We start from the raw sequence: 57,671 nt of genomic DNA, 5'->3' as shown, positions 1-57,671 counted from the left end.
AACAAGGAAGCGCCGCTCTATAACGACGAAGTGATCCGTCCTCTGGACAAACCTCTCGTCGCCGACGGTGGGCTCTGCGTATTGCGCGGCAATCTCGCACCGAATGGCGCCGTGCTCAAGCCCTCCGCCGCCACGGCGTCGCTGCTCAAGCACCGCGGCCGCGCTGTCGTGTTCGAAAACTTCGACGACTACAAGGCACGCATCGGCGACCCCGAACTCGACGTGACCGCGGACTCCGTGCTCGTGATGAAGAATTGCGGGCCGAAGGGTTATCCGGGCATGGCCGAAGTGGGCAACATGGGCTTGCCGCCGAAGCTGCTCGCTCAAGGTGTGACGGACATGGTGCGCGTCTCGGATGCGCGCATGAGCGGCACCGCTTACGGCACCGTCGTGCTGCACGTGTCGCCGGAAGCGCGAGCGGGCGGCCCGCTCGCCGTGGTCCGCGAAGGCGACTGGATCGAACTGGACACCCTCGCCGGACGGCTCCACCTGGACGTCAGCGCGGAAGAACTGACCGCGCGTCTGGCCGACTGGGCAGAATCGCAGCAGAAGTCGCCGGCTGATACGAGCGGATACCGCCAGCTTTATGTCGATCACGTTCTGCAAGCCGATCAGGGTTGCGACTTCGACTTCCTGGTGGGATGCCGCGGCGCCGAGGTGCCTCGCCACTCGCATTGAACATACGACGGCAACGGTAGCGGCCATGCCCTGCTAACCCGCGGCGTCGAATCCACTCACCGGCAGGCTCGCAACGCGATGCCTGCCGGGTCGCAACGCCCACCTTCCGCCAATGCATCGACCGAGCTCGACGCATATCTTCAGTCACTCCTCCCACCGAATTTCGGTCATCAAAAGCCAAATAAATCCTGAGACTTTTATAAGGATTTTCTGAATCTCCAATTGAATTTCTTTACAAAATCCAACAATCGCGAAATTTATTTCTTACCAGATAAAATAACTCTAACATTTACCCTTCAGGCCGTGTGAGATCCGCCGTTTACAAAAGGAGGTGGCGATCGTAGGCAGACTTCGCCACCGCGGCAAATCCAATCCGCCGTATCTGGCGTATTGAATAGCCGGAATAAATCGATCTGCATCGGCATTAAGATTTGATGTCGTAAATCGAATGCATACCCGTACCAGGCGTTTCTATAAAAAATAGGAATGCAAAGTACTGGGTGCCGCATGGAAAGCCCCCGCAATGAAGTGGTCCGCCGTTCAGTCCGGAGGAGGAACGTCGCGGGCCCGAGCGCAAACGTTTGCCAACTATTCAGGAGTATGAAGGGTATGAAGAGGTCGAAACCGAGGCTGGTCGATACACAAAGAATCGTTGCGAATCCGGGCACATCGGAGACGCAGTCCGGACAGTCAGACAGTCTCGCCATGCAGGCACAAATTGCTGCAAGCATTTCGCGCCGCACGTTTCTTTACAGCCTGGGCGCCCTGGCGCTGTCGGCATGTGGTGGTGAGGGAGTGGGAACCTCGTCCGATCAGGCGGCGCAGACATCCGAAGCGTCCAGATCGGCGTCGACGGCATCGGACCTGGCGCAAAGCAGTTCCTCCACCGGCACGTTCGTGCATCCGGGCTTGCTGCACACCCAGAGCGATTTTGACCGGATGAGCCAGAAGGTCGCGGCGCAAGCTTCTCCGTGGATAGATAGCTGGAACATCCTGATCGCGAACAGTCACGCGAGCCTGTCCTATTCGCCCCGCCCGCAGGCGGTCGTCTACCGGGGCAGCGACGGCGTGCATTCGCAGAACTACACTTTGCTGTACAACGACATCGCAGCCGCGTACGCCTGCGCGTTGCGCTGGAAAGTGACGGGCACAACGGCGTATGCCGACAAGGCGGTGCAGATCATGAACGCCTGGTCGTCCGCATTGACCGCACTCGGCGGCGATACGAATGTCGACCTTGCCGCCGGCATTTACGGCTACGAATTTGCCAATGCTGGCGAAATCATGCGCACGTATTCGGGTTGGGCAGCCGCCGACTTCGCACGCTTCCAGAACATGATGTCCAGCATCTTTTATCCGATCAACCATGACTTCATCAACCGGCACAACAACACCCAGGAGACGCACTACTGGGCCAACTGGGATCTATGCAACCTGGCATCGATCATGGCCATCGGCGTGCTGTGCGATAACCAGTCGCTCTTCGACGAAGCCGTTACGTTCTTCCAGAGCGGCCCCGGCAACGGCTGCATCCTGCAGGCGGTCTACTACGTGCATCCGGGCTATCTCGGCCAATGGCAGGAATCGGGACGTGACCAGGGGCACGCCACACTCGGCATCGCGCTGGCAGGCGCGATCTGCGAAATGGCCTGGAATCAGGGTGTCGATCTCTACGGCTACGACAACAACCGCTTCCTCATGGGGGCTGAATACGTTGCGAAAAGCAATCTGATCGAATCAGGCACGACCTATTACACGGTGCCCTTCGTGCGCTACAACAACGTCGACAATGTCAATCAGACCGGGTTTTCAACCTCCGCTCAGGGTACCGCGCGGCCTTGCTGGGCGCTCGTCTACAACCATTACGTCAACCGCAAGGGCATGGCCGCACCTTATACGCAGAAGTTCGCCGTGCTGGTCCAGCCGGAAGGCGGCGGAGGCAACTATGGATCAACCAGCGGCGGTTACGACCAGTTGGGCTATGGAACGCTGACCTGCACGCTGGACGCCATCGCCAACGGCGTGCCGCCGAGCGGGCTCGCCGCGACCTCAAGCGCGGGACAGGTCATCCTGTCGTGGTGGGGTACGGCCTATGCAACGAGCTATAACGTGCAGCGCGGCACTGCATCCGGCGGCCCCTACACGACCATTGCCAGCGGCGTCACCGATCTGCTCAGCTATACGGACAGTGGCCTCGCAGCAGGAACCTATTACTACGTCGTGACTGCGCAGACGCCGTCCGGTGAAACAGCCGCGTCGAACGAGGCGGTCGCCATCACCGCCGTACAACTGCAGACCTACCTGACTTTCGACGAAGGCAGCGGCACGAATGCGGCCGATTCAAGCGGCAAAGGGCACACGGGTGCACTGACCGGCGGTGCAACCTGGGCGGCCGGCAAGCAAGGCCACGCTGTATCGCTCGACGGCAACACAGGCTATGTCAGCCTGCCCGCCAACATCGTTGCGGACGTCTCCGACTTCACGATCGCGGCCTGGGTCTACTGGAACGCGTCGAAGAACTGGGAACGCATATTCGACTTCGGCAGCGGCACGGGCCGCTACATGATGCTGACACCCCGCGCCAACACGGGCATCGCGCGCTTTGCGATCACACTCAACGGCAGCGCGGGCGAGCAGGACATCAACGGCAATGTCGCGCTGCCCACCGGACAGTGGGCGCATGTCGCGGTAACGCTGTCGGGCAGTGTCGGTACGCTGTACCTGAATGGCAACGCGATCGGCTCCAATACGGCAATGTCGTTCGCGCCGTACCTCGTGGAAAGTACCGACCAGAACTGGATCGGCCGTTCGCAGTTTGCAGCAGACCCCTACTTCAACGGCTTGATCGATGAGTTCCGCATCTATCGCAACGCGCTCACTGCCGAACAGATCACTGCATTGATCTCGGCATAGTGACGGCCTGCCGGATGCCAATGCCTTCTACAGGCATCGGCATCCACGCACGCGCAGCCTTGCTACTCTCGCGCGAAATCCACCACCGTGCATTGCAGCCCTGCCATCTGTCCTGCGGCGTCTATCGCCGCCTCAAGAGCGGCGAATGAATACGACTGCAGCTCGACCGCGTCGAGCGGTATCTGGCCCGACGCTACCAGTGCAACCAGCGCAAGATAATCGGCACGCGTGTACATGAAATTGCCTATCAACTCCCAGTTGTTTAGCATCATCTCCTGATACGCGATCGGCAAGTCCACCTGCATGCTGCCCATCAGCACGAGCCGGCCGCCACGGCGCAAGCTGCGCAGCGCGGCGAGCGTCGCCTGAGGATCGGTTGCCTGGCCAACCATGTCGAACGCGAGATCCGCACCGCCGCCCGACGCGGTGCGAATCGCGGCAGCGTCCTGGGTGGCATCACCCGTCAATACGACCGGTATGACCCGCCCTCGCCCCAGTTCGACGAGCGCCTGCAGCGGTTGAGGCCGCCGGCCCAGCGCGATCACACGGGTCGCGCCCATCGCAAGCGCAGCGAGTACCGCGGCCGATCCGAAATAACCGGTGGCGCCGTTTATCACGACGGTTTCACCCGCCGTCAGCCGGCCGCGCCGCAGTCCGCCGAACGGCACCGCGAACTTGCCGAGCACCGCAAGCCGCGTGGCTGAGACGTCTTCGAGGCCATCGAGCGCGATCAGTGTCGCAGCAGGGAACTCGGCCAGCTCGCGCAACGTGCCGTGCGGGAAATCAGCCAGCAACACACCGCTGTCCGCGCTGATCGCTGTCAGGCCGAGCAGCGCCTGAGCAGGTTCGCGCACGGTTTCATCCGCGACCCAGTAGGGATTCACCGCAACGCGTTGACCGGCGTGGAATGCCACTACGCCCTCACCGACCGCCTCTACCCGGCCCACACCGTTCGTCCCGGGTGAAAACGGCCCCGGCGGGTATGCATAGGGCAGCTTTCCTTCGACGTAGCTGCGCGTGTAACTCAAAAGCGGCACCGCTTCCATCCGCACCAGCACCGCGCCGCGACGCGGCTGCGGTTGTGCGACCTCGCGCAGGGCGAGCGGTTGACCGGGTTCATCGAGCATCCAGGCTTTCATGTCTGACTCCAGAGAAAAGGTTGACTGCATGCCTTGACTCTAGAACGTAGCCACGTATTCCTGAAATCAATTACTCAAATGCGACCCATCAGCATGATTGATACAGATGGTATGAGGTCCGGCGTCGCACGCTGCCAATCACAGCGTCGCCGTGACTCCGCCGTCCACGTAAAGAATGTGACCGTTCACGAAGTTCGACCCGTCGCTTGCGAGGAATACCGCCGCGCCGACGAGGTCTTCGACTTCACCCCAGCGCCGCGAAGGCGTGCGTCCGATCAACCACGCGCTGAACTTCTCGTCGTTGACTAGCGCTTCAGTCAGTTCGGTTTTGAAGTACCCCGGTCCCAGACCATTGACCTGAATGCCATGCTGGCCCCAGTCGATGGCCATGCCCTTGGTCAACATTTTCACCGCGCCTTTGCTCGCCGTGTAAGCGGCGATATTCGGCCGACCCAACTCGCTCTGCACCGAGCAGATGTTGATGATCTTGCCGCGCTTACGCTCGATCATATGACGCGCCACCGCTTGCCCCACCAGGAAGACGCTTTCGACGTTCGTCTTCATGAGTTCTTCCCACTGTGCATGGGAAAACTGCTCGAGGGGTGCGCGCCGTTGCATGCCCGCGTTATTGACCAGAATATCGATCGGGCCGATCTCCCGTTCGATACGCCCGATCGCTGCCTCCACTTCGCCCGGCGACGTCACATCGAAGCTGGCGGCGTGCGCGGTTGCACCGTCGGCATTCAGCCGGCCGACCGCGTCGTTCAGGCGCGCCTCGCTGCGAGCGTTCAGAACGACCTCAGCCCCCGCTGCGGCAAGTCCTGTTGCCAATGCATAGCCGATCCCGGTACTCGAACCCGTAATCAAGGCACGGCGGCCCGACAGATCGAACATCCCCAAGATATTCTTCAACTCAGATCCTTTGCGTCCTTGCTAAAGACACCGTTTTACCGCACCGGCGCACAAGGCGCCAGGGTGCGGCACATTTCAATGCGTCTCTTCACGACACCGGCGTGAACTTGAGCTGACTGATCGGCGTGACCTTGTCGGTCCGCACGAGGCCGTACGGTGTCTTCGGACCCAGCCATTTATTGAACACACCGCTCATCTCGCCGCTCTGCTCCATCGCCGCCAGCGCCTTGTTGACCGCATCGAGCATCGCCGGTTCGTTCTGACGCAGGCCCACCGCGATCGGCTCGATCAACATCGGCTCGGAAGCGATCGCGACCGCGCCATCCGTGCCGTCAACCTGTTTCGTGATCTTGATGGCAGTCATCTGGTTCGTGACGAAGCCCTTCACCTTGTCCTGCTCAAGCGCGAGGAACGCCGAACTAGTATCGTGGAAGGTCACCGCCTGGCCATCCTTGATGGACAAAGGAATCGACTGCGCGGAAGTCGAACCGTCCGCGGCACTGATCTTCTGTCCAGCGAAGTCAGTTAATTTCTTCGTCGCATCGGCTTTCTTGACGACCAGCACTTCCTTGGTTGAATAGTAAGCATCGCTGAATGCAATCTGCGTTGCGCGCGTCTTCGTATAGGCCAGGTTAGCCACGACCACATCGACGCGTCCAAGCTTCAGTTGCGGAATACGCGCCTCCACAGCCAGCGGTTCGAGCTTCGCCTTGACGCCCAGTTGTTTGGCGATTCCATTGCAGAGGTCGACATCCATGCCTTCGAGCTGGCGTGTCTGCGCATCCGGATACGAAAACGGTTCGACGTTCGAATAGACACCGCAGGTCAACTCGCCGTGGCTCTTGATATCAGCCAGTTGATCCGCATAAGCAGGAGTCAAACATGCAGCCGTACCACCAAGGACTAACAGCCCCGCAACAAACTTCTTCCCTTGCATCGTCATGCTCCTGAGTTATATGAGTAAGGCTATCGATCAGCCAGGTGGTACAAGATGTCTACATCGAATCGTCAATGCGTACGCAGATCGGACAGGAATCGCTGCGCACGCGCATGCTGCGGGCGTGAAAAGAACTCTTCGGGCGGCGCCGTCTCCAGAATCTTGCCGGCATCCATGAACCAGACCCGGTCGGCCACTTCGCGCGCGAAACCCATCTCGTGGGTGACGCACATCATCGTCATGCCTTCCTGGGCCAGACTCTTCATTACGTTCAGGACTTCACCCACCATCTCCGGGTCGAGCGCGCTGGTCGGTTCGTCGAACAGCATCGCAGGAGGATCCATTGCCAGCGCACGGGCAATCGCCACGCGCTGCTGCTGGCCACCCGAGAGTTGCGGCGGATAGGCGCTCGCCTTGTTGGACAGTCCCACGCGTGCCAGAAGATCGGCCGCCTTACGCTCGGCGTTCGCGCGCTTCAGACCGTTTACACGCATCGGCGAGAGCGTGATGTTCTCCAGCACCGACAGATGCGGAAACAGGTTGAACTGCTGAAACACGAAGCCGATGCGGCTTCGATAAGCATTCAGACTGAGCTTCCGGTCGTGAATATTCTGGCCATCGAACGAAATCTGTCCGCGATCGATTTCCTCGAGCCGGTTGACCGTGCGAATCAGCGTCGATTTGCCGGAGCCGGACGGTCCGCACACGACGACCACTTCGCCCTTGCGAACCTCGGCGTTCACATCCACGAGTGCGTGATATTCGCCGTACCATTTGTTGACGCTGGAAAACTTGATCATGCGAATTCCTTGGATAGTGGGACGCCTAGTTCTCGCTAGGCAGCGGATCAGGCAGAGAGGCCGAGGCCACCTTGCTGTTCCTCGCAGCCGAACCCGCCCGCTTCTTCGTCACGCGGCGCTCCAGATGGCGCGCGAAGCGCGTCAGCGCATAGCACAGCACGAAGTAGCTCAGCGCGAGAATCAGATACACGGAGAACGGTTTCGTCAGCAGCCGGTTGTTGATCTGGTCGGCCGCGAACGAGATTTCCTGAACGTTGATGATGTAGCCGAGCGAAGTTTCCTTCACCGTCGAAACGAACTGCGTGACCATGCTTGGCAGTACGTTATAAAGCGCCTGCGGCAGGATGATCGCGCGCATCGTCCCCAGGTAGCTCATGCCGAGCGCGCGCGACGCTTCGACCTGGCCTTTCGGAAGCGCCTCGATACCGGCACGGATGATTTCGCCCAGATACGCCGAGTCGTAGACCACCAGGGCGCACAGCATCGTCACGAAGCCCGTGACCGGATAGCCGGTCAGCACGGGCACGAGAAAGTACACCCAGAAAATCACCATCAACAACGGGATGCCGCGCACCATATAGACCAGGCCCGTAGCCGGCGCACGCAGAAGCGGGAACGGACTGATCCGCGCAAGCGCCACGAGGATGCCCAGCGGAAAGGCAATGACGAGTGCCGACAGCGACAGCAGTATCGTCAGGACGATGCCGCCCAGCGGGCCATGCGGATACTGCCCGATCAGCAGCAGCGTCCAGTTGTCGCGCAGGATCTGCAACATGATCACTTCACTCCCGGAATGCGGTAGTGCGTCGCGAGCTTCGCTCCCGCCAGCATGATGACGAGCGAGATCGTGAGGTAGACCACCGTCGCGACAAAATACGACTCGAAGGAGAGGAACGTTTCGTTTTCAATCTGCCGGGTGACGTAGGTCAGCTCGGCCGCTCCGATTGCCATCGCAAGACTCGTGTTCTTGAACAGCAGGACGGCGTGGTTGACCATCGGCGGAATGGCATTGCGAAGGGCCTGGGGCAGAACGACGTAGCGCAGGCCGCTGACAAAATTCAGGCCCAACGCGCGCGAGGCTTCGTACTGGCCATAAGGAATGGCACGCAGGCCGCTGCGAATATCTTCGGAGAGGTAAGCCGCGCTGCACAGGCCGATCGCAATCACGGCAAACACGAACTGGCCGTTGTACTGGTTCAGCAGATCCTGCAAACCTTGCGGCAAGACATTCGAAATGCCGAAGTACCAGAACAGGATCTGGACCAGCATCGGCACATTGCGGTGGTAGGCCACGAACGCTGACACGAAGGCAGTCGCGGCACGATTGTTGGTCAGGCGGATCAACGTCAGCAGAATCCCCACCACCAGCGAAAGAAGCCACGCCAATACGGCCATCGCGAGTGTGAGTTCGACACCGTGCAGGAAGAGCGCGCCGTAGTCGCCTTGCAGCACCGTCGCCAGGTCAAAATGAAGTTTCATATTGCACGCCCCAATGATTCGGATCGGACCGATGTTCGCTGCATTGCATGATCAGCAGTCACATCGTCTTTGAAAGCGGAAATGCCGTCTGCTCCCACGTTGAATTCATACTAGCTCGCGAAAATAGACCCTTGCAGAGGCCTTTCTTCTGGCGCAATAAGTTTCGCGAATGATGCGGGTGACGACCGGCGGACAGCCTGATGGACCGGGCTTTGCATGACTTTTGTCTCCATGACAGGGGGCGTTTCCAGCCACCCTGCTTTTTTAAGCGCGCTTTTGCGTCGAGGCAAAAGCGCGTAACACTCAAACGCGCAGGCCAGTGCCGCCTGTGTCGCGTTACGGCACGCTCAGACGGTGGCCGCCGCGTGCGTCAGCACTTGCGGATTGATCGGGGTGGGCGGCTTGCCCGGCGTATTACCCAGTCCGAGTGCGGCGATCAGATTGTCTACACAAAGCGCCGCCATGGCCCGCCGGGTGGCGACCGAGGCACTGCCGATATGCGGCGTCAGAACCACATTGCTCAACTCGAGCAGTGCGGGATTCAGCGCCGGCTCGCCCTCGAAGACATCAAGGCCTGCCGCTGCGATGCTGCCCTCGGCCAACGCAACCGCCAGCGCGGCATCGTCGACCACGCCACCGCGTGCGATATTGGTCAGCGTCGCCGACGACTTCATCTGCTTGAGCTGCGCCGCGCCGATAGCGTGATGCGAACTCGCCGAATACGGCACGACGATGATCAGGTGATCGGATTCGCGCAGCAGCGTGTCCTTGTCGACGTAACGCGCCTGGCAACTTGCCTCGACTTCAGGCGCGAGCGGCGAGCGGTTGTGATAGATCACCTGCATGCCGAAACCCAGGGCGCCGCGTCGCGCGATGGCCTGGCCGATACGGCCCATGCCGAGAATCCCCAGGGTCGCGCCATGCACATCGCCGCCGACGAACATGTCGTAACGCCCCGTCTTGATCCATTCGCCGCGGCGCAGAAAGCGCTCCGACTCCGTGATGCGCCGCGCGGCTGCCATCATCAGCGCGAAGCCGAAGTCGGCGGTCGTGCCGGTGAGGACGTCCGGCGTGTTCGTGACCAGTACGCCACGTGCCGTACAAGCGTCGACGTCGACGTTGTTGTAACCCACGCCGATATTGCAGACGGCGCGCAACTGCGGACAGGCGTCGAGCAGGGTAGCGTCGATCCGGTCGCTGCCCGCCGTCACCGCGGCCGTTTTGCCTTGCAGGTGCGCGATGAGTTCGGGTTGGGTCCAGACGGTGTCATCAGGGTTATCGGTCACATCAAAATGCACCCGCAGACGATCAACGATGTCGGGAAACGACGCACGGGTAACGAGGACCGATGCTCGCATGGGACAGCTCCTTGGTTGGATTCAGATGATGTTCTTGCGCACGCCGGACACGTTCGATCAATCTGCGTGATCAACAGGCTCACGCTTGATCGTCGTCAGGCCGCCGGGCACCTGCAGCGTGGGCAAAATTTCCATGTTGCTGATGTTGACGGCCAGCGGCGCGGCGATCGCGAACGCAATCGCGTCGGCGATATCGGACGGGAGCGGCAATTCGAAGCCGTCGATAAACTTCTTGCGTGCTTCTTCGATATCGCCATGCACGTGGCCAAAGATATCGGTCGCAACGCGGCCTGGACAGATCTCGGTGATACGCACCCGCTTGCCAGTGGCATCCACCCGCAACTGACGCGACAGCGCATGAATACCGGCCTTGGTCGCGTGATAGATCGAGTTGCCGTTGAAGTTGTAGATGGCCGCAATCGAGCTGATGTTGACGATATGACCGCGGTCGCGCGCCACCATGCCCGGCATGGTGAGACGCACAATGTGCAGCACTGCTTGCAGGTTCACTTCCACCTGCACGTCGATGTCTTCGACATTCGCATCCAGAATCGAGCCTTTGCGCGACACGCCGGCATTGTTCACGACGATATCGAACGGCACTTCTTGCGTCAGCTTCGTCACGGCAGGCAGATCGGAGACGTCGATCGCATGCGGAATGCACCCGGTGCGCTCGGCCAGTTCATTCAGACGATCCGCGTTGCGTGCAAGCGCATGAACCTCGAGTCCTTCCCGGCAAAAGCGCTCGACGATTGCCGCACCCATTCCGGTAGAAGCACCAGTCACCAGCGCGGTTTTATAGTCTGAAAACGGCATGAATTACCTCTATTTGTGGTTCTGAATCTATCGCGGTTCGAATGACGGCAACCTTGAGATTCAATGTATACGGCGTGAAAACCGCACGCCAAGACGAAATGGATTTGTAGGGATAAGTCGACCTTATGACGCGCCAGATCGGCTTGCGCACCGTTCAGCGCACCAGCTTCGATACCGGCACGACCCGTCCACCCGCCGCTTCGATTCCCGCGCGCACCGTGCGTGCGAGTTCGACGGCGCCTGGCGTATCGCCGTGCAACAGAATCGACTGCACTGCGACCTTGAGCTTGCCGCCCGTGACCGTCGTAATCGTCCCGTCTTCAAGCAGTTCCTTGACGCGCGCAAGCACCGCGGCGCGATCCTTGATCACGGCGCCTTCCAGCTTGCGCGAGACGAGCGCGCCCTGATCGTCGTAAGCGCGATCGGCGAGGAAAGTGTTGGCCGTGCGGATGCCTACCTTGTCGGCGGCACGCTCGATTTCCGTGTTGGTCGAGACGCTGATGATGAGGTCACGATCGAACTCGGCCACCGCCCGCACCAGCGGCTCGGCCAGTTCGTACGACGCAGCGGCCATGTTGCCGAGCGCACCGTGAAAGCTCATGTGCGTGACGCGGTGCCCCGCTGCCTTCGCGATCCCGGCCAATGCCCCCATCTGATAGAGCACGTACTTGGCCAGTTCCAGCGGATCGGCCTGAATCTGCCGCCGGCCGAAGCCCAGCAGATCGGGAAAGCCGACATGCGCGCCAATCTCGATCTGCCGCGCGAGTGCCATGCGGACCGTCTTGTCCATGATGACCGGATCGCCTGCATGGTAGCCGCAGGCCACGTTGGCGGACGAGACGATATCGAGCATCGCTTCATCCTCGCCCATGGTGTACGGGCCGAAGCCTTCGCCGAGATCGGCGTTCAGGTCGATTTCCACTCTTCACTCTCCATTGTCTGATCCCGATTTACCCCTATGCCGAAGCTGCCAGCACGAACAAAGGCGTTCCGTAACCCACCTTATCGCCATGCGTCGCAAGTACCCGCAGGACACGACCGTCGATCGGCGCGAGAACTGGCACGCACAACTGAGCAATCTGCAGCAGGCCGACAATATCGCCCCGCGCGACGTGACCATCGATGCTGACGAACGGCGTGGTGCGCGCCGGATGTGCGGCCAGAAAAATCCCCACCGAACTGGCCGTCACCGTAGTCACCTGCTTCTGCGCACCTTCCAGCACATGGGCCGCTGCAGCGGTGCCTCCGCCCGGCACCGCCGGCAGCGGCGATTCGTGCAAGGCACCGCGCTGCTGCGCCTCTGCGGTTAGCCGAATAGTCGTTCCAGGCCTGCTGATCTCGACGAATTCGATATCGACCTCAGTCAGCCACGAGGTGATCTGCCGAAGTTCGCTGACCTGTACTTCGATTTTCTGTGTCATGTTTCAGTGTCTGGAACCGCGAAAAAGGTCGACCAGGTTGCGAACCTTGGCGAGATAGCGCTCCACGTCTTCGAGTGCGGCCACCGCTTCAGGATAGGTGGTCTGCACAAAACGGAGCTTCGTTCCGATGCGGGCCTGCGCGAGCCGCCACAGGTCTGCTTCGATCACGGTGCCGATCTTCGGGTAACCGCCCGACGGCTGCGCGTCGCGCAACTGGATGATCGGCTGGCCGTTGTGGGGCACCTGAATCACGCCGGGCACGATGCCGTGCGAGCGCTTTTCGATTACACGCACCGCGCTCAACGTCGGACCTGCAAGGCGGTAGCCGTAGCGGTCGCTCTGCGGCGTCACCTTCCATCCTTCGCTCCAGAACGCAGCGAGCGATTCCGGCTGGTAGCAGTCGTATTCGGCGGCGGGCAGCACACGCACCACCGTTTCGGTCGCCTCGGCCTCAGGGACGGCCAGCGGACGGGGTATCGAAAACTCAGGCGGCACGGTGCCGAACCCGGCTTCGTGGGCCAGCTCATATAGCGGCGCAGCCTGCTCGAGGCCGACAGCCTGCACCACATCGCCTTTCTGCAACTGGCGCCCGTTGTAGCCGCCGAACTGCCCGCGCAACTGCGTGCTGCGCGAACCGAGCACGACGGGCACATCGACACCCCCTGCGAGCGACAGATAGCAGCGCGTGCCGCTTGCCGGTACGCCGATCGTCAGGACGTCGCCTTTGCTTGCCTGCGCGGTCCACCAGGGGAGCACCGAACGCTCGCCCAGACGCGCGGCGCAATCGGCGCCGGTGATCGCGAAAGCGGTGTCTTCAAGGAAGCGAATGCGGAATGGAAACATCGGAATTTCGATGCCCGCCGCGTCCTCGGGATTGCCGAGCAGGAGGTTGCCGACCGAGAGTGCCAACCGGTCCATCGCGCCGGCCGTGCCGACACCGTAGCGCAGATAACCCTCGCGCCCCTGGTCCTGCACCGTGGCAAGTGCTGAGGAAGACAGGATCTCGATCATGAGACGATCCTCTCGACGCGAAAACGAATCATGTCACCGGGTGCCAGGGTAGCCGGATTGTCGCGCATCGGATCGAAGAAGGACATCGAGGTATGGCCGATGGTGTTCCAGCCGCTGGGCCCTGTGGAGGCCGAAACGCCCGTCTGCACGCCGCCGATCGACACCGCGCCCCCTGGCAGGCCAAGCACGGGCACCTTGCGACGCGGCGTGGCAATACGCGGATCCATGCCGCCGAGGTAGCAGTAGCCTGGGTGGCTGCCGAGTGCGAAGACGGTATAGAGCGGCGCGCAATGCAACTGCACGACCTCATCCACGGACAAGCCGGTGTGGGCCACCACGTCGTGCAGATGCGGCCCGAACTCGCCACCGTATTCCACCGGCAGCTCCACCACTTTGCCTTCAATCTGCAGTTCGCCCGCCGCGGCCCACGCGTCGCGCAAAGCGGCGTCGAGCGAGCCCGGATCGGCAGGCGGCGTGGAGAACGTCAGCATCAGATTGGTCACGCCCGGCACCGCCTCACGCACACCCGGCCACGATTCGACCTCGCGCGCCAGCGTCCAGATGCGGCGTTGCGCACGCAGATCGAGCGCGCCGGGTGCTTCGAAGAGCATCGCCGTCGTGCCCAGCATGCTGATGCAAAGCGGAGGGTCCGAATCGTCCTGTTTCATCGCGTGGGCGGTCCTTTCTGAATCCAGTCGCATCTGTCCGGCCGTGCCGGCGTACGCGATCGATGCATGTTCGATGATGCACGTCATGTCGGTTTCCTGTTTGCAAGCCAGCGTTCCAGATGGTGAATATCGACGCCGCCCGCACAAAAACCCTCGTCTTCAAGTATGGCCTGATGCAACTGCACATTAGTACGAATGCCTTCGATGCGCATCTCCGAGAGTGCGAGACGCATGCGCACCAGGGCTTCCTCGCGGCTCGCGCCGTAGGTGATGAGCTTGCCGATCAGCGAGTCGTAATACGGCGGCACCACGACGCCGCTGCTCATGTGCGAATCGATCCGCACGCCGTTTCCTCCCGGCAATTCCCACGCTGTGATCTTGCCGGGACACGGCAAGAAAGTGAAAGGGTCCTCGGCGTTGATACGGCATTCGAGCGAATGGCCATTGGTGCGGATGTCCGATTGCCGGATCGTCAGCGCATGGCCTTGCGCAATGCGAATCTGTTCCTTGACGATGTCGATGCTGGAGGTCATCTCTGTCACCGGATGTTCGACCTGCAGGCGCGTGTTCATTTCGATGAAGTAAAACTCGCCGTTCTCGAACAGGAATTCGAACGTGCCCGCGCCGCGGTAGCGGGTCTGCCGGCATGCCTCCACGCAGCGCTCGCCGACCTGCCTGATCAGCCCCGGATCGATGCCTGGCGCCGGTGCTTCTTCCAGTACCTTCTGATGACGCCGCTGCAGCGAACAGTCACGCGAACCGAGCCACAGCGCATTGCCATGGGTGTCGCACAGGACCTGAATCTCGACGTGGCGCGGATGCTCGAGAAACTTCTCGACGTACAGTTCGGGCTTGCCGAAAGCGCGGCGCGCTTCCTCGCGCGTCACCGAGACCGCTTCCAGCAACTGCCCGGCACTCTGCACCACCCGCATCCCGCGCCCGCCGCCGCCCCCGGCCGCCTTGACGATAACGGGAAAGCCGATCGCTTCGGCTACCTTAAGGATCGCTGCGGGATCATCGGGCAAGCCGCCGTCCGGGCCCGGAACGCAGGGCACACCGGCTGCGCGCATGGCGCGCTTGGCCGCGACCTTGTCGCCCATCGTCCGGATGGAGCGCGGTTCCGGACCGATGAAACTCAGCCCTGCCGCTTCGACTTCTTCGGCGAAGTCGGCGTTTTCCGAAAGAAAGCCGTAGCCGGGATGAACGGCCTGCGCACCGCTGACATGCGCGGCAAACAGGATCGCGCCACGGTTCAGATAGCTTTGCCCGGGCGCGGCGGGACCGATGCACAACGCCTCGTCGGCCAGCCGCACGTAGCGTGCGTCCGCATCGGCTTCCGAATAGATCGCGACCGTCTTGAGCCCCAGCTCACGGCACGCCCGTTGGATTCGGAGTGCGATCTCGCCGCGGTTGGCAATCAATACCTTGTTAAACATCGTCGCCCGACCGGAAGAAATGGCACGTCGCCACAACGGAGCGGCAATTCATCGATGGATTCGTACGCATGGCCATCATCTGATTCGAAACAGCGGCTGGCCGGCTTCCACCTCGTCACCCGGCCTGACGAGAATCTCGACGACGTTGCCCTTGAACTCGGATTCGATCGCGTTGAACATCTTCATCGCTTCGATCGTGCAGAGCGCCTGCCCTTCTTCAACGGCATCGCCTACGCCTACGAAGGGTGGCTCCCCGGGAGCCGGCGTCAGATGAACAATGCCGAACATCGGGGCGCAGACCAGCTGGGGCTCGCTCGCCGTGGCATCCACTGTGGTCGAAGCGGCGACGGGTGGGACGGCCTGCCCCGCTTCCTCGGCGGGGGTCGAACGCGCGGAGCGAGGGATGTCCTCGCTCGCATCGGACGTCGCGCGCCGATGTGTTTTGACAAGCCGAATCTTCTCGTCGCCCTCGATCAGTTCGAGTTCGGCAAGCCGCGATTCGGCCAGCAGGTCAATGAGACCCTTAATCTTCTGAAGATCCATTTCTGAGTCCGTGGCCTGGTTAAGGCTAGTCGGTCCGGCTCCACTCAAGCTGGACGATCTACGCTGGACTCAATGTATCTGGCGCATAAAAAATGCGCCAAGACGGTTTGGGTTTGTAGCGATAAGGCGCGCTTATGTATCGGCGCCGGCCTCCGAACGCACGTCGAGCGCAAGGTCACCCGCCAGTTCCAGCAGGATGTCCTTGACGGCCGCGGCGGGCTCGGAAAGGGGAAGATGGTCCGACAGGCAGACCGAGAGGGGGATCTTGATGACCGGCGAAACGATGCGGCACTGGACGATATCGCCCGCCGCCGCGACGACCCGCGCGGTGGAGTCCGGCAGGATCGTGGCGCCGATGCCGGCGCCCACGGCGGCCGAAAGCGTCGACGCCGATTCGATCTCGGCCACCACCTTGGGGATCATCTGGACACGCGCGAAGCCTTCGTCCACGTACTTGCGCAGATAGTTATAGGGCCGCGGCAGCAGCAAGGGCACATCGCGCAGGGCCGTCACGTTGATCTGCTCCTGCGTGATGCCCATGCTGCGCGGCGCGACGAGGAACAGCTCCTCGTTCATCAGAAGCTGGAACGACAGGCCGTGGACCGGCTTGTCGCCATAGAGGACGGCCATGTCCATCCGCCCGTTCATGATCAGCTCGCTAAGCGTGGTACCGAAGTTTTCGTTGATATACAGAAGGATGTCCGGATGGCGGGCGCGCACCGTGCGCAACAACGGCAAGGACAGGGCCGACGCCCCCGTGCCCGGCGCGAGACCCACGGACACCTGGCCTGACAAGGTTTGCCCGGCGCTCTTCACGTCCGCCTGCGCCTGCTCATACTGCCGCAGGATCAGCTGCGCGTGACGGTAAAGGGTGGCGCCCGCTTCGGTCGGCGTCACGCCGCGCTTCGTGCGCACCAGCAGTTGCTGCTGAAACTCGTCTTCGAGCGTGATCAGTTGCTGGCTCAGCGCGGGCTGGGCGATATGCAGCACTTCGGACGCCTGGGTCAGGCTGCCGATATCGACAATCTTCACGAAGTACTTCAAACGCCGCAGGTTCACGCTGATTGCATCCGTGGTCGGTTAAGGGATTGCAGCAATCATAGGGCAAGCGCTGTTCGACGCACAGCCCTCAAAAAACCCGTGTGCCGACGACGCGACAGATGTGGCGCATTGCCCCCGGCAGCAGCGATTGCGGGAAGTACTAATTGCTGCGATGCGTGTGCAGTGCGCAGCTCGTCCCGTCATAAGTGGATGTTATTACGCCAGCGGAAAGACATCTTAGCGACATCTTTTCTGCGCGCTTACTGTTAGGCCTCATTAAACCCCCATCCAGGAGTCCAGTGTGAGTGCATCGCGCATCGCCGCCCGTGTCCAGCGCATCAAGCCGTCGCCTAGCAGTGCCGCGGCGGATCGTGCCGCCGAACTGCGGCGTCAGGGCAAAACGATCGTCAATCTGGTCGTTGGCGAACCCGACTTCGATACGCCCGAACATATCCGTCGTGCCGCATTCGAAGCGATGGAGCGCGGTGAAACACGCTATACGCAAACCGCGGGCACACCTGCACTGCGCGCCGCTATCGCCGACAAGCTCAAGCGCGAGAACGGGCTTTCGTATGATCCGAAGCACGTCATCGTCACGTGCGGCGCCAAGCACGCAATCTTCAACGCCCTCGCCATCACCGTCGAAGAAGGCGATGAAGTGCTGATTCCCGCGCCTTACTGGGTGTCTTATCCGGACATGGCGCTGGCCTGTGACGGCGTACCCGTCGTAGTGCCATGCACCGAGGACGATGGTTTCAAGCTGACGCCTGCGACCCTCGAAGCCGCGATCACCCCACGTACACGCTGGCTGATCATCAATTCGCCGACCAATCCGACCGGCGCGACCTATACGGCCGGCGAGCTGCGCGCACTGGCCGACGTGCTGCTGCGTCATCCACGTGTGCTCGTCATGCTGGACGATATCTACGAGCACATTCGCTTCGACGGCGAGGCGCTTCAGCATCTGCTCTCAGTCGAGCCTCTGTTGATGGATCGGACCCTGGTGGTCAACGGCGTGTCCAAAACCTACGCGATGACCGGCTGGCGTATCGGTTATGCAGCCGGTCCGGCCGACCTGATCGGCGCTATGGACACGCTCCAGTCCCAGTCGACCAGCAACGCGAGCTCGATCAGCCAGGCTGCCGCGCTTGCCGCGCTGACCGGCGACCAAAGCTTCGTCACCCGTTCGGTGCGTGTCTATCGCGAACGGCGCGACCACGCGCTGGCAGCACTCAACGCAATTCCGGGCATCAGTTGCCGCACGCCGGGTGGCGCTTTCTATCTGTATGTGAATTGCGGCGGCATGATCGGCCGCACCACCCCGCAGGGAAAACGCCTCGAAGGCGACGCCGATGCCGTGCTCTACCTGCTCGAACACGCAGGGGTTGCGCTGGTAGCGGGCTCGGCCTATGGGGTCTCCCCCTTCTTCCGGATGTCGATCGCCACCAGCGTCGAAACCATCGACGAAGGCTGCAAAAAGATCGCGGCGGCCGTAGCTGCCTTGGATTGAGGGCAAAGATGCGGCGCGAAATATCGCGCCGCATTCTCAGATAAAGACATGCCGCACTGTCTGGATGCGGCAGTTGAACTGTAATTTCCGTTTTCTTCAAACTGCAAGGGGATCTTCTCGTGAAAAAGAATACATTAGGTGTACTGATTGGAGTTGGATTGGCAGTATCTGGAACCGCGTATGCGCAGTCGAGCGTCACGCTGTACGGCATCATTGATGAAGCGGTGCGTTACGACAATCATCAGACGAAGACCGGCAGCGGCAGTCTTTTCACGATGGGCAGCGGCGGCGAAATTCAAGGTAGCCGCTGGGGCTTGCAGGGAACGGAAGATCTCGGTGGCGGCATGGCCGCAATCTTCCAGTTGGAAGGCGGCTTTACGCCGAACACTGGTGCGACGCAGCAATCGGAGCCGAACGGCACGGCGCGTCTGTTCGGCCGCACGGCTCTCGTCGGGCTCACCACCAACTACGGCACGATCACAGCGGGCCGCCAATACACGCTGGTCCACGAAATGGGCTGGACGCACGACATCTATGCGTTCGCCAATTACACCGGCACGGTCGGCTTCCAGGGAGCGGGCGAAACCGGCGGCGGACGTCTGGACAACTCGGTGCGATACACGTCGCCGACTATTGCCGGCATTACCGCTAAGGGTTCCTATACATTCGGCCAGACCGCCGGCAATTTCCATCAGTATTCGTCGCCCGCATTCGCTCTTTCGTACGACAACGGTCCGTTGAGCGTCGGGGCGGCCTATCAGGTGATCAACGACATTGGCGGCCTGACGCCCGCCACGACCGAGTACGGCAGCACCTACTTTGGCCTCACGATTCCGGACAGCTCGCAAAAGGTCTTCACGGCCGGCGCAACGTACAAGTTCGGTTCGGCCAAAGTCTTTGCCTCATACATCTTCAGCCACGTCTATCCGGCGGACTACCGTAACGACTCGTTCTCCACAGCTCTTCAGTACTACATCACACCGGCCTTCGTTCTCGACCTGCCGCTCTATGTCGACTTCGTTCACCACGCCGGCGAGAGCGGTACGCGCATTACCGGTGGCCCGACGTTCGATTACTTCCTGAGCAAGAGCACGGACATCTATATCGGCGCCGACTACAACCATCTGACCGGCGCATGGGTCACGCTGGCTGCGGCTTCGGGTTCCAACCAACCGTTCTACGGCCATAACTCGCTGTTCGAGGCGGATATCGGCCTGCGTCACAAGTTCTAAAACCTACTGAACCAGAGGTCTGCTTCGCGCCTCGTCAGCCGAAGCAGACCCGGCATCGCAAATCAACAACCATAAGCTGTGCCGATTGGCCCAGACAAAATCGCTCTTGGTCGCTTGCATCGCACAGGCCTAAGGTATAGGTTGATCATTCACCCGAATCTCCCGATTCGCTGACCGAGACCTTTTCCATGCACGCACTCGTCATTCACGCCCCGCTGGATTTACGCATCGAGGACGTTCCGACTCCCGAACCCGACGCTGACCAGCTGCTCATACGCGTTCGAGCTGGCGGCATCTGCGGTTCCGATCTGCATTACTTCAATCACGGCGGCTTCGGGACCGTGCGCATCAAGGAGCCGATGGTGCTCGGCCACGAGGTGTCGGGCGTCGTAGCCCGCACGGGTTCGGCCGTCACCGATATGCCGGTTGGCACACGCATCTCGATCAGCCCGAGCCGGCCGTGTGGACTCTGCCAATACTGTCAGCAAGGCCTGCAGAACCATTGCCTGGATATGCGCTACTACGGCAGCGCAATGCGCACGCCGCATGTGCAAGGCGCGTTCCGCCAGGAAATCGTCATCGATCGCTCACAGGCTCATGTCGTTGCAGACACCCTGACTGACGAAGAAGCCGCGATGGCAGAACCGCTGTCCGTCGCACTGCACGCGGTGCGCCGCGCAGGACCGTTGCTCGGCAAGCGCGTGCTCGTTACGGGATGTGGACCGATTGGCGCGTTGATCGTAGCGGCTGCCCGCCGCGCGGGCGCAGCGCACATTGTTGCGACCGATGTGAGCCCGCTGCCGCTGCAAAGCGCACTCCAGGTGGGCGCAGATGTCGCGCTTAACGTCGCCGAGCAAGCCGACGCTCTCGTGCCCTTCTCGGCCAACAAGGGAAGCTTCGATGTCCTGTTCGAGGCAAGCGGAAACGCCGCTGCATTGCGCAGCGCGTTCGACGTGCTGCGTCCGCGCGGCATCGTTGTTCAGGTTGGTCTTGGCGGCGGTGAAGTCAGCTTGCCGATGAACGTGGTTGTCGCCAAGGAATTCGAATTGCGCGGGGCATTTCGCTTTCACGAAGAGTTCGCGGTAGCAGTGGAGCTGCTGAACAAAGGCCTGATCGACGTCAAGCCGCTGATCTCCGGCGTGTTTTCGTATCGGGATTCGATCGCGGCATTTAAAGCCGCTGGCGACCGGTCGAAATCGATGAAGGTGCTGGTCAATTTCCAATGATGTTTTGTTGCAAGTAGTTGGATCGCGACGGTTAGCGTGTGAGGCATAACCGTCGCAAACAACTCAAAGCCTGCCCAAACTTCGGGCCTTAGTTATTGCAGCGCGCTTCCAGCGCGTCAATGAACGCCCGGTCCCAACGCCCTTCTCTCATCGCACGCATCGTTTCGGCCTCCGCTTCCAGCACGGCGAGCGCCTTCTCGATGACAAACCTTGCGTCTTCCTGAGGAATGGCCAGCAAGCCGTCCTGATCGCCGACGACAATGTCGCCCGGGTTAACGACCATGCCGCCCACACATACCGGCACATTGATCTCGCCCGGACCGTCCTTATACGGTCCGCGGTGTGTGACACCGCGCGCATAGACCGGAAAATCCCGCTCACGAATCTCCGCGACATCGCGGATCGCGCCGTCGATCACCACGCCCGAGAGACCGATCGTGGCAGCGTAAAACGTCAAAATACCACCGACAACCGCGTTGCTGAGGTCGCCGCCGGCATCGACCACCAGCACGTCGCCTGGGCGGCAAAACTCGAGCGCACGCAGATAGGTCAGGTTATCGCCGCCGCGCGAACGCACCGTGACCGCTGTGCCCGCCATCGTCTTCTTCCCGGGGCGCTGGTAAGGATGCAGTCCCGCGCTGCCGGTGTTGCGATGCATGTTGTCGCTAAGCGCGGAGACCGGAATGTCGCGCAACGCGTTCAGAGTGCTGACTTCGGCCTGAGCAGCCGAGGGGTTCTTGCGGATGGCTTTGTACATAGTCGATGTTCGTGTCGGGAATAGAGGGAACAGCTTGACGCTGTCACGTACTCGTAACGGTATGCTCGCCACCGCAGGCACGCCAAGATGAAATCGGTCTGCCGCAATACCGAACACTTATGAAGCGAAGCGCGATCCGTCACCGCCCTGATTTGCAAACGCGCCCTTGAACTCCAGCGCCCAGCTACGTATTCTTGTGATCAATCCCTTGGAGGCGACCCATCAACATGATTGATCTACGCGGTATCGACCTGAACCTGCTGGTGTCGCTCGATGCACTGCTCGCAGAATCCAACGTCACGCGCGCAGCCGAGCGCCTGCATCTGACGCAGCCCGCCGTCTCGACGCAACTCGCGCGGCTGCGGCAGATCTTCGGCGATCCGCTCCTGATTCCCGCCGAAACCGGCCGCGGCATGACGCGTAGCGCGCGGGCGCTAGCCTTGATGGAGCCGTTGCACGCAGCCTTGAAAAACCTGGAAGTGGTGGTGCGCCATCAACCGGCCTTCGATCCGCATAGCGACGTGCGGCGCTTCGTCATCGCGGCTAACGACAACGCCACCTCCGTGCTCGGTTTGCCGCTGATGGAGCGGCTGCCCGAACTGGCCGGCCAGGGCGTGCGCATTGCGTTCGTCGTGGCCGATCAACCGTCGACGGCAGAGCGCCTCGAGCGTGGCGAGATCGATCTGCTGCTCGGTTCCGAACGGATGATTCCGGCGTCGATGAAAGCCCGCAAACTGTTCGACGAGCGTTTCGTCTTCGTGCAGCGCAAGGGGCATCCACGAGGCACGGCGCCGCTCGATCTGGATACGTATTGCGCGCTAAACCATGTACTCGTCTCGACGAGTGGCGGCAGTTTCTACGGCTTCATGGACGAACATCTCGATGCGCTCGGCCGTGCGCGGCGCGTCGCACTCTCGGTCCAGCATTTCACGCTAGTGCCCGAATTGCTGGTGAATTCGGACTACGTTTCGACGTTGCCGTCGCGCTTTGCGGAGCGCCATAACAAGCGGCTCGATCTGTTCGAACTGCCGTTCGAGGCGCGCGGCTTCACGCTATTCGCGGCGTGGCATCCGCGAAACCATGTCGACCCGGCACTCGTGTGGCTACGCGAAACGCTAACGGATCTGGCCGCAGCATAGGGCTTCAATTCCTCTGTATGCCTTACCAATAGCGCGTTTGACCGGCGATTTGCCGCTCCGTGTCGGCACCAATAGCTCCTGCTGTATTGCGCAAAACAGTGTTTCTTTTCTAGCCCGATAACGGACGCTTGATCCTCTGCGGCATTGCATATAGTTAATCGCAACGTGCAGCGATGCCGCGTCGCATCCGCATGTCCGGACGTCTTCCCGCAGTTCCCGCTCACCACCGCGGCATCGAAATTGCTGACTTCTACACGCCGCCAGTGCATCGCATCGAACTCCCGACGTGTCGCGGGTTTGCATCGACCTTTCATGGAGCAAACAGAACGTTATGTCCAGAAATCGAGTCCCCCCGGGTTCAGACGACGAACCTGACGCCACCCCCAATAAACCTTCGCGCCGCCGCTTCCTGCAATCCGCTGCGGCCGCCGCGACGGTAGGCGTTGCGCCGCATGTCCATGCCCAGAACCAACCTGCCGCCGCGCCGCCGCCCGAAGCGCCGCGCGCGCCCGAGCCGCCGCAGCCGGTCACGCTCAATGTCAACGGCCGCGCCTATACGCTGCAACTCGAGCCGCGCGTGACGCTGCTCGATGCACTACGCGAATACGCCGGGTTGATGGGCACGAAGAAAGGCTGCGACCGCGGCCAGTGCGGCGCGTGCACCGTCATGGTGGAAGGCCGTCGCATCAACTCTTGCCTGACACTTGCCGTGATGCACGATGGCGAAACCATCACTACAGTGGAAGGCCTGGCGAGCAATGGCGTGTTGAGTCCGATCCAGCGCGCCTTCATCGAACACGACGCCTTCCAGTGCGGCTACTGTACGCCCGGGCAATTGTGCTCGGCCACTGCCATGCTCAACGAGTTCGGCAACGGTACCGCCAGCACCGTCACGGCCGATGTCCGCACACGCCCCTCCCAACTCAGCGACGATGAAATCCGCGAGCGCATGAGCGGCAACATCTGCCGCTGCGGTGCGTATGCGAACATCGTCGCCGCCGTGCGCGCCGTGCATGACGGCAGCACGGGCAACGCCTAGGAGGCCGGCATGGAAGCGATCTCCTACGAACGCGCTGTGGACGTGAGCGGCGCGCTGCGCGCAGCGCAGCAACCCGGCACGATGTTTATCGGCGGCGGCACCAACCTGCTGGATCTGATGAAAGGGGGGGTGGAGCAACCCGTACATCTCGTCGATATCACGCACCTGCGCGGCCTCGACACCATCGGCACGCTGCCCGACGGCGGCCTGCGCATCGGCGCACTCGTGCGTAACAGCGATGCCGCCAATCACGCCCTGGTACGCGAGCAGTACCCGTTGCTGTCACAAGCGTTTCTGGCCGGCGCCTCGCCGCAGTTGCGCAATATGGCCACCGTTGGCGGCAATCTGATGCAGCGCACGCGCTGTGGCTACTTCTACGATACGGCATTTAGCCAATGCAACAAGCGCCAGCCCGGCAGCGGCTGCGCTTCGATAGAAGGGCAAAACCGCACGCATGCGATCCTCGGTGCCAGTTCGCAGTGTGTCGCCGTGAACCCGTCGGATATGAGCGTGGCACTCGCAGCGCTCGATGCCGTGGTGCGCGTGAGCAGTCTGCGCGGCGAGCGCACGATTCCGATCTCGGAGTTTCACCGCCTGCCTGCCGATCGTCCGGAAGTGGATACGACACTGCAACCCGGCGAGCTGATCACGGCGGTCGACTTGCCGCCCCCGCTCTTTAGCGACCACTCCCATTACCTGAAGGTGCGCGACCGCGCGAGTTACGCGTTTGCGCTCGTTTCGGTCGCCGCTGCTTTGCAAATGGATGGCAATACGGTTAGGACTGCGCATATCGCCTTAGGCGGGGTCGCGCATAAGCCGTGGCGCGCGAGCGTCGCGGAGCAGATGCTGAGTGGAAAACCGATCTCGGATGCGAATCTGCGCGCGGCCGCCGCTGCCACGATGGGCGAGGCGCAGCCGCTCAGCGGCAACCGCTTCAAGGTGCAACTCGCGCAACGCTCGATCGTGCGTGCCGTGAATCAGGCCGCGGGCCGGACGGGAGGTGTCGCATGACTACGAACCTGAACACGAAGGCGCCACTGGTCGGTCAGCCGATGGACCGCACCGACGGCGTGCTGAAAGTCACGGGCGAGGCTCGCTATGCAGCGGAATTTGGCGGAGCGCGCCTCGCGCACGCGGTGCTGGTGACGAGCACGATCTCGAGCGGCAGCATTGCCTCGATCGACGCGAGCCGCGCGCAATCGCTACCGGGCGTACTGCTGGTGATGACGTATCAGAACGCGCCGCGCCTGCCCAATGGCGGGCGTCCGCCGCTGGCGCCGCCCGCCGGCCGTCATTTGTCGTTGCTGCAGGACAACCAGGTTCACTACAGCAATGAGCCAGTCGCCGTGGTGGTCGCCGACACGTTGGAGCGCGCCACCGACGCCGCACAGCAACTGCGCATCACGTATCAGGCGACGCCTGGCGCGCATAACTTCACGCGCGCCAAAGCGACCATGCACGCGCCGATCAGCCCGCAGGGCCGCCAGACCGACACGCAACGCGGCAACTTCGATGAGGGCGTGGCCGCCGGCAGCGTGCGCATCGATCAGGTCTACACGACACCGGTCGAACATCACAACCCCATGGAGCCGCACGCCACCATGGCGCATTGGGATGGCCCTCAACTGACGCTGTACGACTCCACCCAGGGCGTGAGCGGCACGCGCACCGCCGTGGCGAAAACGCTCGGCGTATCGCCAGATGACGTGCACGTGATCTCGCCGTTCCTCGGCGGCGGTTTCGGCGGCAAGGGCTCGTCCTGGTCGCATGTGGTGCTCTGCGCGATGGCCGCGAAGCAGACGGGACGTCCGGTGCGCCTCGCGTTGACCCGCCCGCAGATGTTCGGCTCGGTCGGCGCGCGACCGCGTACCGAGCAGCATTTCCTGCTTGCCGCGCGGCCCGACGGCACGCTCACCGCGATGCTCCACGACAGCATCTCGAACACGTCGACGATCGAAGACTGGACCGAGACCTGCTGCATGGTCACACGCATGCTCTATGCCGTGCCGAATCAGCTGACGACGCATCGCCTCGTCCAGTTGAACCTTGGTACGCCTACATTTATGCGCGCGCCAGGCGAAACCACGGGCTCGTTCGCGCTCGAATCCGCGATGGACGAACTCGCGTGGAAACTCAAGATGGACCCCGTCGCATTGCGGCTGAAAAACTACGCGGAAGTCGATCCGCAGGAGAACAAGCCTTTTTCGAGCAAGGCACTGCGCCAATGCTATGAGATTGGCGCGGAGAAATTCGGCTGGTCGCGGCGCACTTCGACACCCCGTTCGATGCGCTCCGGCCATACGTTGATCGGCCTCGGCATGGCGAGCGCCACGTATCCCGCCAACCGAAGCCCGGCCGCGGCGATTGCGCGCATCCTGCCCGACGGAACGGCGATGGTCGGCTCGGGTACGCAGGATCTCGGCACGGGCACCTACACGGTGATGACCCAGGTGTCGGCCGACGCGCTCGGCTTTCCGCCCGAAAAAATCCACTTCGAGCTCGGCGATTCGAGCTTGCCTCAAGCGCCCGGTTCGGGCGGCTCGCAATCGGCCGCGAGCGTCTCGCCGGCGGTGCACGATGCCTGCACGCAGGTACGCAACCAGTTGATCTCGCTCGCGCTGGCCGACAATGCATCGCCGGTACACGGCACGGATGCGTCCGATGTGACCGTGCAGGACGGCTGGGTGGTCAGCCGCGCGAATCCGTCACTGCGCGACCCCGCGGCCGCAATTCTCGCGCGCGCCGGCGGCAAACCGATCGAGGCCGTGGTAAGTGTGAAGCCCGGCCAGGAGCGCAGCGAATATTCGCTGCATTCGTTCGGGGCGGTGTTCACGGAGGTCCATGTGGATGCGGATCTCGGCACGATCCGGGTGCCGCGCATCGTCGGCGTGTACGACGTCGGCCGGGTCCTCAATGAGAAAACCGCGCGTAGCCAGATGATGGGCGGCATGGTGTGGGGCATCAGCGCCGCATTCGAAGAAGACACGCTGCTCGACGAGCGCTATGGACGCTTCGTCAATATGAATCTCGCCGAGTATCACGTGCCGGTGAATGCGGATATCGGCGCGCTGGATGTCACCTTCGTGAACGAACCGGATCCTCATATCAATTCGCTGGGCGTGCGGGGGATTGGCGAGATTGGCCTGACCGGAGTGGTGGCAGCGCTCGCGAATGCGGTTTATCACGCCACTGGCGTGCGGGTGCGGGATTTGCCGATCACGCTCGATAAGGTGTTGTCGCCGGTGGAGGTTTGAGGGGGCCGGCGCGCCCGTTACATTCGCGCTTGCCTGCTCGCCGGTTGCGCCGCACAATCGACCTCATCCTCCTCTCCAGGTGCCGCCCATGGCCTATGCCTCGCTCGCAACCGGCGTGCTGCTCGCCGCCGGCTACGGGTCGCGCTTCGATCCGGACGGTCTGCACAATAAACTGCTCGCCCGCATGCCGGACGGCGGCATTGTCGCGCATGAAGCCGCGCATCGCCTGCTGCTGGTGGTCAGCCGCGTGCTCGCCGTGGTGCGGCCCGGATCCGAAGCGCTGGCCCGCATGCTCAATGAGGCCGGTTGCGACGTGGTGTTCTCGGCCGACGCCGAACGCGGCATGGGCGCGAGCCTTGCCGCCGGCATCGAAGCGAGCGCCGACTCGGAAGGCTGGATCGTCGCGCTGGCCGATATGCCGCGCATTGCTGTCGCCACGGTAGAAGCCGTAGCGCGCACGCTCGACGGCGGAGCATCGATTGTCGTGCCGTTTTATCAGGGCCAACGCGGGCATCCGGTCGGTTTCGGCGCGGAGCACGGCGAAGCCTTGCGCGGACTCGACGGCGACACCGGCGCCCGTGCCCTGCTGGCCGCAAACCGGGTCGCACGTCTGGATCTCGACGATCCGGGCATCCTGCGCGACGTGGATACACCCGACGATCTCGCCGGCGTGTGACCGGACAACCCTGCGTGCAACCTCCCAGACGATCTCGCGCGGCGCCTCCCGGGCGGCGCCGCGCTCAGGCACACGCCTTGCGAATGCACAGACGTTGTGCGCAGCGCGCGCCAATACCGACTAAGCTGATGTGACGCGTTCCCGTCGTCACATCAGACGCGGTATGCCGCGTGCCTCGCCTCCGACAATCCAGTGCGACTCCCATGAGCGAAACCAGCCCGCGTCTTTTTGTTGTCTCGCCCCATTTCGACGATGCCGTCTTTAGTTGCGGCGCGTTGCTCGCCACCCATCCCGACGCCGTCGTCTGCACCGTCTTCGCCGCGGCGCCCGAGCCGGATATGCAGACTGAATGGGACCAGCAGGCCGGCTTTACGAGCGCGCAGGAATCGGTGAATGCGCGCACACTGGAAGACAACCGTGCGCTCGAACTGCTCGACGCGGTCCCGGTCAGGATGCCGTTTCGCGACGGCCAGTATCTGGACTCGCCGTCGATCAGCAGGTTGTCGGCCGCGCTTGAAGAAACCATTTACCGCTCGACCGCGAACACGCTGGTGATGCCGCTCGGTCTGCATCACGCCGATCACGCGCTGGTCTACGACGCCTGCATCGAAATCCTGCCACGGCTGTCGCACCTGACGTGGTTTGCCTACGAGGATGCGATCCACCGCCGCCAGCCGGGCGTGGTCGAGGCGCGCCTCGACGATCTAGCGCTACGGGGGATTATGGCGACGCCGGCGCACCCGTCGATCGCACACACGATCGATGCCGAACGTCAGGCGTACCTGAAGCGCGAGGCCGTCTATGCTTATGAGAGCCAGCTACGCGCATTCGGGCCGAAAGGTTACGAAGATGTGTTTCGCGCCGAACACTACTGGCAGTTGAGCGTGTCCCGTGCTCCCGCACGCCGCTCCTCTCCCGCGAGGTGACGTCATGTTTTTCCGCATGCATACCAACCCGATTCCCGACCCGCTTGCGGACCCGACACGCGATCCGGAGGGCGACCCGCTGGCGCCGCCCTCGCCCGGTCATCACAACGACGAGCCGCAGCGGCCCGAAGGGCCGCCGGATAAAGATCCGGTTTGACGCTGCAGAGTCGGGCTGGCTTTAACGCGTGATTTCGGTAAAGCCTTGCAGCAGACGGTCGACGTCCGCGGGATGGATGTTGCCCATCGTCGAGATGCGGAACAGTTCCGCCGAGAGGCCGCCCTGGCCTGCGTAGATCACAAAACCGCGGGCCTTCAGCGCGTCGTGCAGTTGCGGGTAGCTGATGCCAGCCGGCAGCCGGTAAGCGCGCAACACCACCGACGACTGTTCCGGCGGCAGCACGCTCTCCATCCCGCGCGCAGCCAGACCTGCACGCGCCTGCTCGGCAAGCGCCGCATAGCGCGCGTGACGTGCCTTCCAGCCGCCTTCGTCCTCGAGTTCACGCAACGCTTCGACGAGTGCGTAGTAGGCGTGCACCGACGGCGTGAACGGCGTATTGCGCTGATCCTGCAGTTTGGCGAGACGCGCCAGGTCCAGGTAGTAGGTACGGCTTGCCGCGTGAACCAGGGCCTCGCGCCGCACAACGACAAACGACGCGCCTGGCACGCCATGCAGACACTTGTTGGCCGTGGCCGCCACGGCTGCGATGGTGCTGTCGGCGAAATCGATTGCTTCGGCAGCGAAGCTGCTGACGCCATCCACCAGCAGACGCACGCCGTGCTTGCGGCACACCGCAGCCAGCGCCTGCAGATCGTTCAGACGGCCGGTGGTGGTCTCGTGATGAATCACCGCCACGTGCGTAAAGCCCTCGCCCGCAGCGAGGCGTGCCGCGATACGGGCGAGATCGGGCGCCTGCATCCAGTCGTGCTTGAGTGCTTCGTGCGCGATACGGTACTGGCTCGCAATCTGCGTAATGCGTTCGCCGTACACGCCGTTCTCGATCACCAGCAGCTTGCCGTTCTCCGGCACCAGGCCCGCAATCATGCTTTCGACAGCAGCGGTACCCGAACCGGTCATCAGCACGGCTTGCCACTCGGCGGGGTCGAGCTGATAGATCTGCAGCAGACGCTCGCGCGCCTCTTCCTGCAGATCGAAGAACTCGCTCTCGCGATGACAGAGATCGGGCTGCAGCAGACTCTGACGCACACGCTCGGTCAGCGTCACGGGGCCGGGATTGAGCAACAGCATCATTGGGCTCCTTGAGCGGTGGCGATATGGCGCATAAGGCGTGTCTTCACATCCGGCGGAGTGATGGTGGGGCGCGGCAGGCCGTCCGGCGTGCCGCGACGGATCGCAAGACGCACGAAACGCGGGCCCTGCAGCGGCGGCGCGGCGAGTACTTCGTCGAGCACGGCCAGATCGTCGCTTTCGACCGCCGAGGCATAACCGCACGCGGCTGCGACGCCGGCGAACGACACCTGCGCAGACACCGTTGCCTGACCGCCGGTCGAATCGTGCGCGCCGTTGTCGAGCAGGACGTGTGTTAGATTGGATGGACCGTATGCTCCCAAGGTGGCGAACACGCCCATGCGCATCAGCGCGGCGCCGTCGCCGTCGACTGCGACAACGTGCAGGTCGGGACGCGTCAGCGCCAGACCGAGCGCAAACGGCGTCAGGCAGCCCATCGAGCCGACCATGTACAGCTGGTTCGGCCGGTCGTCGAGCGCATACAGTTCGCGCCCGCAAAAACCCGTGGATGCCAGCACCACCGTCGATTCAGCCGGCGTGTGCGCGATCACGCGCTGCAACGCGGCCTGGCGCGTCGGCAGCGCATCCGCCGCCGCGCCGCGCCACTGCGCTTGTGCCGCGGACGGCGTGCGCCGCGCCGCGCCGTCACCCTGCTTCAACTCATACGGCGCTACGCTGCCCTTCTGCATGACGAGCGCATACGGACGACCGGTCTCGTCCATGTGAGCAATCGCGCGATCGAGCGCCGGGCCGATGGCGTCGGCTTCGGTCGGGAACGTCTCCCACGGAATTTCCATGGTATCGAGCATGGCCGGCGTGACCGGTCCCATCAGCGCATGCTGCGGCTCGTCGGACACGCCGGGCTGGCCGCGCCACGTGACGATCAGCAGTTGCGGCAGACGGAACGTCCAGGTCAGCGACGTCAGCGGACTCACCGCATTGCCGAGCCCGGAGTTCTGCATCATCGTGACGCCCCGCCGGCCGTTCTGCGCGCCGAGCGTGACGCCGGCGATCAGCGCGACCGCGTCGCCTTCATTGGCCGCCGAGACGTAATGCAGCGACGGGTCCTGCAGCACATAGTTGATAAACGGCGTCAGATACGAACACGGCACACCGGCATACCAGTCGAAGCCACGCTCGCGCGCCGCCTCGACAAACTGTGCAGCCTCGATCATTGCGCCTCTCCGCTGGCGGCGCCAGAGGCGAGCGGCGTTTGCGAGTGTGCGAAATCGCCGGCACGACGGAAGTCTTCCAGATCGTTGACGCCGCGCCAGTGACCGTGCACGTACTGCACTTCGATCGCTTCACCGGCTTCGATCAGCGCGTTGAGCAGCGCGGGCATATCGAGCTTGTCGAAATCCGGACGAGCACGCAACGTGGTGAGCACGGCGTGCAGACGCTCGCGTCCTTCGCCGCGCACGTTCAAGAGACCAACCCAGCGGCCGTCCGGCTGCTTGACGTCGCTCGAAGTCGCGTTGCCCTGCAGCTCGCTCGATACGCGCTTGAGCAGCACCTTGTTGCCGAACAGACCGCGATCGTCCGACGCCGAGCACCATGCGAAGTCGCGCACGCTGCTGTTGACCGGCTCGGTCAGTGATGAATCCACCACGACGCTAAACGGCGCTTCGCTTTCGACCAGGTCGCGCACGATATAGCTGCGGAATAACAGATCGCCGTACGAGATGACCGTATCCGACTTGAGCGCATCGACAGCGCAGGCGAGCGAGGCCAGTTCGCCGGTCTCCGCATGGCGTTCGTTGACGACCAGCTTGATGCCGGCGGTTTCGATGGCATCGGCGCGATAGCCGCCGACCACGGTGATATCGTTGACGCCCTGCTTCTTGAACGCATCGACGAGCCAGCGCAACAGCGGCTTGCCGGCGATCGGCAACATGACCTTGGGACGATCCGCGGTCACGGCTTCAAGACCGGCGCCACGGCTGGCGGCCAGCACGACGGCCGAAGCCGACGCGCGCGAAGCCGACAAGTAGCGGTTTTCGGCTTCCGAGTATTCATCGGCGTCCTGCAGACGGAAGATTTCGTTGACGGAGGCGATGCGGTCCTCGACATCGACGAGTGTCTCGCTGGCGTGAATCTCCTTGGCGACGGCCTGCATAGCCGAGGTCGACGCGCGAATCAGATGGTTCGCCCAGATGACGGTGCTGATGCCCGCTTCGCGGAACACTTCGGTGGGGGTGCTGTAGTACTTGGTCGGCACGATGACGAGCGGACCACGGCCGGCCCATTCGCGGGCGAACTCGAGGATTTCGTCGGGACGCGACAGCTTGCTGTGAATCAGGATCGCGTCGGCGCCGGCCAGACGATAGGCTTCGGCGCGGCGCAGCGCTTCGTCCATGCCCCAGCCGGCGATGAGTGCTTCGACGCGCGCGACGATCGAGAAGTCCTCATCGGTCTGCGAGTCTTTGCCGGCCTTGATCTTGCCGCAGAACTCGTCCATTTCGGCGAGCGGCTGACGTTCGCCGTTGATGAAGCTGTTGGTCTTGGGGAACTGCTTGTCTTCGATACAGACGCCGGCGATGCCACGTTGTTCGAGTTTGCGCACGAGGCGGCGGACGTTATTGAAGTTACCGTAGCCGGTATCGCCATCGAGGAGGATGGGGAGATCGCTGGCATCGGCCATGAATTCGAGGTTATCGACGACCTGGGTCCAGCTGGCTTCGTTGTTGTCACGCACGCCGAACTGGGCGGAGATGGCGAGACCGGAGGCCCAGATGGCCTTGAAGCCGGCTTCCCGGACGATACGGGCGGAGAGGCCGTTGTGGGCCTCCATCATGAATTCGAGCTGGGTGCTGGTGAGCATCTGGCGCAGACGGGAGCTGCGCGAGGCGGCGACGAAAGCGGGTTCGCGGGCGTTCATGATTTGGGTGTGCTCCTGCGGTGTCTGTTTGCTGTTTTTTGCCTGCCGCGGGGTTGGATGTGCTTTGCTCGCGGCGCGGGTTTGGGTTTCATTGCCAATGGCGGCGGGTGATGTTCGCGGGTTTCATTGCGGTGTCACCGTGGTCTGGGCCAGTCTGGCGTCTGAAAAAAAGTGACTATAACGGATAAGGATTGTTTTCGCTTTTGCGGATGCCATTGCGGTTGCCATATATGGCGATTTTTGTGGAAATGTGGCTTTTTTTGCTGTTTTCATTATTTAGGGTTCTTTTTCTCATACTGAGGGTTTTGATTTTTTTGTTTATCTGGAATTGCGGTTTTTTATTTTCGCTTTCGCGGGTCGCTTGTTATTAGGGTGTTGGCCTTTCCTTGCATTTTTATCGGTCTATTAGCGATGCCCCTGCCCGGGGCGGCACTTACTTTCGCGCGTCCGACGTCGTTGTGTGGACAGATTCATTTTCAATCCGGAAGAGACAGCGAATGCTAGCCATCCTGCCCTGAAATGGCGGGCGACATGTGACAAGACGTCAGTCTGCAAGGATGCGATGGTCGTGCAAGCGGTGCTGCGCGTCGAGCCCGCGAAATGCGGCACTGATCTACGGATAATTCGGCTTCGTTGCCAATCTACCCTAGTGCGTGAGATCCGGATTCTGTTCAGTCGCACACGCGCGCAATGACGCCGCGATGGCAGGCTTTTTTATTTTGTCAAAGACATCCGCCATCTGCGCCTGTGCAACCGGATCGCCTTCGCGTGCAGCGCGCCAGCGCAACGATTCGGTCATATTGAGCGTGCCGTCGCTGGGCGTGTCGCCATCGTAGCCCGAACGCGCATCGAGTACGTCTGCGAGCTTGTTGTATCCGGCCGGAACATGATGCACAAGCAGCCAGGCGACAATCGGTACCGCGCCTTCCCAGTACTCGTCCTCAAGACTGCTGTTGACGAGCCGAGCTGCAGCGCGCCAATAACCAAGAGATGCCGCTTTCGCATATCCCCTGTCCGCTTCGAGCCCGCGCGTCGTAGAAGCCTGGTTGAATGCGGAAAGCGCAGCGGGAGACGGAGGGGGAAGTTCCAGCTTTGTACAACTGAATTTGGTCGGTGCATTTTCCGGCAGATTCGCCCAGCGCTCCTGCTCCTTTAACACGCGGTCGAGCGTGGATGCGACATCGCTATCCTTTGATGTTTTAAAGACCCAGTCGGTTCGGGCATGCTGGTTCTGCCACCAGTCGTCGTCCGCGCTGGCGTTCTGGGCAAAGACAACCATTGGAATCACTGCGACAGCAGATCAGGCGATTAAATCGTGATCTGCCAATAGGTATATATCTGAACATAACGCGGTCTAAGTGTTGATTGCGTCAGGAATCAAGGGTGGAAGTGGGCTTATATTCGTGTCGATTTATCTCCTATGCGTGATCGAGATAAGCCTTGAGGCTCCATTCCTCATTGGTGCGGTAGACGCGCATGCCGAGCAGCCAGTCCAGGCCAGGAATGAGACGGGGATCCTTCAGGGCGAGTGGCGGCATCGTCTCGCCTTTCCTGAAACGGCGCGTCGCGTCGTAGCTGACCGAAGCGAATCCCTGGACGCACCACACGCCGTCCTGCGGGCAGACTTCACCGGGGCGAACGAGCGTGCCCAGCGGCACGCGGCTCTCCAGTTCCTTTTCATGCGCGGTCCTGACCCGAAGCCCTGTCGCCGGGTCGAGGCTCTTCTCGCGGGCCAGTTTTTCAACCAGCGCATCGGAGGGTTTCTGCGGCGCCACGGCTGCGGCCTGTTCCTTCTCCCACTGGAACGTGCCGTCCCACGGCGGTAGTTTCGCCGGCGGCAGTGGCACGATCTGGTCAATGTCGGGGACTTTCGGGTTCAGACCTTCGTTGTCGTCGAGGAATTTACCGATCACTTCATAGCGGTGCGAGCGTTCGGGATCGTTCTGAACAGCAAGGTAATACAGGCGATCATCGGGTGGGGGACCCTTGAAGCCATTTTCCAGAAACGACGCGGCCTGACTGTTTCCCGCCATGATGCCCTGCTGGAAAGCCCTGACTGCTTCAGCGTAGAACTTGTCTGTCTTGCGGCCAATCGCCAGGGAGGTTGCGGCCTTGCCATGTCCCTGATCCGCTGAGCACCGGTACATCTGCAGCGCAACCTCAGGCGCGGCGTCGATCGGGTCCAGTTTCTCCGCGAGGTAATACTGCGCGTCCGGACTGCCCAGATCCGCTGCCTTGCGGAAATAGCGCAACGCGGTCTCGCTGTTCTGCTTCAGCCCGTAGCCGAGTTCGAGGTAATGCGCGATGTCGTAGTAGCCGCCCGGCACACCCTGTTTGACCAGTTGCGCTGCCAGGTCGATCGTCTCTTTCGGTGCATCCGGAGAATCGGCCAGTCCCGTCGATACCAGCGCCTGAAGGTTGGTGTTGGCCTTGTAGTGATCGTGAGCCGCCGCGATCCGGTAATACCGCGCGATATCGTCGAAGTCCTTCGGGCCGTCCTGCTTCTGCAGCCAGCGGCCGTATCTGAACAACTGGTCCGCATCAGTATCCAGCGGCGGCAGGTGGTCGTCCTCATGCATGCAGGTAAAGGCGAGATTCGCGCGCACGGCGCTCATGCTGGGTAGCGAAGCCAAGGGGTTCTCCTTGGTACAGGCGCAGGCAAGACTCGCCACCAGGGCGATGAGCATGCCTCGTCTCATGGGTCAATCCTCGTAAGTGCGTGTGGGCGAGATCCGCAGGAAATCCGCAAGGAACGCCGACGGGGTGGCTTACTGCCCAGGTATCTGGTGTTTCCTGAAATGATCCGGCTCCATTGCCGGTACGTGTCCGGCACGTCAGCGCCGCCCGATAACTAAATGGCGGGCGGCGCATGTTCGCCCGGACTCACGCCTTTATGTCTCGTCGACGTATGCCTTGAGGCTCCATTCCTCATTGGTGCGGTATACGCGCATGCCGAGCAGCCAGTCCAGGCCAGGAATGGGACGGGGATCCTTCAGGGCGAGTGGCGGCATCGTCTCGCCTTTCCTGAAACGGCGCGTCGCGTCGTAGCTGACCGAAGCAAATCCCCGGACACACCACACGCCGTCCTGCGGGCAGACTTCGCCGGGGCGAACAAGCGTGCCCAGCGGCACGCGGCTCTCCAGTTCCTTTTCATGCGCGGTCCTGACCCGAAGCCCTGTCGCCGGGTCGAGGCTCTTCTCACGGGCCAGCCTTTCAACCAGCGCATCGGACGGTTTCTGCGGCGCCACGGCTGCGGCCTGTTCCTTCTCCCACTGGAACGTGCCGTCCCACGGCGGCAGCGGTGCCGGCGGCAGTGGCACGATCTGGTCAACGTCGGGGACTTTCGGGTTCAGACCTTCGTTCCTGTCGAGGAATTTACGGATCGCTCTGTAGCGACGCGAGCGTTCGGGGTCGTTTGGGACAGCCAGATAATTCAGGCGATCGTCCGGTGGGGGGCCCTTGAAGCCGTCTTCAAGAAACGACGCAGCCATGCTGTTTCCCGCCATGACGCCTTGCTGGAAAGCCTTTACTGCTTCGGCGTAGAACTTTTCCGCTGCACGACCATCGGCCAGGGAGGTCGCGGCCTTGCCATGTCCCTGGTCTGCTGAGCACCGGTACATCTGCAGCGCAACCTCAGGTGCGGCGTCAACCGGGAACAGTTTCTCCGCGAGGTAATACTGTGCATCCGGACTGCCCAGGTCGGCCGCCTTGCGGAAATAGCGCAACGCGGTCTCGCTGTTCTGCTTCAGCCCGTACCCGAGCTCGAGGTAATGCGCGATGTCGTAGTAGCCGGCCGGCACGCCCTGTTTCACCAGCTGGATTGCCAGGTCGATCGTCTCTTTCGGTGCATCCGGAGAATCGGCCAGTCCCGTCGATACCAGCGCCTGAAGGTTGGTGTTGGCCTTGTAGTGATCGTGGGCCGCCGCGATCCGGTAATACCGCGCGATATCGTCGAAGTCCTTCGGGCCGTCCTGCTTCTGCAGCCAGCGGCCGTATCTGAACAGCTGGTCCGCTGCAGGATCGAGCGGCGGCAAGTGGTCGTCCTCGTGTACGCAGGTAAAGGCGAGATTCGCGCGCACGGCGCTGATGCTAGGTAGTGAAGCCAACGGGTTCTCCTTGGTACAGGCGCAGGCAAGACTCGCCACCAGGGCGATGAGCATGCCTCGTCTCATGGGTCAATCCTCGTAAGTGCGTGTGGGCGAGGCCCGCAGGAAGCCCACAAGGGACGCCATCGGAGCCTGCTTCAAGGCTTTGTATCTGGTGTTCCGGGAGATGATCTTGCCCCATTGCTGATACGCCTCCGACACATCCTCCTGAGCACCCAGATTGTTCGTATGCAGCGCCCACATCTGTTTGCGCAGCGCGGACGTCAGGCCTCCATGCTCATGGCAGATATTCAGTTCGCTATCCACCTCCATGCTGCGCCGGTTGACGTTGGCCGAGCCGTGCGTCGTAAACACGTCGTCGACGATCATCAGCTTCTGGTGGACATAGACGTAGTCCCACGCCTTGCCTGCAGGCGTGTCCGGTGCGACCAGGGTACAGACCAGCACCTTCATCCCCGGCATATCCTGCGGCGGCACCAGCTCTCCGTCCTTCGTCATGCCGTCCGGGCTCACGCTCGCCACCCGCTGTTTCTCCTGCCTCGTCTGCTCCAGCTGCTGCCCGATTTCCGCCTGCCGGGTCTGTGCGCCCTGCAGGTAATTCGCAAGCCCCTGCATCTGCGAGAAACCCGCGCCCTGCATCATCGCGCGCTGGCTGGATGCCTGTTCGTCAGCAAGCTGCTTCTCCAGCGTCTGCTCCTGCTGCGTAAGCTGGTCGTTCTTCTCCAGTGTCTCGACCCCGGGCATCCGGTCGCCATATCCGAGCGCCGCGAGCATCTGGTAGCTGCTCACTGTCCCGCGGCCGATGCCGTCGTCGTTCGAGTTCGTGACCACGAACAGATACACCTCACCATGCTTCGCCGGGTTGCGCCCCCACTTGATCTGCGCGTTGACGTTCTCCCGCAGCCTGTCGGCCACCGGCATGTAACGGAAATACTGGTTTTCGATGTACACGAATCTCGTCGTGTTGTTCACCGCCTGCAGGTACAGCGACGCGATGTCCTTCGTGCCGTCCTTGCCGTGCTGCGACTGCGTGCGAAGGATCTGCGCCATCACCGGCGTACCGTGATCCGCGCGCAGCTTCAGCCGGCAAGCCAGCGCCGCCCGCGCCTGGGTCAGGTTCTGCCCGGTCGCGTCGTCCCACGCCTGGCAGAAATTCTCGTTCAGGTACTCGAGGACCGGACCCGTCACCTTCGCGGACATGTCCTGCCGCGGATGCAGGCCGTTGCGTCCCATTCGCGGCGCCTGCCGCAGCCAGGTGTGATCGTCCCGGTCCCAGTATTCATCCAGCGTGTTGTGCCCCATCACGAACCCGATGGCCCGCTCGGGAAGCTCGTAGTCGACAAGCACCATCTTCTGGTGATGCGAGGGCTCCGCCGTCATCGCCGCGGTGTTCCGCTCTCTCAGCGTGGGGTCGTCCGCCGGGCCGCTCATCCATGTGCGCCAGGCGATTTCGGCACGCTCCCTCAGATCGAAATCGCGCGTGGCGAATTCAATGTTTGCCAGCGGCCTGGGCGCGCCCGGCAACGCGTTCAATGCCGCGGTCACCACCGATTTCGCTGCGGGGAACGGATTGGCCCTCGTCCCGGCCGACATCCGCGTGACATTGTTCCGGTTGGCCCGCCAGTACCAGAGCTGGTCGAATTCGCGCTGGGCGCGGGTGCGCCCGTCCTGCGCAGCACCCGCCAGCCCGACTGGCCCGTGGTTGCCTGGCATCATGTCTTCCGAGAAGGACGCCACGTGCAGTGAGTCGCTCCAGACCAGCAGCCGGATCCTGATGTGAGGTTTCTCGAGGCCCTTGTATTCGAGCAGTTCACCGATCGACGGCGAACCCGCCGCGTCGCTGCCCCGTCTGAAATACATGGACGGCTGGAAACCCCAGCACAGGATATCGATGCTGTGCTCCGCGTTTCGTATGGCGTCGAACACCGCCGCGAAGGCCGTCTCGCCATTCACGAGCGGCAGGTAGGTGGCCTGCGCGGGGTTGTATTCGGTGCGCTGCACGAACCATGGGGACGTGAGCGTTGCGCTTCGCGTGCAGGAGAGCGCGAGCGGCGTGGTAGCGCTCTGCTGTTTCATGGTCAGGCGTCCGTATCAGGGTTGAGCAGCGGGTTGCGCCTGATTCAGCAGGACTGCAAAGATCAGGAGGCCGCGATGCGGAGCTTGTTTAGCTCCTGAAGGTTTTTACCCCGCATGCCATCCCGATTCGTGCGGAAAAATCTGCAAATCAGTCGTTGAAAGTCGAGGCGCCATTCGGCAGGCTTCGCTCTTATCCAGCGACACCCGGAAAAGCCGTGCCCATTTCCATCTCGCGTACAAACTCTCCTGATGCAATGGGGCTTAAGTTGAGAGCACTGCCCCGCAAAGGGGCATCGCTAATAGACCGATAAGAACGCAAGGAAAGGCCAAAACCCCAATAAAACAAATAAACGCATTAATCAGACAAAAACAAAAAACAAAAACCCAGGGTTCCCCCCTACTTCACCAAAAACCCGGCGAAGCCGTTAAACACCATAACCCCAAGCCCGCCGCGGGCGAAAAAACACCCTCACCTGGAACTCGCAAAATGCCCTCCATGACCTTGAACAAAAAACTCGGGTCGATGATCCTCATCTTATGGATCGGCCTGATTCTGATCGGCGGCTTTGGCGCGTACCAAAACCGCGCCTCCATGATCTCCGAGCGCCGCGATCAACTCATGGCCGTCGCCCAGCAATCCGTCAGCATCATTAACCACTACTACACGCTGTCCCAGCAACACGCCCTCAGCGAGCCCGACGCCCAGAAACAGGCCCTCGCCGTCCTCGCCTCCGTGCGCTACGGCAAAGACGGCTATGTCTCAGTCAACAACTCGCAGCCGGTCGTGCTGATGCACCCCATCAAGCCCGAACTCAACGGCAAGGACATGTCCCAGTTCACCGATCCAGCCGGCAATCATCTGTACGTCAACATCGTCAACGCGGGTAACAGCAACGTCAACGGCGGCTTCGTCTCGTATCTGTGGAGCAAACCCGGCCATGATCAGCCCGTCCCCAAAACCAGCGTCTCACTGCGCTTCGCCCCCTGGGACTGGTACGTCGTCACCGGTATGTACATGGACGACGTTCAGCAAGCCTTCTACGCCAGTCTCATCGTCTGGCTCGCCATCACCACGGTCCTCGGCGGCATCGCCACGTTCGTCATGATGCTGGTGCTGCGCAGCGTACGTCACGCTCTCGGTGGCGAGCTCGAAATCGCCGTCATCGCCGCACAGCGTATGGCAAGCGGCAATCTCGCCGTCAACGTGCCGGTCCAGTATCGCGATACCGGTAGCCTGTTGCACGCCCTGCACACCATGCAGGCCGGCCTCGTCGAAACCGTGTCGCGCGTGCGCACCGGAACGGAAAACATCAACGTGGGCGCTTCCGAAATCGCCGCCGGCAATACCGATCTCTCGCAACGCACCGAGCAACAGGCCGCTGCGCTCGTCCAGACCGCCTCCAGCATGGATCAGATGACGGTCAACGTTAAGCAGAACGCCGAGAGCGCCACCCAGGCCGCGCAACTCGCCGGCCAGGCAGCGGACGTCGCCACGCGCGGCAGCCGCGTCGTCGACGACGTGGTCCGCACCATGGGCGAAATCACGCATAGCTCGCGTCAGATCGGTGACATCATCGGCGTAATCGATGGGATCGCTTTCCAGACCAACATCCTCGCCCTCAATGCAGCCGTCGAAGCGGCTCGCGCTGGCGAACAGGGCCGCGGCTTCGCCGTCGTCGCCTCGGAAGTGCGCAGCCTCGCACAACGCTCGGCCACCGCTGCCAAGGAAATCAAGGCGCTGATCGAAACCTCCACGAATACTGTCGAGGCCGGTGCATCGCTAGTTGCCAATGCCGGTTCGACGATGGGCGAGATCGTGCAGTCGGTACGCCGCGTCAATGAAATTCTCGAGGAAATCAGCCACGCCTCGCGTGAGCAAAGCGCCGGCATCGAACAGGTCAATCGCGCGGTCGGTGAGATGGATCAGGTCACGCAGCAGAACGCGGCATTGGTCGAGCAGGCTGCCGCCGCCGCGCACTCGCTCAAGGATCAGGTCGGCTCGCTGCGCGAAGCAATCTCGAGTTTTGCGCTGCCGGCCTGAGGGCGAGCGGCTATAGCTATACATACGTTACCTGTTTCTGCCGGGCGCCTTTAACACGCGCTCGATGCCTGAAAAGAAGGCGCCCGCAAAACGCCTATTGGGATGCGTTTGGTGGCCGGGCGCCTCTCAACACGCCGCGTCGGAGAGACGCATTGTTTGAACGAACCAGTCGCGCGGATTTTTCAGGCTGCGTGGCTGGTTTTTGACCCGCCGCCTTCCTTCTCTTCGTGTTTCCCTACGCGCACCGATCTACGGAAGCGCAACTTCTCTCCCCTTTGCAACCCGCTTAAGCAAAGCCCGACGTCCTTGACGCGACGTGCTTGCTCGCCGTCGCTATGCGCTCGCATAGGCCTCGCATTAATATTACGTTTTAATTACAATCACGGCGTTGCCGCCACCTGCGTTCGCTGCCCGCATCCGCACTCATGTTCCAGAAGCCAAGATCGCAGCCACCTCGGACTTACGCATCAGCCGCGAGACACCCGATGCTCGCGTCGCGCCTGCCGACATGGCGTTCGAAATTCATTATCGTGCTGATGTTCGCGGCATTCGGCGGCCTCGCCGCACGCGCTTTCTGGGTCCAGGTGGTCAATCAGAACTTTTATGCCGGCCAGGGACAAAAGCGCTATCAACGCGTCATCGAACTGGACGCCACACGCGGACGGATTGTCGATCGCAACGGTTCAATGCTCGCGGTCAGTCTCGCGACCTATGAGGTCTGGGCAACGCCCAGGCTGCTCGATGAGACATGCTTTTTGCCGCTCGCCAGGCTGCTCAAGGTGCCGCTCGTGGAACTACGCAGCCGTGTAGCGGGTGACAAAACATTCGTACTGCTCAAGCGCCAGGTGGACGCAGACACAGCCAGCGCGATCGACAAGCTGCAACTCGCCGGCATCACGCAGATCGCCGATTCGAAGCGCTTCTATCCGGAAGGTGAATCGGCGGCGCATGTGGTCGGCTTCACGGATATCGAGGACAAAGGCCAGGAAGGCGTCGAACTCGCCGCCAACCTGCAGTTAAGCGGCGCGGCGGGTCAGCGCGAGGTGATCCGCGACCGGCTCGGCCGGGTGGTGTCGGACACGCGTCCACTCGTACCGGCGCACAACGGCGCGACGATCCGCCTGACCATCGACCGCCGCATCCAGCAACTCGCCTATGCGCAACTGAAGACGGCGATTGCGAAGCACAGTGCGGAAGCTGGCAGCGTCGTGGTGCTCGACGCGCGCAACGGCGAGATCCTCGCACTCGCGAACTATCCGAGCTTCGATCCGAACGACCGCACGCGCCTGAGCGGCCGGCAACTGCGCAATCGGGCCGTCGTCGATACGTTCGAGCCGGGGTCGACGATCAAGCCGCTGGTCGTCGCGCTATCTATAGACAAGGGTATGGTCGGGCCGCAAAGCCTGATCGATACAACGCCGGGGTGGTACCGGATTGGACCAGCCGTGATTCACGACACCTCGAATCACGGCGTGATGACCGTGGCCGAAGCGGTGCAGAAGTCGAGCAACATCGCACTCGCCAAACTCGCGCTCAATCTGCCGGCCGAGACGATCTGGAACAAGTACCAGGAGTATGGCCTCGGGCGCCGGCCGGAGCTGACCTTCCCCGGCGCTGCCGCGGGCAAGGTGCGGCCGCACAGACGCTGGCGGCCCATCGAGCAGGCCACGATGGCTTATGGCTACGGGCTGTCGGCGTCGCTGCTGCAACTCGCGCAGATGTACACCGCCTACGCGGGCGACGGCACGCTGCATCCGGTGCGTTTGCTGCTGGCGGATACGGTCGACCGGCAACCCGGTGGGCAAATGAATGAACAACAGGATGGTGACGCCCTCGCCCCTGCTGCAGACACCGGCGACTCGCCGCTCACCGCCGGCTTTAGCCACGCAGTGACGACGCCCGCCACCGCACATGCCATCCGCGAGATGCTCGAAATGGCGACCGGACCGGGTGGCACCGGACGCGCCGCGGCAGTCGACGGCTACCGGGTCGGTGGCAAGACCGGGACGGCGCGCAAGCAGATCGGCGCGTCGTACGCGAAGAATCGCTATCGTGCGTTGTTCGTCGGCATGGCGCCGATGAGCGACCCGCGCCTGATCGTCGCCGTCATGATCGACGATCCGGCTGGCAAGGCATTCTACGGCGGCACGGTTGCCGGTCCTGTGTTCGGCGCGGTGACCGGTGGGGCGTTGCAGTTGTTAGGTGTGCCGCCGGATGCGTGAGGCAGAGACGGTAACAGCGCCGCCGCATGCGCGCCCTCAGGCCGTATTCACATGCACCCGCACATGCAGGCGCCGGAACGCGTTCGGCGTCATCCCTCTGCTTCTCTTGAACAGCCGCCTGAAATATCCGCTGTCCTCGAACCCACACGCATAAGCGACCTGCGCGATCGTCAAGCGGTCTTCCGCAAGCAGGATGGCCGCGTGCAGCATGCGCTGTTCGTGTACCGCGTCCGTCAACGTGCGCCCATAGGTGGCGCGATACACGCGCCCCAGGTAGTCCGCATTGCAGTCAAGATGCGCGGCAATCGCCGAGGCGTTGATCGCTTCATGAAAATGCGTGCGAATCCATTGATCGGCGCTCGCCGCGAGTTGCTGGGGCGCGCCGTCGGCCGCCGTCGCCGCGACCCGCGAGCGCTTGAGTTCCCATAGCATTAGCAGGATCGTCAGGCTGTCCGGCAACGGTTGCACGCCGTAGATCTGCTGATCGTTCAACAGGCGCTGGAACATGCCAGATAAATGATCGGGCCGCTCGACCCGGGCGTGTTGAGGAATCTCCAGCAACACTTCCAAGGCCGACCCGCTGTGCGGCGCGTCTGGCAACGTGAAATGCACCCAATAGAACCTGAGATCCGGTGCAAACGGCGACGTCCCGCCATGCAGCCGCCCAGGCCAAAGCAGCAGTGTCTCCCCTGCGTTCACCTCGAATAGCTGTCCGCCTTCGTGAAGATTCAGGCAACCCTGCCGCACGTAGATCAGCTCGTACGACTGGATCGTTCGCGATGGATGCACGCCCACTCCGCGCGACACAAACAGCCCGCCATTGCTTGCTTCGAGACCCAGTGGAAATGCCAGATGGAGCGCGGGATCGGTCATTACGCAAAAAGTCGGAATTAGCGCGTTTTACTGCGGTTTCTTCATCTTGCGAGGGCAGGTCGGGCGTGTCAAGCTTTCCAGACTTGGCGTTCGTGGGAAGTCGGAAAGATTCGGTACGACCCGCCAAGGTCGAAAAAATCACATTTCTCAGAAGCAACCGATGCGTGTACCCGGCTGGCACAGCGAGCCCGACGGTCCGGAAAGCGTCGCGGGACGTGCATCGGCAATAGGAGGAGACACCTATGATTCGTTGCAACCGATGGCTTCGTCTATGGGCATGCGCGACAGTGCTCGCCGCCACTCACGCCCAGGCTGACGATGGTCTTTCTTTCTGGGTGCGCGCGTCGGACTCGGGTTTTGTGACCCCGGTCGTTACCGCATGGAACGCGAGCCATCCCACCAAGGTCAACCTGACCATCATTCCGAATGACGACTTCGTGACAAAGTTCGGCACGGCGTCGGCTGGCGGCGCTGCGCCCGACGTGATTGCAATCGATCTGATCTACACGCCCGAGTTCGCGCACGACGGGCAGTTGACCGACATCACGGATGAAGCCAAAAAGCTGCCCTTCTATCAGAGCCTGAGTCCATCGCATATGCGGCTCGGAACTTATCAGGGCAAGCAATACGCGCTGCCCTTTAGCGCTGAAAGTTCGATGCTGCTGTACAACAAGACATTGTTCAAACGCGCCGGATTGAATCCCGACCAGCCGCCCAAAACCTGGGCCGAACTCGAAGCCGATGCGAAAAAGATCACCGCGCTCGGCGGCGGGGTTAAAGGTTTCTATTTCTCGGGCGCCTGCGGCAGCTGCAACATCTTTACGTTGACGCCTTATGTGTGGGCCTCGGGCGGTGACGTGCTGTCGGCCGACGGCAAGACAGCGACGCTCAAGAATCCAGCGCTCGAAGGCACGCTCGCCATGTACCGTCGTATGTGGGAAGCGGGGGAGATGCCCGCAAGCGCCAAGACCGACAGCGGCGTCAATTTCATCAACGCATTCGAGACCGGGAAAATCGGCATGGTCGGGTCCGGCGCGTTTTCAATCGGCGTCCTGAAGAAAAGTCATCCAGAGATAGATTTCGGACTCGCGTATCTGCCGGGTCAGAACAGTGGCTGGGCGAGCTTCGCCGGCGGCGATGTGATCGCGATCCCAGCCGGTTCACAGCACAAGAAAGACGCGATGGAGTTCATCAAGTGGTGTCTTGGCGAACAGGTCCAGGTCGATCAGTTTGCGAAAAACGGCAGCATCCCCGTGCGGGTCGACCTCGCGAGCAACGCGTATAGCAAGCTCGACGGCCGTTATTTGACCGCCGCGACGGCTATGAGTCAGGGCAAAACGCCCTATAGCATCAAGTTCAACCAGTTGATCAACGATCCAAACGGACCCTGGGCCGCCATGATCCAGGAAGCTGTCTTCGGCAAGGGCGTGGATGTTGCCGTTTCAAATGCGCAAGACCGCTTCACCCAGATCCTGAACACACCATAGGATTTAACGACCATGGATGTCCTTGGCGATCCGGCAACAGGCGGTGCGGGCCTCGCACCGCAGATGGGTCGAAAGAAGCCGCGTAAAGGGTTAGGCCGGCAGGGCGCAGGATACTGGTTTGTGCTGCCCTGCCTCGCTTTCACGGCGGTATTTTTTCTGCTGCCGCTGGCAATGACGATCGGCATGTCGTTCTATCAGTGGCCGCTGATGGGCGTGCCATCGTTCAACGGGTTGAGAAATTACCTCGACCTGATGCACGACGAATCGTTCTGGGGCGCGCTCTGGTTTACGACCAAATACACCTTGTTCGTCACGCCGGCGATCTTTGTCGTCGCTTTCGCGCTTGCGTTGCTCGTGAAGCGCGCGATCCGGTTCGTGGGCATCTTCAGGACTGCCTTCTTCCTGCCGGTCGTGATCGGGCTGACCACAGCGAGTCTACTCTGGGTCTGGCTGTTCAACGACCAGGTGGGCATCTTCAGCGCGATCCTGATGCAACTGGGTATCGTCAGCGAGCCGGTTCAGTGGCTAGGCGATACCAACTCCGCGCTGGCGTCGTTGATCGTGATGGTGGTGTGGAAGGCGTGTGGATTCACGATGGTGATCATGCTCGTCGGCATGCAGGCGATTCCATACGATCTGTATGAAGCAGCCCGCATCGACGGCGCGGGATGGTGGGCGCAGCAGCGCTTTATCACCGTGCCCATGATGCGGCGCACCTTCGCGCTTGCACTGATCATGGCGGTGATCGGCTCCTACCTGGCATTCGAGCAGTTCTATGTGATGACCAAGGGTGGGCCGATGAACACCACCATCACGGTGGTCCACTGGATCTATCGTGCGTCGTTCACCTACTTCAAGCTCGGCTACGGCGCGGCGATGTCCGTGGTGCTGCTGATCGTGCTGCTCATGCTAAGCGTGATCCAGATGATTCTTCTGCGAGACGACGATGAGTAACCGATTGCGTTCCGCCGACACCGGTTTCGCGCATGCGACGCCAAAGCCGAGTCCCGTCACGTCCAATGTGGATGCGCTCCATTATTCAAGTCGCGTGACAAAGCTGAAGGCGAGGCTGTCGGTCGCGCTTTACTACCTGATCTGCAGCGTGCTCACGCTGGCGTTTCTGTTTCCGATCGGCTGGTCCGCATTTACCTCGTTCTATTCGCCGGCCGACGCGAGCGCTTCGCCACCCAGATGGATTCCATCCCATCTATCGTTCGAGAACTATCAGAACCTCGCGAGCTATGGCGCAGGCATCTGGCGATATCTCGGCAACAGTACGTCGGTTGCGATGCTGACGGTCGTGATGACGCTCGTGTTGTCCACCCTCGGCGGCTACGGATTCTCGCGATTCCGTTTTCCGGGGCGCAACCTGATCTTCGTCGTGATCCTCGCGACGCTGATGATTCCGTTCCAGTCGATCCTCAATCCGCTATTCGTCCTGCTGCGCTGGATGCATCTGCAGGGCACGCTGTTCGGCCTCGCGCTCGTCTACACGACGTTCCAGTTGCCGTTTGCAGTGTTCATGATGCGCAACTCGTTCGACGCCGTGCCCCGCGAGATCGAGGATGCCTCGCTGATCGACGGCTGCAGTTCGTTGCAGTCGCTGCGCATGATCATGGTGCCGCTGGTGTTGCCAGGGATCGTCACAGCGGGTCTGTTCGCGTTCTTCGGTTCGTGGAATGAACTGCTAGCCGCGCTGATCCTGATCGGCGACGCAAAAAACTACACGTTGCCGGTCATGCTCCTGAATGCGCAAAGCGGTCAGCTTGGCGCCGTCGACTGGGGGCTGATGCAAGCCGGCATCACGATTTCCATCCTGCCGTGCGCGATCCTCTTCCTGCTCCTGCAGCGCTTTTATATCAACGGTCTGATCGCTGGTGCGGTCAAGGCATAACGCTCCATGCACACCATGAACGATACGAGAACCTTGCGCCCACCTGTCGTTGTCGATGCAGCATCCACCCGCTATGCGCACATCAAACCCGTGGCGGTCAACGCAGTCGACCTGAAAGGCGATTTCTGGGGGCCACGGTTTGCGACCAATCTCGAGCGGACCCTGCCAAGCCAGTGGGATCTCCTCGAAAGCACTGGGCGGCTCAACAACTTCCGGCGGGTGTTCGGTGAGTACGACGGCCCGCACGTGGGGCTGTTCTTCAACGACAGCGACCTGTACAAATGGCTCGAAGCAGCGTCGTGGGTCGTCGCGCGTGGGCCCGATGCGCTGCTCGAGAAACGTATCGATGAGGGCATCACCCTGATCGAGCGTGCGCAAGGTGAAGACGGTTATATCGACAGCTATTTCTGCCTGGAACGTGAAGGCGAACGCTGGACCAACCTGCGTGATCTTCATGAGATGTACTGTGCGGGTCACCTGATCCAGGCTGCGGTGGCCCACCATCGTGCGACTGGTCAGCGCCGCCTGCTCAATGTTGCCGTCCGTGTCGCCGACCTGTTGTGCGAGCGCTTCGGTCCGAAATCGGAAGGCAAGATCGAGGACATCGACGGACACGAAGAGATCGAAATGGCGCTCATCGAACTGGCGCGGGAGACGGGACACGAGCGGTATCTCAAGCTTGCACGCTTCTTTATCGAGGCACGCGGTCATGGCCTTCTCACAGGCGGCCGCTTCGGTGACGCGTACTTCCAGGACGACGTGCCGTTCGAGAAAATGGAAGCGCTTGCCGGGCATGCTGTCCGCGCCTTATACATGGCATGCGGTGTGACGGATCTCTATCTGGAGACCGGCGAAGCAGCCCTGCTGCCGCGGCTTGAAACGCTCTGGAGCCGGCTGACGGCACAGCGCATGTACATCACCGGCGGCGTCGGCTCACGACATGATGGAGAGGCGATTGGCGCGAACTACGAGCTGCCGAATGCACAGGCCTATACGGAGACTTGCGCGGCGATCGGCAGCATGATGTGGTGCCATCGTCTGCTGGCCGCAACGGGCAATGCACGTTACGCAGACCTGTTCGAATGGACGCTGTACAACGGCATGCTGCCGGGCTGGTCGCTCGACGGCCAGGCGTACTACTACGTGAACCCTCTGGAGGACGACGGCGGCCATCGCCGGCAACCCTGGTACTACTGTGCATGTTGCCCGCCGAACGTCGCACGTACCGTCGCTTCGCTTCCCGGATATGTCTACGGCACCGATGCAGATTCGATTTACGTGCAGCTGTATATGGAGAGCGATGCGCGTATCGACTTCAGCGGACACACGGTGAAACTGCGCCAGCAGACGCGTTATCCGTGGGACGGTGTGGTTGAGATCGGCATCGACGCGCAAGCGGAGTTCGCGCTGAAGCTGCGGGTTCCGGGGTGGGTAGATGGCGCGGGTGGATTGATCGCGGCGCAAGGGCAATCGGCAGCAACCGCTCACCCAAATCTGCCGGTCTCGGTAGCGGTCAATGGCAACGCGGTCGACGCCACGCCGGACGCGAACGGCTATATTGCGATTCGACGCCTGTGGGAACAAGGCGATTCGGTTCGGCTTGAGCTGCCCATGACGGCCCGTATATGGCAAAGCCATCCGAAGGTGGCCGAGAATCGTGGCCGGATCGCGCTGAGCCGCGGGCCGGTGCTGTACTGCGTCGAGCATGCCGACATGCCCGGTCTCGATCTCGACGAGCTATATGTCGATCCTCAACGCATCGAAACGGAATGGCGTGAGCAACAGCTTGGCGGCGTTGTCGTGCTCAAAGGCACTGCGCGACGGCAGGAAATAGAGTCAGACTGGTCGAGCTCGCTCTACAGGCCGTTGAATCCGGCAATGCGCGCAACCGAAGGAGCGCGGCCTGGAGAAACAACGTTCGTGGCCATCCCCTACTTCACCTGGCACAACCGCGAGAGCGGGCCCATGAAGGTGTGGCTGAATTATCTGGGTGAATAAGGGCTCCAGGTACTCAATGTACCCGTGATGATGACTGGCGGCATGCGACGGGGTTCGACCATCTGCGAACATTGATTTTCGCGGCCAACCCTCTCGCTCGCAAGGGGAATCGCGTCGGTTTGCGCGATAACGGGCACAATACGTGGCGATGGCGCCATCCATACGCTGCGCTCCACACTCGCATCGACTTATATCGCGCCCCGAATCCGTCTCTTCGATGCTGTCATGAACCACACTTTCTCAGGCCGCGCCGGCATGCCCGCGCGCGAACCTAACTCGCCGCGCTTCCTGTTGCTCCTGATCTGCCTGTTCGCCTCAGCCGGACAGCTCGCGATCGACATTTACGTGCCCGCGCTACCCGCAATGGCACGTTTCTTCGCGACTTCGCCTCAAGCGATCCAGTCGAGCGTGTCCGGCTACATGGCCGCTTATGCGATCGGTCAGCTCGTCTTCGGGCCCGTAGCCGATGCATACGGACGCAAGCCCGTACTTGCATTCGGCCTCGTAATTTTTACAATCGGCTGCCTGTTGTCGCTCGCTGCGCCGAATCTGGAGACCTTCCTCCTCGCCCGCTGTCTGCAGGGCTTTGGTATCGCCGCGACCAACCTGCTCGCGAAAGCGATCATCACCGATTCGTTCTCCGGGCAGACACTGGTACATGCATTCACCTACATGGCGATCGCGTGGGGGCTCGCGCCGATCGTGGCGCCCGTGATCGGCGCGCATCTGCAAACGTGGTTTGGCTGGCGCGCCTGTCTGGTCTTCCTGCTCGTCTATTCGCTGGTGATGTGGGCATTGGTGTGGCGCTATCGCGAGACGTTGCGGCGGCCGGTACATCTGGAACCGCGCACGCTATTGACGAACGCGGGCAAGGTGCTCTCGAGTCCGGTGTTCCAGAGCTGCTTTCTCGCGCAGGGGCTGTGCTACAGCATCCTGCTCGTGTTCAACATCGTCGGGCCGTTCATGGTGCAGAACACCTTGCACAAACCACCGACCTTTTTCGCTTACCTCGCGCTCGGCATCGGCTTGATGTACTTCCTGGGCGGTCTGTCGAACCGCCTGCACAGCCCGCGTCTGCCGACTGCCGAGCAGCGGTTGCAGATCGGTGCGCGCATGATGGCCGCTGCCGCGATCGCCATGCTGCTGCTTGCGCTGACGGTCGGCCTGCGCATCTGGACACTCGCTACGCCCGTGCTCGTAATGGGATTCTGCGCCGGCGCGATGTATCCCACGTTTATGGCCAAGGGCAATTCGCTGTTCCCGCATATTGCCGGCCTGACGAGCGCGATCCTTGGGTGTGCGCTGCTGCTGGTGTCGTCGGCGATGATGGGGCTCGCCGGCTTCGTGTCGGTGCAGGTCCTGACGCCGCTCGCAGCGTTCTTCGTGATCCTCTCGCTCACCGTCGTCTGGATGGTGATGAAGCTGCTGCGACATCTGGCGCAACTGCCGCCGGAGCCTGTGGTATGCCCGGGCGGCGAGGCGGTGTGAGGGCGTTCAGTCTCGCCCGGCGTTATGGCCGTTGCTGTGGATGCGCGAGAAAGAATCGCATCATCTCGGCGCTGGCATCCGGGCCGCTGGCGTCCGTGTACGTTCCGCGAGCGCTGCCACCGGCCCATGCGTGCGGTGCGCCATGAATGGTCCAATACTCCGCGTCCACGCCGTTGGCCGCCGTCAGCCGCCGCCGTGTGCATGCACGCATGCCTGCGCGGCGTTCCGGCACCTCATCGACGGGTGAAATACCAGCGCTGAATTCCCGGACGAGCTCGCCACCATTGGACGGGTGAACCGTTGCGTCCGCGTCGCCATGAAAGACGATCAACGGCCGCTTCGGCATGCCCGGCGCATCGCGACGGTCTGCAAGCGGCCCGCGTCGTATCGGTTTGCCCCCCTTCATCGCGGCAAGTGCCGATGGCAAGTCGTGCGCGCAGCGATAGGGCAGCCCCGAGTGAATTCCCGCTGCGGCATACAGTTCCGGATAGCTGTGAATCATCACGGCGGCCATCGCTCCACCTGCCGACAAGCCGGCGACGTACACGCGGGCCGGATCGACGCTGTAGCTGGCCATCACGTCACGGGTGATTCCCGCAATCAACGAGGGCTCGCCGTGCTCCCGCTGCTGGTCGCCCGGCTTGAACCAGTTCCAGCATTTCGACGCATTCGCCCTCTGCGGCTGGATGGGGTACGCCACGAGACAGTCATGGCGCTCGGCGAGCGCGTTCATGCGGGTGCCCAGTGCGAAATCGTCCGCGTCCTGGGTACAGCCATGCAACATCACGATCAGCGGCAATGGTGTATCCCTGTAGCCGCTGGGCACGTAGAGCTTGTACTTGCGCTGTCCCGCTTCATTGGCGTAAGCGCGCTCAATGAAATATCCGCAGTCTTCGACATCTGTCTGCCTGGCAACATGCGGGTGTGAGGACGCATCCGTTGCATGCGTTCGGGCAAAACGACTCCCGGCGGCCGTGCTGTCGCGAGGAGGTGGCGCATCGCGTGTAGCAGCAGGCGGCTGAGCCGTCGTGGAGCCTTGCCTGCCGGCTCCGTCGCCATCGCTATCGCTATCGCGCAGCGCTCGTTGAATCGCTGCGGTTGCTTCGAGCGGACCAGCCGTACGCAGCAGACGCATCGCTTCCTGCATCGAGGACAGGAAATCTTCGTTCATCTTCATCATCGTGTTCCTTATGTCGGCTGAAGCAGCCGGCCGGGCTAGCTGATTCTTCCGGCTAACGCTGCCTTGACCGCGGGTGATGCGTGGAATGAGCCGAGCACCACGACCGACTCGATCGTGGCAAGCGCGAGTTCAGGGGTGACGTCGGATGCAATGCTGGCAAGTCCCAGCACATGAATATTCAGACGCTGTCTGGCTGCTTGTGCCGATTCCAGGTCTTGCCTGGAGAAGTGCTGCAGACCCAGCACCAACGCCCGGCGTGTGACCGTCTCACTGACAGTCTGGGCGTGGGTCGCCAACTGGTTTCTGATCGCCGTGCGAATCAGATCGGTGCGGTTCGAATAAAAGCCTTCTTCGACCAGCAGATCGATCTGGCCGAGGTCGACCGGGCCGAGATTAATGGTGATCTTCTCGGTCTCCCCGCCCTTTGGACGAGGTGCGACGACAAGCGAATCCTGCGGTTTGTGTTTGTTCATTTTCCATCCATTCACCATCCATCCAGATGGTCATGAGATGGTTATAGAGTGAGCAGCGCGCCGCGTCAACCCCTACATATGGGGCCACCACACACACGGCGCTCGCTGGTGAACAACCCCTAAAAGGCAAACGACCGACTCGTCGCGACTCATTGCCGTTGCCCAAACGGAATTGCAGGATGGGCACAGCGCATGCTGCACTACTAGCGGCAACACGTTGCCATGCACGGCATCTTCGCCGTACATCCGCCAGAGCGTCCGTTGCTCTGAGAGCCGGGCGCCCATCGTTGGGTGCGGACAACCATTCCGGTTGTACCGCCGTCCGGGTTGATTCAAGGTCGCACGCGATTCTGCACAGGTACGACGTAACTACTTCACGTCCGCACCCTCATGGAGTTGCTTTGGCCAATCACCGGAGAAGTCTCATGTTCATTCACAACAAACGTCTTCAGTACACCGTACGTGTCGCCGCGCCGAACCCCGGTCTTGCGAATCTGCTGCTCGAGCAGTTCGGCGGACCTCAGGGAGAGCTCGGTGCTGCGTGCCGGTATTTCACCCAGGCGGTCGGCGAAGATGATCCGGGCCGCAAGGATCTGCTGTTCGATATCGCAACCGAAGAGTTGAGTCACCTGGAAATTGTTGGCTCGATTGTCGCGATGCTGAACAAGAGCGCAAAAGGCCAACTGGCCGAAGCCGTGGAGGCCGAGGCGGAGCTGTATCGATCCATGACAGGTGGAGGAAACGACTCCCATACGACAGCATTGCTGTACGGTGGCGGTCCGGCCCTGACCAACTCGGCTGGCGTGCCGTGGTGCGCTTCGTATGTCGACACGATCGGTGAGCCGACGGCCGATCTGCGCTCGAACATTGCTGCCGAAGCTCGCGCGAAGATCGTCTATGAACGTCTCATCAACGTCACGGACGATCCGGGTATCAAGGAGACACTTGGATTTCTGATGACACGCGAAATCGCCCATCAGAAATCCTTTGAGAAAGCGCTGCACTCGATCCAGCCGAACTTTCCTCAGGGCAAGCTGCCTGGCGTGCCGCAATACACCAGCGTGTACTACAACATGTCGCGAGGCGACGATGCGCCGCGCGGTCCATGGAACGACGGTCCGGATTGGGAGTTCGTCGAATCTCCCGAGCCGGCGGTAGATGGCGGCGACGGAATGGCCACGGTCAATGTATCGCGCGGCGATGTCAAGGTGCTGCAGGCTATGGCAGCGAGAACGGCATCGGATGCGACCTCGGACCCGACCACAGGTGCTGATCTCGGCGCAGGTCAGACCGTCTGAAGCGGTTAACGGAAGCGCGGTTGTCCTAACGGCCGCGCTTCCAGTGCCTCACGTCTGTCGCGAGATTCGCGACGAAATCGTCACGCCCGCAGCCGCGGGCTTTTCAGTCTGGATTGGCGTTCAGCAAAACCATCCCGTGTAGGGTCGAAAGTTCCTGTTGCCAGGAGGCGCTGTCCTGTTCGGCATCGCCGTCGCCAAGGAAGGGCTTCAGCAACGCCAGCAGATCTTTCGAGTTGGACGAGTTCGTCGGCGTAGTGACGTCCGATACCAGCAGCCCTCTCACATATTCGGACTTCTCTGTGGATTGACTGGACGACTGATTCAGCGTCGCCTGCACTATCTGGCCGCGTTGCGTCGCGATGTTGACCGCGCTGTTGGCGTCGTCGTTGACCTGTATATAGTTGTAGCTCTGGGTCGATGGCGACATGCCCAGTTGAACCGGGCCACCCGATAGCGACTCGTGATAACTCGCTTGCAAACTCGAGTGCTGGGTTTGCGAAATCGCGCCGCTCTGCTGATTGCCGGTGGTTTGAGTAGTTTGGGAGACCTGATAGGAAAACGTATCCGTTTGATCCGGCAGCCACGGATTGGACGACACCGCGTTATCGGTCATCGAGCCTGTGAAATCGGCCAGCCCGGTCAACATGGCGTGATCCGACTGCGCGACCCACGATACGCCGTCCGTACCCGGAAGCTGTTGCGACGGCGTGCCATAGTCGCCGTTCATCTGGCTGAACGCGTCCTTGAACATCGACATCAGCGTGGCGTCGCCGTGGCCTTCCGTGTTGGCGTTGTCGAACTGTGTCAGATAGCTTGCAATGGCCTGGTCACGTTGCGCGCCCGAACCCCAGATCGCGGAATCGCTCGTATCGACACTGAGGTTGATCGAACCGGTCGAGTCCGTGACTTTCACGCTGCGCGTTGAACTGTTCAGCGCAATATTGGCCGATATGTTGTTTGATCCCTCGCCTGTCACATTGAATTGCAGATTCACCGACGACAGTACCGACGGGTCGTACTGCATCAAACCGCTCAGATTGAGTTGCGGCGGAACACCGCTCAGGCCGTCGATTGCCTGCTGAAATCCATCGGCCAGTCCTGTCAGCGCGGTGCGCTCGCTGCTGCTCAAGGTCCCGCTGCTGTTCATGCTGACCGCAAGCGTGCCGTCGTCGCTGTCCATTTCGATATCGACCGTGACGCCGCTCGCGGTCTTGACGGTCAGCTTCACATCGCCTTGCGCACCCTGTTCCGCTAGCGCGGTTGCACCCACTCCATCCGCCCCGGCAATCGTGACCGACTGCGAGAAATTGCTACCGTTAGTCTTGAAGCGATCGAGCAGCGCGCTTCCCAGATTGTAGAACTGACCGGACATCGTATTCGACATGGCATCGCCCGCCATCGTCAGAGAAACGGCATCGGTGTTGCTCTGAGCCCAGGTAACGCTTGGCTCCCCACCTATCAGCGACCCTTGTGACGTGTACAGGAGCGGCGATTCGAGGCTCGCGGAGGGGATGGTGACAATCGTCGATTCGCTCCCGCCGACAGCGGTATCCGACGCGACGCTAGCGGTCGAAGCGATGCTGTTCGTCTTGCTCGATGATGGCGTCACCGTTGGGAGAACGCCTGCGTTTAATGGCAGTAGTGTGGTCATATGCGGTGCTTTGTTATTTTCGATGGATGATCGCGGTCATCTGCGGGCCTGCGCTTTCAGTCGATATATCGACAAAGAACTGCAAATCTTTAAACGTAATATTTGGTTTTATTAAAACCCGTGGAAATCCATTGAGAAAGGAGACATAAGCTGCTATTTCACTGCATTTTCGAGCCCATTCTTCTCCGCTTTGAATCAATTGCATTATCTGGACACAATGTGCGGAACTGACGGGCGTACAAAGGGTCACACTAGTTCGATCGCTGGCAGATGAAATGGTGGTCCTACGCATGTGAAACTGAATGGAAGGAGCACGACTCATGATTCAGATGTCTCACACTCCGTCACGCCGACGCGTCGCAATGGCCGTCGTGGCGGTTCTGATGGCGATGTCCGCGCTGCCTGCACAGGCGCAACACTACTCACGTGGAGGCGGCGGTCACCATGGAGGCGGCGGCTATCACGGCGGCGGAGGCTATCGCGGTGGTTACCATGGTGGCGGTGGCGGCGGCGGTGGTGGGCTGATCGTCGGAGCGTTGCTGGGCGCGGTCGCGGGCGCAGCGATCACCAGTGCTTTGCAACCGCCGCCCGCAGTGGTGTATTCGTCTCCCCCACCGCCGCCCCCGCCGGGCGTCGCTTACTATCCGAACAACTATCCTCCCGGTTATTGATCGCCCCGTAACCTGATCCGATCCGGCGGTCCGTTAGCTCATCGCACCATATTGCACAGGTTGCGGCCGTCGCCAGACCCATCATTCAAAACGAGCATCCATACATGAAAACCTCCGTCCGTAAAGTATTTATGCCTGCGTTGTTGACGTTTGTCTTCGCGAGTGCTTCGGCGTGGGCGCAGACGCCCGCGAGCAGTGCGGCCCCTACGACGCCAGGCGGACGGGCTGCCGCTCATGCGCAGAAGCACCAGGATATCGTGGCGCAGCGGATCGACGAACTGCATGCTGAACTGAAGATCACCGACCAGCAGTCGCAGCAATGGGACGCCTTCGCGCAAACCATGCGTGACAACGCTGCAAGCGCCGATCAGGCTTTTCATGAGCGGGCAAAAAAGCTTCCGTCCATGAACGCGGATGAGGCCATGAAATCGTATGCGTCATTAGCCCAGGTGCATGCCGAGAATATGCAGAAGTTGTCCGCTGCGTTCAGCGCGCTGTACGCGACGCTGTCGGACGATCAGAAAGCAACTGCGGATGTGCTGTTCAGGAATGAGCATGCGCACGGAAAGCATCACCCGGCCCAGCACAAGCACGCGCCTGCTGCAATGGGTGCTGCTTCAGCACCGGCGCCTGCTTCCAACTAACACCATTCGCCAACGACGCGAAGCAACACGGTTGACCCATCTGCAAGACTGCATGACGTGGTCGGCGGTCGTGCGTGATGGGTCGGTCCTCGCCGTTTCAGACCGGCGCAGAGCTCACGATTGCCTTGCCATGTGAGCGCTTGACGATACGATGCCATCAAATTTTTCGGCGTAAAATGCGACTCCAGCCGCCGTGTACCGGCGGAGCGCTCTAACGTCAGCGATGCACGTCGATCTTCTCACCCTTTACCTTCTTGCGATCGGAACGCTACTCGCCAGCTCTGGGATGACGCTCTGGGAGCATCGAACGCATCCCCGGCGCAGCAAGGAATTGAGGCTACTGGCAGCGGGATACGCCACGCTTGCCGTCGGATGTGCAGCGGTGATCATCCGTCAAGCGCTGCCCGGTATTTCCGGCTCTGCCTTAAGCAATCTCGTCATTCTCAGCGGCTATCTTTTGATCCTGCACGGTGTCGCATCCCTGAGCGGTCGACATTACCGTGCGGTTTCTATCGCTATCCTCGTTCTGCAGGC

51 protein-coding genes (2 of these 51 running past the window's edge) are annotated in these 57,671 nt (G+C 61.6%); 24 read left to right on the top strand and 27 right to left on the bottom strand.

The features are described from left to right. Both P3T24_RS00540 and P3T24_RS00535 read left to right on the top strand, forming a co-directional pair. Nucleotides 1–678 carry the end of an IlvD/Edd family dehydratase gene (locus P3T24_RS00540; RefSeq protein ID WP_429431485.1) on the top strand. 1,065 nt of this gene lie to the left of the window's left edge, so only the last 678 of its 1,743 coding nucleotides appear in the window; its start codon lies off the left edge, out of view; its stop codon occupies nucleotides 676–678. A gap of 705 nt (nucleotides 679–1,383) precedes the next feature. Next, nucleotides 1,384–3,591 (top strand): LamG-like jellyroll fold domain-containing protein, encoded by a 2,208-nt coding sequence (locus P3T24_RS00535; protein ID WP_429433206.1) that lies wholly within the window; start codon nucleotides 1,384–1,386, stop codon nucleotides 3,589–3,591. A 62-nt stretch (nucleotides 3,592–3,653) separates the two neighbouring features. Here the strand turns inward: P3T24_RS00535 and P3T24_RS00530 are convergent, their stop codons facing one another. From P3T24_RS00530 to nac, 15 genes are all read right to left on the bottom strand, one after another. Further along, nucleotides 3,654–4,730 (bottom strand): zinc-binding dehydrogenase, encoded by a 1,077-nt coding sequence (locus tag P3T24_RS00530; protein ID WP_429431482.1) that lies wholly within the window; start codon nucleotides 4,728–4,730, stop codon nucleotides 3,654–3,656. Between the two features lie 138 nt (nucleotides 4,731–4,868). After that, the gene (locus P3T24_RS00525; RefSeq protein ID WP_429286191.1) at nucleotides 4,869–5,624 is read right to left on the bottom strand and encodes a glucose 1-dehydrogenase; all 756 of its coding nucleotides are present in this window, start codon (nucleotides 5,622–5,624) and stop codon (nucleotides 4,869–4,871) included. 106 nt (nucleotides 5,625–5,730) lie between these two features. Further along, nucleotides 5,731–6,579 carry a transporter substrate-binding domain-containing protein gene (locus P3T24_RS00520; RefSeq protein ID WP_174567538.1) on the bottom strand — a complete coding sequence of 283 codons (849 nt, stop codon included), beginning with the start codon at nucleotides 6,577–6,579 and terminating at the stop codon, nucleotides 5,731–5,733. Nucleotides 6,580–6,650: 71 nt separating this feature from the next. Next, on the bottom strand, nucleotides 6,651–7,379 hold the full coding sequence (locus P3T24_RS00515; RefSeq protein WP_074266222.1) for an amino acid ABC transporter ATP-binding protein: 729 nt from the start codon (nucleotides 7,377–7,379) through the stop codon (nucleotides 6,651–6,653). Between the two features lie 25 nt (nucleotides 7,380–7,404). Beyond that, nucleotides 7,405–8,154 carry an amino acid ABC transporter permease gene (locus P3T24_RS00510; RefSeq protein ID WP_429431479.1) on the bottom strand — a complete coding sequence of 250 codons (750 nt, stop codon included), beginning with the start codon at nucleotides 8,152–8,154 and terminating at the stop codon, nucleotides 7,405–7,407. Between the two features lie 2 nt (nucleotides 8,155–8,156). Beyond that, nucleotides 8,157–8,858 carry an amino acid ABC transporter permease gene (locus tag P3T24_RS00505; protein ID WP_074266224.1) on the bottom strand — a complete coding sequence of 234 codons (702 nt, stop codon included), beginning with the start codon at nucleotides 8,856–8,858 and terminating at the stop codon, nucleotides 8,157–8,159. Between the two features lie 347 nt (nucleotides 8,859–9,205). Beyond that, complete coding sequence (locus tag P3T24_RS00500) at nucleotides 9,206–10,216, bottom strand: 2-hydroxyacid dehydrogenase (protein WP_429286037.1); 1,011 nt, start codon at nucleotides 10,214–10,216, stop codon at nucleotides 9,206–9,208. A gap of 57 nt (nucleotides 10,217–10,273) precedes the next feature. After that, nucleotides 10,274–11,032, bottom strand: coding sequence for an SDR family oxidoreductase (locus P3T24_RS00495; protein ID WP_074266226.1), 759 nt, complete (start codon nucleotides 11,030–11,032; stop codon nucleotides 10,274–10,276). A 154-nt stretch (nucleotides 11,033–11,186) separates the two neighbouring features. After that, nucleotides 11,187–11,954 (bottom strand): LamB/YcsF family protein, encoded by a 768-nt coding sequence (locus tag P3T24_RS00490; protein ID WP_074266227.1) that lies wholly within the window; start codon nucleotides 11,952–11,954, stop codon nucleotides 11,187–11,189. 34 nt (nucleotides 11,955–11,988) lie between these two features. Continuing rightward, nucleotides 11,989–12,453 (bottom strand): acetyl-CoA carboxylase biotin carboxyl carrier protein, encoded by a 465-nt coding sequence (locus P3T24_RS00485; RefSeq protein WP_429431476.1) that lies wholly within the window; start codon nucleotides 12,451–12,453, stop codon nucleotides 11,989–11,991. Between the two features lie 3 nt (nucleotides 12,454–12,456). Continuing rightward, nucleotides 12,457–13,464, bottom strand: a complete 1,008-nt coding sequence (locus P3T24_RS00480; protein ID WP_429431473.1) for a biotin-dependent carboxyltransferase family protein — start codon at nucleotides 13,462–13,464, stop codon at nucleotides 12,457–12,459. Next, nucleotides 13,461–14,132, bottom strand: coding sequence for a 5-oxoprolinase subunit PxpB (gene pxpB / locus P3T24_RS00475; RefSeq protein WP_074269200.1), 672 nt, complete (start codon nucleotides 14,130–14,132; stop codon nucleotides 13,461–13,463). The genes P3T24_RS00480 and pxpB overlap by 4 nt, the downstream gene beginning before the upstream one ends. Before the next feature lie 83 nt (nucleotides 14,133–14,215). Beyond that, nucleotides 14,216–15,568, bottom strand: coding sequence for an acetyl-CoA carboxylase biotin carboxylase subunit (gene accC, locus P3T24_RS00470; RefSeq protein WP_074266230.1), 1,353 nt, complete (start codon nucleotides 15,566–15,568; stop codon nucleotides 14,216–14,218). Nucleotides 15,569–15,643: 75 nt separating this feature from the next. Further along, entirely contained in the window at nucleotides 15,644–16,111 is a 468-nt protein-coding gene (accB, locus tag P3T24_RS00465; RefSeq protein WP_074266231.1) for an acetyl-CoA carboxylase biotin carboxyl carrier protein, read from the bottom strand. A gap of 132 nt (nucleotides 16,112–16,243) precedes the next feature. Then, nucleotides 16,244–17,170 (bottom strand): nitrogen assimilation transcriptional regulator NAC, encoded by a 927-nt coding sequence (gene nac, locus P3T24_RS00460; protein WP_074266232.1) that lies wholly within the window; start codon nucleotides 17,168–17,170, stop codon nucleotides 16,244–16,246. 283 nt (nucleotides 17,171–17,453) lie between these two features. Between nac and P3T24_RS00455 the strand changes: the two genes are divergently transcribed. The 3 genes from P3T24_RS00455 to P3T24_RS00445 all read left to right on the top strand — a co-directional run bounded on the left by P3T24_RS00455 (nucleotide 17,454) and on the right by P3T24_RS00445 (nucleotide 21,120). Then, nucleotides 17,454–18,662, top strand: coding sequence for an aspartate transaminase (locus P3T24_RS00455; RefSeq protein WP_429286042.1), 1,209 nt, complete (start codon nucleotides 17,454–17,456; stop codon nucleotides 18,660–18,662). Nucleotides 18,663–18,820: 158 nt separating this feature from the next. Further along, the gene (locus P3T24_RS00450; protein WP_083611537.1) at nucleotides 18,821–19,894 is read left to right on the top strand and encodes a porin; all 1,074 of its coding nucleotides are present in this window, start codon (nucleotides 18,821–18,823) and stop codon (nucleotides 19,892–19,894) included. A 188-nt stretch (nucleotides 19,895–20,082) separates the two neighbouring features. Continuing rightward, nucleotides 20,083–21,120, top strand: coding sequence for an L-idonate 5-dehydrogenase (locus tag P3T24_RS00445; protein WP_429408351.1), 1,038 nt, complete (start codon nucleotides 20,083–20,085; stop codon nucleotides 21,118–21,120). 88 nt (nucleotides 21,121–21,208) lie between these two features. Here the strand turns inward: P3T24_RS00445 and P3T24_RS00440 are convergent, their stop codons facing one another. Next, nucleotides 21,209–21,877, bottom strand: a complete 669-nt coding sequence (locus tag P3T24_RS00440; protein ID WP_429408353.1) for an RraA family protein — start codon at nucleotides 21,875–21,877, stop codon at nucleotides 21,209–21,211. Nucleotides 21,878–22,104: 227 nt separating this feature from the next. On the opposite strand from P3T24_RS00440, the gene P3T24_RS00435 reads away from it, so the two are divergent. From P3T24_RS00435 to P3T24_RS00405, 7 genes are all read left to right on the top strand, one after another. Further along, nucleotides 22,105–23,016 carry a LysR family transcriptional regulator gene (locus P3T24_RS00435; RefSeq protein WP_429408355.1) on the top strand — a complete coding sequence of 304 codons (912 nt, stop codon included), beginning with the start codon at nucleotides 22,105–22,107 and terminating at the stop codon, nucleotides 23,014–23,016. A 331-nt stretch (nucleotides 23,017–23,347) separates the two neighbouring features. Continuing rightward, nucleotides 23,348–24,055 (top strand): 2Fe-2S iron-sulfur cluster-binding protein, encoded by a 708-nt coding sequence (locus P3T24_RS00430; RefSeq protein WP_429431470.1) that lies wholly within the window; start codon nucleotides 23,348–23,350, stop codon nucleotides 24,053–24,055. 9 nt (nucleotides 24,056–24,064) lie between these two features. Beyond that, nucleotides 24,065–25,066, top strand: a complete 1,002-nt coding sequence (locus P3T24_RS00425) for an FAD binding domain-containing protein (RefSeq protein ID WP_429431467.1) — start codon at nucleotides 24,065–24,067, stop codon at nucleotides 25,064–25,066. Further along, entirely contained in the window at nucleotides 25,063–27,309 is a 2,247-nt protein-coding gene (locus P3T24_RS00420; RefSeq protein ID WP_429431464.1) for a xanthine dehydrogenase family protein molybdopterin-binding subunit, read from the top strand. The genes P3T24_RS00425 and P3T24_RS00420 overlap by 4 nt, the downstream gene beginning before the upstream one ends. A gap of 88 nt (nucleotides 27,310–27,397) precedes the next feature. Then, complete coding sequence (locus P3T24_RS00415) at nucleotides 27,398–27,985, top strand: nucleotidyltransferase family protein (RefSeq protein ID WP_074266241.1); 588 nt, start codon at nucleotides 27,398–27,400, stop codon at nucleotides 27,983–27,985. 203 nt (nucleotides 27,986–28,188) lie between these two features. After that, a complete protein-coding gene (locus P3T24_RS00410) occupies nucleotides 28,189–28,911 on the top strand; it encodes a PIG-L deacetylase family protein (RefSeq protein ID WP_074266242.1) in 723 nt (240 codons plus the stop codon). 4 nt (nucleotides 28,912–28,915) lie between these two features. Next, complete coding sequence (locus P3T24_RS00405; protein ID WP_167379410.1) at nucleotides 28,916–29,068, top strand: hypothetical protein; 153 nt, start codon at nucleotides 28,916–28,918, stop codon at nucleotides 29,066–29,068. A gap of 21 nt (nucleotides 29,069–29,089) precedes the next feature. On the opposite strand, the gene P3T24_RS00400 is transcribed toward P3T24_RS00405, so the two are convergent. The 7 genes from P3T24_RS00400 to P3T24_RS00370 form a co-directional block, all read right to left on the bottom strand. Next, entirely contained in the window at nucleotides 29,090–30,157 is a 1,068-nt protein-coding gene (locus P3T24_RS00400; protein ID WP_429433204.1) for a 2-aminoethylphosphonate aminotransferase, read from the bottom strand. Next, nucleotides 30,157–31,332: a phosphonopyruvate decarboxylase gene (gene aepY / locus P3T24_RS00395; protein ID WP_429431460.1), complete on the bottom strand. Its 1,176-nt coding sequence runs from the start codon at nucleotides 31,330–31,332 to the stop codon at nucleotides 30,157–30,159. The genes P3T24_RS00400 and aepY overlap by 1 nt, the downstream gene beginning before the upstream one ends. Continuing rightward, nucleotides 31,329–33,035, bottom strand: a complete 1,707-nt coding sequence (aepX, locus tag P3T24_RS00390) for a phosphoenolpyruvate mutase (protein ID WP_429286050.1) — start codon at nucleotides 33,033–33,035, stop codon at nucleotides 31,329–31,331. The genes aepY and aepX overlap by 4 nt, the downstream gene beginning before the upstream one ends. A gap of 646 nt (nucleotides 33,036–33,681) precedes the next feature. After that, on the bottom strand, nucleotides 33,682–34,314 hold the full coding sequence (locus tag P3T24_RS00385; RefSeq protein ID WP_429431457.1) for a hypothetical protein: 633 nt from the start codon (nucleotides 34,312–34,314) through the stop codon (nucleotides 33,682–33,684). Between the two features lie 139 nt (nucleotides 34,315–34,453). Further along, nucleotides 34,454–35,734: an SEL1-like repeat protein gene (locus P3T24_RS00380; protein WP_429431454.1), complete on the bottom strand. Its 1,281-nt coding sequence runs from the start codon at nucleotides 35,732–35,734 to the stop codon at nucleotides 34,454–34,456. 192 nt (nucleotides 35,735–35,926) lie between these two features. Further along, nucleotides 35,927–37,207: an SEL1-like repeat protein gene (locus P3T24_RS00375; protein ID WP_429431452.1), complete on the bottom strand. Its 1,281-nt coding sequence runs from the start codon at nucleotides 37,205–37,207 to the stop codon at nucleotides 35,927–35,929. Nucleotides 37,208–37,210: 3 nt separating this feature from the next. Then, nucleotides 37,211–39,217, bottom strand: a complete 2,007-nt coding sequence (locus P3T24_RS00370) for a phospholipase D-like domain-containing protein (RefSeq protein ID WP_429431450.1) — start codon at nucleotides 39,215–39,217, stop codon at nucleotides 37,211–37,213. A 496-nt stretch (nucleotides 39,218–39,713) separates the two neighbouring features. Between P3T24_RS00370 and P3T24_RS00365 the strand changes: the two genes are divergently transcribed. Both P3T24_RS00365 and P3T24_RS00360 read left to right on the top strand, forming a co-directional pair. Next, nucleotides 39,714–41,258 carry a methyl-accepting chemotaxis protein gene (locus P3T24_RS00365; RefSeq protein ID WP_429286193.1) on the top strand — a complete coding sequence of 515 codons (1,545 nt, stop codon included), beginning with the start codon at nucleotides 39,714–39,716 and terminating at the stop codon, nucleotides 41,256–41,258. A gap of 425 nt (nucleotides 41,259–41,683) precedes the next feature. Further along, nucleotides 41,684–43,480: a peptidoglycan D,D-transpeptidase FtsI family protein gene (locus tag P3T24_RS00360; protein WP_429431448.1), complete on the top strand. Its 1,797-nt coding sequence runs from the start codon at nucleotides 41,684–41,686 to the stop codon at nucleotides 43,478–43,480. 36 nt (nucleotides 43,481–43,516) lie between these two features. Here P3T24_RS00360 and P3T24_RS00355 read toward each other — a convergent pair whose 3' ends face one another. Further along, a complete protein-coding gene (locus P3T24_RS00355) occupies nucleotides 43,517–44,353 on the bottom strand; it encodes an AraC family transcriptional regulator (RefSeq protein WP_074266250.1) in 837 nt (278 codons plus the stop codon). 242 nt (nucleotides 44,354–44,595) lie between these two features. Between P3T24_RS00355 and P3T24_RS00350 the strand changes: the two genes are divergently transcribed. From P3T24_RS00350 to P3T24_RS00330, 5 genes are all read left to right on the top strand, one after another. Continuing rightward, a complete protein-coding gene (locus P3T24_RS00350; RefSeq protein WP_429286056.1) occupies nucleotides 44,596–45,840 on the top strand; it encodes an ABC transporter substrate-binding protein in 1,245 nt (414 codons plus the stop codon). A gap of 12 nt (nucleotides 45,841–45,852) precedes the next feature. Next, nucleotides 45,853–46,794 (top strand): carbohydrate ABC transporter permease, encoded by a 942-nt coding sequence (locus P3T24_RS00345; protein ID WP_429286057.1) that lies wholly within the window; start codon nucleotides 45,853–45,855, stop codon nucleotides 46,792–46,794. Next, entirely contained in the window at nucleotides 46,787–47,734 is a 948-nt protein-coding gene (locus P3T24_RS00340; protein ID WP_429408375.1) for a carbohydrate ABC transporter permease, read from the top strand. Before P3T24_RS00345 ends, P3T24_RS00340 begins: the two co-directional genes overlap by 8 nt. A 15-nt stretch (nucleotides 47,735–47,749) precedes the next feature. Next, a complete protein-coding gene (locus P3T24_RS00335) occupies nucleotides 47,750–49,732 on the top strand; it encodes a glycoside hydrolase family 127 protein (protein ID WP_429431445.1) in 1,983 nt (660 codons plus the stop codon). A gap of 225 nt (nucleotides 49,733–49,957) precedes the next feature. Then, nucleotides 49,958–51,220, top strand: a complete 1,263-nt coding sequence (locus P3T24_RS00330; RefSeq protein ID WP_429286060.1) for a multidrug effflux MFS transporter — start codon at nucleotides 49,958–49,960, stop codon at nucleotides 51,218–51,220. 22 nt (nucleotides 51,221–51,242) lie between these two features. On the opposite strand, the gene P3T24_RS00325 is transcribed toward P3T24_RS00330, so the two are convergent. Beyond that, nucleotides 51,243–52,397 carry an extracellular catalytic domain type 1 short-chain-length polyhydroxyalkanoate depolymerase gene (locus P3T24_RS00325; protein ID WP_429433202.1) on the bottom strand — a complete coding sequence of 385 codons (1,155 nt, stop codon included), beginning with the start codon at nucleotides 52,395–52,397 and terminating at the stop codon, nucleotides 51,243–51,245. 38 nt (nucleotides 52,398–52,435) lie between these two features. Then, a complete protein-coding gene (locus P3T24_RS00320; protein WP_429431442.1) occupies nucleotides 52,436–52,873 on the bottom strand; it encodes a CopG family transcriptional regulator in 438 nt (145 codons plus the stop codon). 425 nt (nucleotides 52,874–53,298) lie between these two features. Here P3T24_RS00320 and P3T24_RS00315 point away from each other — a divergent pair, with 425 nt between their 5' ends. After that, entirely contained in the window at nucleotides 53,299–54,171 is an 873-nt protein-coding gene (locus P3T24_RS00315) for a manganese catalase family protein (RefSeq protein WP_074266256.1), read from the top strand. Between the two features lie 103 nt (nucleotides 54,172–54,274). On the opposite strand, the gene P3T24_RS00310 is transcribed toward P3T24_RS00315, so the two are convergent. After that, complete coding sequence (locus P3T24_RS00310) at nucleotides 54,275–55,555, bottom strand: hypothetical protein (protein ID WP_429431439.1); 1,281 nt, start codon at nucleotides 55,553–55,555, stop codon at nucleotides 54,275–54,277. Between the two features lie 127 nt (nucleotides 55,556–55,682). Here P3T24_RS00310 and P3T24_RS00305 point away from each other — a divergent pair, with 127 nt between their 5' ends. The 4 genes from P3T24_RS00305 to P3T24_RS00290 form a co-directional block, all read left to right on the top strand. Further along, entirely contained in the window at nucleotides 55,683–55,937 is a 255-nt protein-coding gene (locus tag P3T24_RS00305) for a hypothetical protein (protein ID WP_429431436.1), read from the top strand. Between the two features lie 205 nt (nucleotides 55,938–56,142). Beyond that, complete coding sequence (locus tag P3T24_RS00300; protein WP_429431434.1) at nucleotides 56,143–56,493, top strand: hypothetical protein; 351 nt, start codon at nucleotides 56,143–56,145, stop codon at nucleotides 56,491–56,493. Nucleotides 56,494–56,597: 104 nt separating this feature from the next. Next, complete coding sequence (locus P3T24_RS00295; RefSeq protein ID WP_429431431.1) at nucleotides 56,598–57,137, top strand: Spy/CpxP family protein refolding chaperone; 540 nt, start codon at nucleotides 56,598–56,600, stop codon at nucleotides 57,135–57,137. A 223-nt stretch (nucleotides 57,138–57,360) separates the two neighbouring features. Next, nucleotides 57,361–57,671, top strand: partial view of a diguanylate cyclase domain-containing protein gene (locus tag P3T24_RS00290; protein ID WP_429431428.1) — the 5' portion only. The gene runs 907 nt beyond the window's last position; only the first 311 of its 1,218 coding nucleotides appear in the window; its start codon is at nucleotides 57,361–57,363; its stop codon lies beyond the right edge, outside the window.

Origin of the sequence: Paraburkholderia sp. GAS33 (assembly GCF_050436645.1) — a bacterium.
Taxonomy (GTDB): domain Bacteria; phylum Pseudomonadota; class Gammaproteobacteria; order Burkholderiales; family Burkholderiaceae; genus Paraburkholderia; species Paraburkholderia phenazinium_B.
The sequence above is the reverse complement of the archived record's forward strand: the minus strand, read 5'-3'. Positions and strand labels throughout refer to the sequence as shown.

Bases quoted from the DNA above. Each gene is read 5' to 3' on its own strand.
- P3T24_RS00530 (WP_429431482.1), bottom strand. From the start codon at position 4,730: ATGAAAGCCTGGATGCTCGATGAACCCGGTCAACCGCTCGCCCTGCGC.
- P3T24_RS00295 (WP_429431431.1), top strand. From the start codon at position 56,598: ATGAAAACCTCCGTCCGTAAAGTATTTATGCCTGCGTTGTTGACGTTT.
- P3T24_RS00380 (WP_429431454.1), bottom strand. From the start codon at position 35,734: ATGAGACGAGGCATGCTCATCGCCCTGGTGGCGAGTCTTGCCTGCGCC.
- P3T24_RS00355 (WP_074266250.1), bottom strand. From the start codon at position 44,353: ATGACCGATCCCGCGCTCCATCTGGCATTTCCACTGGGTCTCGAAGCA.
- P3T24_RS00400 (WP_429433204.1), bottom strand. From the start codon at position 30,157: ATGCTGTTGCTCAATCCCGGCCCCGTGACGCTGACCGAGCGTGTGCGT.
- P3T24_RS00340 (WP_429408375.1), top strand. From the start codon at position 46,787: ATGAGTAACCGATTGCGTTCCGCCGACACCGGTTTCGCGCATGCGACG.
- P3T24_RS00350 (WP_429286056.1), top strand. From the start codon at position 44,596: ATGATTCGTTGCAACCGATGGCTTCGTCTATGGGCATGCGCGACAGTG.
- P3T24_RS00440 (WP_429408353.1), bottom strand. From the start codon at position 21,877: ATGTACAAAGCCATCCGCAAGAACCCCTCGGCTGCTCAGGCCGAAGTC.
- accB (WP_074266231.1), bottom strand. From the start codon at position 16,111: ATGGATCTTCAGAAGATTAAGGGTCTCATTGACCTGCTGGCCGAATCG.
- P3T24_RS00520 (WP_174567538.1), bottom strand. From the start codon at position 6,579: ATGCAAGGGAAGAAGTTTGTTGCGGGGCTGTTAGTCCTTGGTGGTACG.
- P3T24_RS00310 (WP_429431439.1), bottom strand. From the start codon at position 55,555: ATGTCGAATACGATGTCCGGTCAGTTCTACAATCTGGGAAGCGCGCTG.
- P3T24_RS00375 (WP_429431452.1), bottom strand. From the start codon at position 37,207: ATGAGACGAGGCATGCTCATCGCCCTGGTGGCGAGTCTTGCCTGCGCC.
- P3T24_RS00385 (WP_429431457.1), bottom strand. From the start codon at position 34,314: ATGGTTGTCTTTGCCCAGAACGCCAGCGCGGACGACGACTGGTGGCAG.
- P3T24_RS00480 (WP_429431473.1), bottom strand. From the start codon at position 13,464: ATGATCGAGATCCTGTCTTCCTCAGCACTTGCCACGGTGCAGGACCAG.
- P3T24_RS00500 (WP_429286037.1), bottom strand. From the start codon at position 10,216: ATGCGAGCATCGGTCCTCGTTACCCGTGCGTCGTTTCCCGACATCGTT.
- P3T24_RS00360 (WP_429431448.1), top strand. From the start codon at position 41,684: ATGTTCCAGAAGCCAAGATCGCAGCCACCTCGGACTTACGCATCAGCC.
- P3T24_RS00430 (WP_429431470.1), top strand. From the start codon at position 23,348: ATGTCCAGAAATCGAGTCCCCCCGGGTTCAGACGACGAACCTGACGCC.
- P3T24_RS00300 (WP_429431434.1), top strand. From the start codon at position 56,143: ATGATTCAGATGTCTCACACTCCGTCACGCCGACGCGTCGCAATGGCC.
- P3T24_RS00525 (WP_429286191.1), bottom strand. From the start codon at position 5,624: ATGTTCGATCTGTCGGGCCGCCGTGCCTTGATTACGGGTTCGAGTACC.
- P3T24_RS00345 (WP_429286057.1), top strand. From the start codon at position 45,853: ATGGATGTCCTTGGCGATCCGGCAACAGGCGGTGCGGGCCTCGCACCG.
- P3T24_RS00315 (WP_074266256.1), top strand. From the start codon at position 53,299: ATGTTCATTCACAACAAACGTCTTCAGTACACCGTACGTGTCGCCGCG.
- P3T24_RS00325 (WP_429433202.1), bottom strand. From the start codon at position 52,397: ATGAAGATGAACGAAGATTTCCTGTCCTCGATGCAGGAAGCGATGCGT.
- P3T24_RS00415 (WP_074266241.1), top strand. From the start codon at position 27,398: ATGGCCTATGCCTCGCTCGCAACCGGCGTGCTGCTCGCCGCCGGCTAC.
- P3T24_RS00485 (WP_429431476.1), bottom strand. From the start codon at position 12,453: ATGACACAGAAAATCGAAGTACAGGTCAGCGAACTTCGGCAGATCACC.
- P3T24_RS00305 (WP_429431436.1), top strand. From the start codon at position 55,683: ATGGTGACAATCGTCGATTCGCTCCCGCCGACAGCGGTATCCGACGCG.
- P3T24_RS00510 (WP_429431479.1), bottom strand. From the start codon at position 8,154: ATGTTGCAGATCCTGCGCGACAACTGGACGCTGCTGCTGATCGGGCAG.
- P3T24_RS00445 (WP_429408351.1), top strand. From the start codon at position 20,083: ATGCACGCACTCGTCATTCACGCCCCGCTGGATTTACGCATCGAGGAC.
- P3T24_RS00515 (WP_074266222.1), bottom strand. From the start codon at position 7,379: ATGATCAAGTTTTCCAGCGTCAACAAATGGTACGGCGAATATCACGCA.
- P3T24_RS00435 (WP_429408355.1), top strand. From the start codon at position 22,105: ATGATTGATCTACGCGGTATCGACCTGAACCTGCTGGTGTCGCTCGAT.
- P3T24_RS00405 (WP_167379410.1), top strand. From the start codon at position 28,916: ATGTTTTTCCGCATGCATACCAACCCGATTCCCGACCCGCTTGCGGAC.
- pxpB (WP_074269200.1), bottom strand. From the start codon at position 14,132: ATGAAACAGGACGATTCGGACCCTCCGCTTTGCATCAGCATGCTGGGC.
- P3T24_RS00320 (WP_429431442.1), bottom strand. From the start codon at position 52,873: ATGAACAAACACAAACCGCAGGATTCGCTTGTCGTCGCACCTCGTCCA.
- aepY (WP_429431460.1), bottom strand. From the start codon at position 31,332: ATGATCGAGGCTGCACAGTTTGTCGAGGCGGCGCGCGAGCGTGGCTTC.
- P3T24_RS00410 (WP_074266242.1), top strand. From the start codon at position 28,189: ATGAGCGAAACCAGCCCGCGTCTTTTTGTTGTCTCGCCCCATTTCGAC.
- P3T24_RS00370 (WP_429431450.1), bottom strand. From the start codon at position 39,217: ATGAAACAGCAGAGCGCTACCACGCCGCTCGCGCTCTCCTGCACGCGA.
- P3T24_RS00420 (WP_429431464.1), top strand. From the start codon at position 25,063: ATGACTACGAACCTGAACACGAAGGCGCCACTGGTCGGTCAGCCGATG.
- P3T24_RS00365 (WP_429286193.1), top strand. From the start codon at position 39,714: ATGACCTTGAACAAAAAACTCGGGTCGATGATCCTCATCTTATGGATC.
- P3T24_RS00425 (WP_429431467.1), top strand. From the start codon at position 24,065: ATGGAAGCGATCTCCTACGAACGCGCTGTGGACGTGAGCGGCGCGCTG.
- P3T24_RS00335 (WP_429431445.1), top strand. From the start codon at position 47,750: ATGAACGATACGAGAACCTTGCGCCCACCTGTCGTTGTCGATGCAGCA.
- P3T24_RS00330 (WP_429286060.1), top strand. From the start codon at position 49,958: ATGAACCACACTTTCTCAGGCCGCGCCGGCATGCCCGCGCGCGAACCT.
- P3T24_RS00535 (WP_429433206.1), top strand. From the start codon at position 1,384: ATGCAGGCACAAATTGCTGCAAGCATTTCGCGCCGCACGTTTCTTTAC.
- P3T24_RS00495 (WP_074266226.1), bottom strand. From the start codon at position 11,032: ATGCCGTTTTCAGACTATAAAACCGCGCTGGTGACTGGTGCTTCTACC.
- accC (WP_074266230.1), bottom strand. From the start codon at position 15,568: ATGTTTAACAAGGTATTGATTGCCAACCGCGGCGAGATCGCACTCCGA.
- P3T24_RS00505 (WP_074266224.1), bottom strand. From the start codon at position 8,858: ATGAAACTTCATTTTGACCTGGCGACGGTGCTGCAAGGCGACTACGGC.
- aepX (WP_429286050.1), bottom strand. From the start codon at position 33,035: ATGAACGCCCGCGAACCCGCTTTCGTCGCCGCCTCGCGCAGCTCCCGT.